At 56.4% G+C, this 57214-nt stretch carries 51 protein-coding genes and 1 pseudogene (2 of these 52 cut by a window edge); 27 read left to right on the top strand and 25 right to left on the bottom strand.

Features of this window, described 5'->3' with window-relative positions; all coding sequences use genetic code 11:
• Positions 1-23, top strand: partial view of a Cof-type HAD-IIB family hydrolase gene (locus tag IEX01_RS02975; protein WP_048888382.1) — the 3' portion only. 790 nt of this gene lie to the left of the window's left edge; 23 of the gene's 813 nt are visible here — the last part of the coding sequence; its start codon lies off the left edge, out of view; the stop codon is at positions 21-23.
• 38 nt (positions 24-61) lie between these two features.
• Here IEX01_RS02975 and IEX01_RS02970 read toward each other — a convergent pair whose 3' ends face one another.
• On the bottom strand, positions 62-1297 hold the full coding sequence (locus IEX01_RS02970) for an MFS transporter (protein WP_188723244.1): 1236 nt from the start codon (positions 1295-1297) through the stop codon (positions 62-64).
• Between the two features lie 303 nt (positions 1298-1600).
• Here IEX01_RS02970 and ybjG point away from each other — a divergent pair, with 303 nt between their 5' ends.
• Together ybjG and deoR are read left to right on the top strand one after the other, a co-directional pair.
• Entirely contained in the window at positions 1601-2209 is a 609-nt protein-coding gene (gene ybjG, locus IEX01_RS02965) for an undecaprenyl-diphosphate phosphatase (protein ID WP_188723243.1), read from the top strand.
• A gap of 83 nt (positions 2210-2292) precedes the next feature.
• Positions 2293-3057, top strand: coding sequence for a DNA-binding transcriptional repressor DeoR (gene deoR / locus IEX01_RS02960; RefSeq protein ID WP_024556022.1), 765 nt, complete (start codon positions 2293-2295; stop codon positions 3055-3057).
• A 30-nt stretch (positions 3058-3087) separates the two neighbouring features.
• On the opposite strand, the gene dacC is transcribed toward deoR, so the two are convergent.
• Positions 3088-4308: a serine-type D-Ala-D-Ala carboxypeptidase gene (gene dacC / locus IEX01_RS02955; RefSeq protein ID WP_373289632.1), complete on the bottom strand. Its 1221-nt coding sequence runs from the start codon at positions 4306-4308 to the stop codon at positions 3088-3090.
• A 227-nt stretch (positions 4309-4535) separates the two neighbouring features.
• Here dacC and IEX01_RS02950 point away from each other — a divergent pair, with 227 nt between their 5' ends.
• A complete protein-coding gene (locus tag IEX01_RS02950) occupies positions 4536-5162 on the top strand; it encodes a glutathione S-transferase family protein (RefSeq protein ID WP_024559649.1) in 627 nt (208 codons plus the stop codon).
• A 2-nt stretch (positions 5163-5164) separates the two neighbouring features.
• On the opposite strand, the gene IEX01_RS02945 is transcribed toward IEX01_RS02950, so the two are convergent.
• Both IEX01_RS02945 and IEX01_RS02940 read right to left on the bottom strand, forming a co-directional pair.
• Positions 5165-6283 carry a PQQ-dependent sugar dehydrogenase gene (locus IEX01_RS02945; RefSeq protein ID WP_048888381.1) on the bottom strand — a complete coding sequence of 373 codons (1119 nt, stop codon included), beginning with the start codon at positions 6281-6283 and terminating at the stop codon, positions 5165-5167.
• A 107-nt stretch (positions 6284-6390) separates the two neighbouring features.
• Entirely contained in the window at positions 6391-6774 is a 384-nt protein-coding gene (locus tag IEX01_RS02940) for a biofilm formation regulator BssR (protein ID WP_024556018.1), read from the bottom strand.
• 270 nt (positions 6775-7044) lie between these two features.
• Here IEX01_RS02940 and IEX01_RS21685 point away from each other — a divergent pair, with 270 nt between their 5' ends.
• Both IEX01_RS21685 and IEX01_RS02935 read left to right on the top strand, forming a co-directional pair.
• Positions 7045-7176: a hypothetical protein gene (locus tag IEX01_RS21685; RefSeq protein ID WP_268237239.1), complete on the top strand. Its 132-nt coding sequence runs from the start codon at positions 7045-7047 to the stop codon at positions 7174-7176.
• A 240-nt stretch (positions 7177-7416) separates the two neighbouring features.
• Entirely contained in the window at positions 7417-7818 is a 402-nt protein-coding gene (locus IEX01_RS02935; protein WP_024559647.1) for a hypothetical protein, read from the top strand.
• A gap of 42 nt (positions 7819-7860) precedes the next feature.
• Here the strand turns inward: IEX01_RS02935 and IEX01_RS02930 are convergent, their stop codons facing one another.
• The gene (locus IEX01_RS02930; RefSeq protein ID WP_229701803.1) at positions 7861-8361 is read right to left on the bottom strand and encodes a YrhA family protein; all 501 of its coding nucleotides are present in this window, start codon (positions 8359-8361) and stop codon (positions 7861-7863) included.
• Between the two features lie 16 nt (positions 8362-8377).
• Complete coding sequence (locus tag IEX01_RS02925) at positions 8378-9511, bottom strand: DUF8093 domain-containing protein (RefSeq protein WP_188723241.1); 1134 nt, start codon at positions 9509-9511, stop codon at positions 8378-8380.
• Positions 9512-9992: 481 nt separating this feature from the next.
• Between IEX01_RS02925 and rimO the strand changes: the two genes are divergently transcribed.
• Positions 9993-11300, top strand: a complete 1308-nt coding sequence (rimO, locus tag IEX01_RS02920; protein ID WP_188723240.1) for a 30S ribosomal protein S12 methylthiotransferase RimO — start codon at positions 9993-9995, stop codon at positions 11298-11300.
• Between the two features lie 44 nt (positions 11301-11344).
• On the opposite strand, the gene gsiD is transcribed toward rimO, so the two are convergent.
• The 5 genes from gsiD to iaaA form a co-directional block, all read right to left on the bottom strand.
• Complete coding sequence (gsiD, locus tag IEX01_RS02915; RefSeq protein ID WP_024559643.1) at positions 11345-12256, bottom strand: glutathione ABC transporter permease GsiD; 912 nt, start codon at positions 12254-12256, stop codon at positions 11345-11347.
• Between the two features lie 2 nt (positions 12257-12258).
• Positions 12259-13179, bottom strand: a complete 921-nt coding sequence (gsiC, locus tag IEX01_RS02910; RefSeq protein WP_024559642.1) for a glutathione ABC transporter permease GsiC — start codon at positions 13177-13179, stop codon at positions 12259-12261.
• Between the two features lie 252 nt (positions 13180-13431).
• Positions 13432-14970, bottom strand: a complete 1539-nt coding sequence (gene gsiB / locus IEX01_RS02905) for a glutathione ABC transporter substrate-binding protein GsiB (RefSeq protein WP_024556011.1) — start codon at positions 14968-14970, stop codon at positions 13432-13434.
• A 35-nt stretch (positions 14971-15005) separates the two neighbouring features.
• Positions 15006-16880, bottom strand: coding sequence for a glutathione ABC transporter ATP-binding protein GsiA (gene gsiA, locus IEX01_RS02900; RefSeq protein WP_024559641.1), 1875 nt, complete (start codon positions 16878-16880; stop codon positions 15006-15008).
• A 9-nt stretch (positions 16881-16889) separates the two neighbouring features.
• Entirely contained in the window at positions 16890-17831 is a 942-nt protein-coding gene (iaaA, locus tag IEX01_RS02895) for a beta-aspartyl-peptidase (protein WP_024556009.1), read from the bottom strand.
• A gap of 204 nt (positions 17832-18035) precedes the next feature.
• Between iaaA and moeA the strand changes: the two genes are divergently transcribed.
• Together moeA and moeB are read left to right on the top strand one after the other, a co-directional pair.
• Complete coding sequence (gene moeA, locus IEX01_RS02890; protein WP_188723239.1) at positions 18036-19265, top strand: molybdopterin molybdotransferase MoeA; 1230 nt, start codon at positions 18036-18038, stop codon at positions 19263-19265.
• A gap of 2 nt (positions 19266-19267) precedes the next feature.
• Positions 19268-20020, top strand: a complete 753-nt coding sequence (gene moeB, locus IEX01_RS02885) for a molybdopterin-synthase adenylyltransferase MoeB (RefSeq protein WP_188723238.1) — start codon at positions 19268-19270, stop codon at positions 20018-20020.
• A 90-nt stretch (positions 20021-20110) separates the two neighbouring features.
• Here moeB and IEX01_RS02880 read toward each other — a convergent pair whose 3' ends face one another.
• Positions 20111-21178 carry a LacI family DNA-binding transcriptional regulator gene (locus IEX01_RS02880; protein ID WP_029592318.1) on the bottom strand — a complete coding sequence of 356 codons (1068 nt, stop codon included), beginning with the start codon at positions 21176-21178 and terminating at the stop codon, positions 20111-20113.
• Between the two features lie 303 nt (positions 21179-21481).
• Between IEX01_RS02880 and IEX01_RS02875 the strand changes: the two genes are divergently transcribed.
• Positions 21482-22795, top strand: a complete 1314-nt coding sequence (locus tag IEX01_RS02875) for an MFS transporter (RefSeq protein WP_325938060.1) — start codon at positions 21482-21484, stop codon at positions 22793-22795.
• 14 nt (positions 22796-22809) lie between these two features.
• Positions 22810-25173: a glycoside hydrolase family 31 protein gene (locus tag IEX01_RS02870; RefSeq protein WP_188723237.1), complete on the top strand. Its 2364-nt coding sequence runs from the start codon at positions 22810-22812 to the stop codon at positions 25171-25173.
• Positions 25174-25432: 259 nt separating this feature from the next.
• Here the strand turns inward: IEX01_RS02870 and IEX01_RS02865 are convergent, their stop codons facing one another.
• Complete coding sequence (locus IEX01_RS02865) at positions 25433-27025, bottom strand: ABC-F family ATPase (RefSeq protein WP_024556003.1); 1593 nt, start codon at positions 27023-27025, stop codon at positions 25433-25435.
• Positions 27026-27243: 218 nt separating this feature from the next.
• Between IEX01_RS02865 and ldtB the strand changes: the two genes are divergently transcribed.
• Entirely contained in the window at positions 27244-28164 is a 921-nt protein-coding gene (ldtB, locus tag IEX01_RS02860; RefSeq protein WP_024556002.1) for a L,D-transpeptidase, read from the top strand.
• A gap of 51 nt (positions 28165-28215) precedes the next feature.
• Here the strand turns inward: ldtB and IEX01_RS02855 are convergent, their stop codons facing one another.
• The 9 genes from IEX01_RS02855 to mntR all read right to left on the bottom strand — a co-directional run bounded on the left by IEX01_RS02855 (position 28216) and on the right by mntR (position 38964).
• On the bottom strand, positions 28216-28932 hold the full coding sequence (locus IEX01_RS02855) for a GntR family transcriptional regulator (RefSeq protein ID WP_048888376.1): 717 nt from the start codon (positions 28930-28932) through the stop codon (positions 28216-28218).
• Between the two features lie 24 nt (positions 28933-28956).
• Entirely contained in the window at positions 28957-30279 is a 1323-nt protein-coding gene (locus IEX01_RS02850; RefSeq protein WP_048888375.1) for a PTS sugar transporter subunit IIC, read from the bottom strand.
• 46 nt (positions 30280-30325) lie between these two features.
• Positions 30326-31702: a glycoside hydrolase family 1 protein gene (locus IEX01_RS02845; RefSeq protein ID WP_188723236.1), complete on the bottom strand. Its 1377-nt coding sequence runs from the start codon at positions 31700-31702 to the stop codon at positions 30326-30328.
• Positions 31703-31876: 174 nt separating this feature from the next.
• Positions 31877-32920, bottom strand: coding sequence for an aldo/keto reductase (locus IEX01_RS02840; RefSeq protein WP_188723235.1), 1044 nt, complete (start codon positions 32918-32920; stop codon positions 31877-31879).
• A gap of 109 nt (positions 32921-33029) precedes the next feature.
• The gene (locus IEX01_RS02835) at positions 33030-34568 is read right to left on the bottom strand and encodes an efflux transporter outer membrane subunit (protein WP_188723234.1); all 1539 of its coding nucleotides are present in this window, start codon (positions 34566-34568) and stop codon (positions 33030-33032) included.
• 1 nt (position 34569) lies between these two features.
• Positions 34570-36141, bottom strand: a complete 1572-nt coding sequence (locus IEX01_RS02830; RefSeq protein WP_024555996.1) for a DHA2 family efflux MFS transporter permease subunit — start codon at positions 36139-36141, stop codon at positions 34570-34572.
• Positions 36138-37277 (bottom strand): HlyD family secretion protein, encoded by a 1140-nt coding sequence (locus IEX01_RS02825; RefSeq protein WP_024555995.1) that lies wholly within the window; start codon positions 37275-37277, stop codon positions 36138-36140. The genes IEX01_RS02830 and IEX01_RS02825 overlap by 4 nt, the downstream gene beginning before the upstream one ends.
• Before the next feature lie 101 nt (positions 37278-37378).
• Entirely contained in the window at positions 37379-38494 is a 1116-nt protein-coding gene (locus tag IEX01_RS02820; RefSeq protein WP_188723233.1) for an SLC13 family permease, read from the bottom strand.
• Positions 38491-38964, bottom strand: coding sequence for a manganese-binding transcriptional regulator MntR (gene mntR, locus IEX01_RS02815; RefSeq protein ID WP_024555993.1), 474 nt, complete (start codon positions 38962-38964; stop codon positions 38491-38493). Before mntR ends, IEX01_RS02820 begins: the two co-directional genes overlap by 4 nt.
• Before the next feature lie 191 nt (positions 38965-39155).
• Between mntR and mntS the strand changes: the two genes are divergently transcribed.
• Positions 39156-39290, top strand: coding sequence for a manganase accumulation protein MntS (gene mntS, locus IEX01_RS02810; protein WP_188723232.1), 135 nt, complete (start codon positions 39156-39158; stop codon positions 39288-39290).
• A 300-nt stretch (positions 39291-39590) separates the two neighbouring features.
• Complete coding sequence (locus IEX01_RS02805) at positions 39591-41174, top strand: phosphoethanolamine transferase family protein (RefSeq protein ID WP_024555992.1); 1584 nt, start codon at positions 39591-39593, stop codon at positions 41172-41174.
• Between the two features lie 71 nt (positions 41175-41245).
• Here the strand turns inward: IEX01_RS02805 and ompX are convergent, their stop codons facing one another.
• A complete protein-coding gene (gene ompX, locus IEX01_RS02800) occupies positions 41246-41761 on the bottom strand; it encodes an outer membrane protein OmpX (RefSeq protein WP_024555991.1) in 516 nt (171 codons plus the stop codon).
• A 355-nt stretch (positions 41762-42116) separates the two neighbouring features.
• Here ompX and rhtA point away from each other — a divergent pair, with 355 nt between their 5' ends.
• From rhtA to ybiO, 6 genes are all read left to right on the top strand, one after another.
• On the top strand, positions 42117-43004 hold the full coding sequence (gene rhtA / locus IEX01_RS02795; RefSeq protein ID WP_024555990.1) for a threonine/homoserine exporter RhtA: 888 nt from the start codon (positions 42117-42119) through the stop codon (positions 43002-43004).
• Between the two features lie 306 nt (positions 43005-43310).
• Positions 43311-43814: a DNA starvation/stationary phase protection protein Dps gene (gene dps, locus IEX01_RS02790; protein WP_024555989.1), complete on the top strand. Its 504-nt coding sequence runs from the start codon at positions 43311-43313 to the stop codon at positions 43812-43814.
• Positions 43815-44187: 373 nt separating this feature from the next.
• Positions 44188-44931 carry a glutamine ABC transporter substrate-binding protein GlnH gene (glnH, locus tag IEX01_RS02785; protein WP_024555988.1) on the top strand — a complete coding sequence of 248 codons (744 nt, stop codon included), beginning with the start codon at positions 44188-44190 and terminating at the stop codon, positions 44929-44931.
• 82 nt (positions 44932-45013) lie between these two features.
• A complete protein-coding gene (gene glnP, locus IEX01_RS02780; RefSeq protein WP_024555987.1) occupies positions 45014-45673 on the top strand; it encodes a glutamine ABC transporter permease GlnP in 660 nt (219 codons plus the stop codon).
• Positions 45670-46392 carry a glutamine ABC transporter ATP-binding protein GlnQ gene (gene glnQ / locus IEX01_RS02775; protein WP_024555986.1) on the top strand — a complete coding sequence of 241 codons (723 nt, stop codon included), beginning with the start codon at positions 45670-45672 and terminating at the stop codon, positions 46390-46392. The genes glnP and glnQ overlap by 4 nt, the downstream gene beginning before the upstream one ends.
• A 278-nt stretch (positions 46393-46670) precedes the next feature.
• A complete protein-coding gene (ybiO, locus tag IEX01_RS02770; protein ID WP_188723231.1) occupies positions 46671-48941 on the top strand; it encodes a mechanosensitive channel protein in 2271 nt (756 codons plus the stop codon).
• Here ybiO and rlmF read toward each other — a convergent pair whose 3' ends face one another.
• On the bottom strand, positions 48942-49868 hold the full coding sequence (gene rlmF / locus IEX01_RS02765; protein WP_188723230.1) for a 23S rRNA (adenine(1618)-N(6))-methyltransferase RlmF: 927 nt from the start codon (positions 49866-49868) through the stop codon (positions 48942-48944). It lies immediately after the preceding gene.
• A gap of 113 nt (positions 49869-49981) precedes the next feature.
• Here rlmF and IEX01_RS02760 point away from each other — a divergent pair, with 113 nt between their 5' ends.
• From IEX01_RS02760 to ybiJ, 4 genes are all read left to right on the top strand, one after another.
• Entirely contained in the window at positions 49982-50608 is a 627-nt protein-coding gene (locus IEX01_RS02760; protein WP_024555983.1) for a flavin reductase family protein, read from the top strand.
• Positions 50609-50700: 92 nt separating this feature from the next.
• Positions 50701-50967: a DksA/TraR family C4-type zinc finger protein gene (locus IEX01_RS02755; protein WP_188723229.1), complete on the top strand. Its 267-nt coding sequence runs from the start codon at positions 50701-50703 to the stop codon at positions 50965-50967.
• Between the two features lie 321 nt (positions 50968-51288).
• Positions 51289-51549, top strand: a complete 261-nt coding sequence (gene bhsA / locus IEX01_RS02750; protein ID WP_024560686.1) for a multiple stress resistance protein BhsA — start codon at positions 51289-51291, stop codon at positions 51547-51549.
• A gap of 301 nt (positions 51550-51850) precedes the next feature.
• Positions 51851-52108 (top strand): DUF1471 family protein YbiJ, encoded by a 258-nt coding sequence (gene ybiJ / locus IEX01_RS02745; protein WP_188723228.1) that lies wholly within the window; start codon positions 51851-51853, stop codon positions 52106-52108.
• Positions 52109-52189: 81 nt separating this feature from the next.
• Here ybiJ and ybiB read toward each other — a convergent pair whose 3' ends face one another.
• Positions 52190-53152: a DNA-binding protein YbiB gene (gene ybiB / locus IEX01_RS02740; RefSeq protein WP_024555979.1), complete on the bottom strand. Its 963-nt coding sequence runs from the start codon at positions 53150-53152 to the stop codon at positions 52190-52192.
• Positions 53153-53483: 331 nt separating this feature from the next.
• On the opposite strand from ybiB, the gene IEX01_RS02735 reads away from it, so the two are divergent.
• From IEX01_RS02735 to IEX01_RS02725, 3 genes and pseudogenes are all read left to right on the top strand, one after another.
• Entirely contained in the window at positions 53484-54020 is a 537-nt protein-coding gene (locus IEX01_RS02735) for a fimbrial protein (protein ID WP_024555978.1), read from the top strand.
• A 66-nt stretch (positions 54021-54086) separates the two neighbouring features.
• On the top strand, positions 54087-54752 hold the full coding sequence (locus IEX01_RS02730; RefSeq protein WP_188723227.1) for a fimbrial biogenesis chaperone: 666 nt from the start codon (positions 54087-54089) through the stop codon (positions 54750-54752).
• Positions 54753-54809: 57 nt separating this feature from the next.
• Positions 54810-57214 (top strand): annotated as a pseudogene (locus IEX01_RS02725) (fimbria/pilus outer membrane usher protein); it runs 149 nt beyond the window's last position.

The following is a 57214-nucleotide window of genomic DNA, read 5'->3' as shown; positions in this document are numbered from 1 at the left end:
ATAACGAAGCGCCTTTCCAGTAACGCAAAGGCCCTCGCTGGAGGGCCTTTTTTATGGCGATTTATTGCGGCTGGAGCGAATTCCCGACCGTTTTGTCCTTCAGGAAAATGACCATCATCCCCAGCCACAGCAGGCCATTCAGCAGATTGAAAAGGCTGAACAGGCCATTGCCGCCCGCCAGATAGGCATGCTTGCTGACCTCGATGCCGACGGTGAAAATCAGCATCTGCAACATGCCCATCGCCGCGGAAACCGTGCCCTTACTGATGTCGCTGGCAAAAAGCGTCAGGCGCACCAGGCCTGCGTTGGCGAGGCCGATGCCGAAGGCGTAAACGCTAAGTCCCGCCGTCATCCACAGATAAGCGTGGGAGGAGAGCAGGGTCGCCAGCGCTGCTATCACCAGACCAAGAGTGATGGGCCAGCCGCCAAGAATAATCAGCGAACGCACGGTGCGTCGTGAAGTGAGTTTCGCCAGCACCAGATTGCCTGCGATCAGCGCGCCGAAAATCGGCACCTGCAACAGGCCGTATTCATAGCTGCTGAGCTGCTCGCCGCTGATGATGATAACCGGCGACTGGGCAATCCACGCCAGCAGCGGCAGGCTCACAAAGCCTGTCGCCAGCGCGCCCGCCACAAAGCGGGCGTTGTTCATCACGGCTTTATAATCTCGCCCGAGCTCCTTGAGCGAGAGCTTTTCGCCAAGGCGGGTGGCGGTTTCCGGCATGGCGCGCCACAGGCCGTAATAGGCGATGGCGGCAAGCACCGCGAAAAGCACGAACATCATCTCCCACGGCGCCATGTGCACCCAGGCGGCGCCCACCAGCGGGCCGAGCAGCGGGGCTATCAGCGCCACGTTCGCCATCAGCGCAGTGATTTTGATGCACACCGCCTCTTCAAACGACTCCTGAATCGCGGCGTAGCCGACCGCGCCGATAAAGCAGAGGCTGATGCCCTGTAAAAAGCGCAGCGCGGTGAACTGCTCAATACTTTGCGCAAGCAGCGTGGCAAGGCAGGTCACGATAAACCAGACCACGCCGGTGAGCATCACCGGGCGGCGGCCGATGCGGTCCGACAGCGGCCCCAGCAGCCATTGTAAGAACATCCCGCCCGCCAGATAGGCGGTCATGGATGTCGGCACCCACTCCATGCCAGCCTGGTATTGCTCCACTACGGCGAGCATACCCGGCTGGATCATGTCGTTGCCGATATACGTTGAAAATTCATACAACACCAGGCACAGCGGGAACAGCAGCGCCTGACGTCCAAGGCGCTTTTTCGTCATCGTTTTACTTTGCATTAGCGATCCATCCAGAGAAATCGCGCTGAGTGTAATGAAACGACCGCAGCAGTCATAGTGAATTGTGTGCGACGTTAGTCGATAACGCACAGCGTTACCGTCATTTAAGTTTATTTTAAGGTGCGCCGCGTATTCTTATGCCAGGCGCGGGTAACGGCTGTATGACAGAAATAAGACAATACCGCTTTACCCTTCGCCGGTCGGTTTCTAAGGTTATTCGCTTTACCGGCGGCCTGTTTTTGCGCCGCGTTTGCCGCCCTGCTTTGGGCCTCTTTTTTGGGTTGATAAGGAACCAAAACCGCGATGATGGAAGACCTCAACCACCAGCTCTTTCTGGCGATTAACGCCACTCCCGCCTCCCCCGCCCGGCTGCTTGCCCTGGCGACGTTTATCGCCCGGGAGCTGATTTACGGCGTGCCGCTGCTTTCAGCGGCGCTCTGGCTCTGGGGGCCTGGACAAAAGCTTAGCGCACAGCGCCAGCTGGTGGTAAAGATTGCGCTGGCGCTCGCCATCAGCGTCTTTCTCTCCTGGCTGATGGGCCATCTATTCCCGCACCCGCGTCCGTTTGCCGAAGGGGTCGGCCACCAGTTCCTGCACCATTCGCCGGATGACTCTTACCCAAGCAACCACGGCACCGTGAGCTTTACCTTTGCACTGGCGTTTCTCTGCTGGCACCGGGTGTGGTCAGGGCTGGTGCTGCTGGCGGTTGCTTGCGCTATCGCCTGGTCGCGCATCTATCTGGGCGTGCACTGGCCGCTGGATATGGTAGGCGGTTTGCTGCTCGGCATGCTCGCCTGCCTGGCGGCGCAAATGGTCTGGAACGGCTGCGGTGAGGCGCTCTATCGCCTGCTGCGCCAGCTTTACCGCCGCTGCTTCGCCCTGCCCATCCGCAAAGGCTGGGTGCGTGACTAACGCCTCTGCGACGGGTAAAATCGCCCGATTCACTGGCGAAGCGTGGTTCACGCCTCGCCAGTTTTGGTTAAGCAGAGGACGAAATGGAAACACGGCGCGACGAGCGGATAGGGCAACTGCTGCAGGCGTTAAAACGCAGCGATAAGCTTCACCTGAAAGAGGCGGCCACGCTGCTTGGCGTTTCAGAGATGACCATTCGCCGCGACCTGCAGCGCAACGACGCGCCTGTCGTGCTGCTTGGCGGTTATATCGTGCTGGAACCGCGCAGCGCAGCGGTCAGCCATTATCTGCTAAGCGATCAGAAAACCCGTCTGGTGGACGAAAAGCGTCGCGCCGGCCGCCGGGCGGCGGAGCTGGTCAGCCCGCATCAAACACTCTTTTTTGACTGCGGCACCACCACGCCCTGGATAATCGACGCGCTGGACAACGACCTGCCCTTCACCGGCGTCTGCTATTCGCTTAACACGTTTCTGGCGCTGCAGGAAAAACCCGCCTGCCGCGTGATTCTCTGCGGCGGCGAGTTCCATGCCAGCAACGCTATCTTCAAACCGCTTAATTTTCGCGAAACGCTGCGCAACATTTGCCCCGACATCGCCTTTTTCTCCGCCGCCGGTCTGCACCTGCACCACGGCGCCACCTGTTTTAATCTGGACGAACTGCCGGTAAAACAGTGGGCGCTGGAGATGGCGCAGCGGCACGTGCTGGTGGCGGACAGCAGTAAATTTGGCAAAGTAAGACCCGCCTGCATGGGGCCGCTGGAGGCCTTCGACACGCTGGTGACAGACGCGAAACCGGAAGCGAAATTTATCGACTGGGCGAGAGAATCTGGCGTGACGCTGCTCTGGTAAACGCCTCCCGCCAGACGGGAGGCGACATGCTTAAGAGAACCAGCTGCCGAACCACTTGTGGAATTGCATCAGCACGCGATCCCACAGGCGGCTTAAGAAGCCTCCCTCTTCCACCGCCTCCATCACCACCAGCGGACGCTGTTCAATGTTCTGGCCATTAAGCTGGAAGTCAATCGTGCCTACCACCTGGCCTTTTTTCAGCGGTGCGGTGAGCTGCGGCTGCGTGAGTTTCCAGGTCGCTTTCAGGTTTTTAAGCTGGCCTTTCGGAATGGTTATCGACCCCGCTTCGCCTGCGCCCAGTTTGGCTTCACTCTTGTCGCCAAACCAGACCCGCTGGCTGACGAACGTCGCATCAGGTTTGATGGGCGTTACGGTTTCATAGAAACGAAAACCCCAGGTCAGCAGCTTTTCCGACTCGCGAAAGCGAATGCCGTCGGTTTTGGTGCCCAGCACGACCGAAATCAGGCGCATATCGCCCTGCGTGGCCGAAGCCACCAGATTATAACCAGCTCCCGCCGTGGTGCCGGTTTTCATCCCATCCACGTTCAGATTGGTGCTCCAGAGCAGCCGGTTGCGGTTAGCCTGGCGGATATTATTGAACGTAAACTCTTTTTCTTTATGAATGGCATATTCATCCGGCACGTCGTGAATTAGCGCCTTGCCCAGCAAAGCCATATCGCGCGCAGTGCTGAATTGCCCTGGCGCATCTAACCCGTGTACGGTTTTGAAGGTGGTGTTCGTCAGTCCCAGCCGCTGCGCATAACCGTTCATCAGGCCGACGAACGCATCCTGGCTGCCCGCGACATAGTCGGCGATGGCAATGCTGGCGTCATTCCCGGACTGGATGATCACCCCTTTATTCAGCTCGGAAACCGGCACCTGGTCGCCTGGCTTTAAAAACATCAGCGACGAGCCGCGCAGCGCCGGATTGCCGGTCGCCCAGGCGTCTTTGCCGATGGTGACTTTATCATCAAGATGAATTTTGCCTGCCTTCAGCGCCTGGCCTACCACATAGCTGGTCATCAGCTTGGTCAGGCTTGCAGGGTCGAGCTTTTCATCGGCGTTGCCTTCCGCCAGCACCTTGCCGCTGGCGTAATCCATCAGGATCCAGGCCCTGGCTTCCATCGCCGGCGCGGCAGGCGCCTGCGTTTGCTCGGCCTTTACGGCAGGAACCAGAGCGAGTAACAGAACGGAGCCCGCCATCACAGCGCGCGCTAAAGGGGGGAGAGAGAAAGGGTTGGTAAGTGCCATCCGAGTATCCATTCCAGAAATCACGTCAAAATAAACGCATCGAGTGAAGTTGTGAGTAATAACGCACATTAGCTCGTAATGAAACAGTAAGCGGGTAAAGTTTTTTCAAGTGTAAGTGAGATCGGGTTGTTACTGACCGGTTTTTGCGAAGGTTGCGAAAAAGTGGGCTTTATCTCACCATAGGTATTTCCCACTCTGTGACCTACCCTCTTCATAAGGAGCGAACCATGATTACCGTCTGGGGCAGAGAAAACTCCACTAACGTCAAAAAAGTCCTCTGGTGTCTGGAAGAGCTGGAGCTGCCCTACAACCGTATCCCCGCCGGCATGCAGTATGGGATTAACCACGATCCCGATTATCTGGAAATGAACCCTAACGGCCTGGTGCCCTGCCTGCGCGATGATGAAACGGGGCTGGTGCTCTGGGAATCGAACGCCATCGTGCGTTATCTCGCCGCGCAGTACGGCCAGCGCCGTCTGTGGCTGGACAACCCGGTGGAACGCGCGCAAGGCGATAAATGGATGGACTGGGCGGCCACGATGCTGCCGCCGCCGCACCGTGGCCTGGTGTTTAGCCTTGTGCGCACGCCGCCGGAAAAGCGCGACCCGAAGCTGATTGAAGAGAGCACTCATAAGTGTGACGAACTGCTTGGCATTCTCGACGCGGAGCTGGCGAAAACGCCCTGGCTTTCGGGCGCAGCGTTCGGGCTCGGCGATATTTCACCCGCGCCCTATATCTACAATCTGAAAAACGTCGGCGTTGAGTTTACGCCGCGCCCGCACCTGGACCGCTGGTATCAGCAATTGAGCGAACGCCCGGCGTTTCGCAAAATTGTGATGATCCCGGTAAGCTGAGATCACGAAGCGGGGCTGATTTTCAGCAGTTGCCCGTCCGTTTCGTCCGTCAGCACATACACATAGCCATCTGGCCCAACGCGCACATCGCGAATGCGCGCGTTGCGCTCGCCCAGCAGGCGACCATCCTCCTTGACGTTATTGCCGTTCACGCTCATCTGAATCAGGTTTTTATCTTTCAGCGCGCCGATGAACAGCTTGTTTTGCCACTGCGGGAAAGTGCTGGCGTTGTAAAACGCCATGCCGCTGACGGCAGGCGAATCTTTCCAGTAGAAAATAGGTTGCTCCGTGCCAGGCGCGGTGCCGCCTTTTGCTTCAGGTATCGGCAGGCCGCTGTAGTTTATGCCCCAGGTGGCGATGGGCCAGCCGTAATTTTTACCCGCTTGCGGAATGTTAATTTCATCGCCGCCGCGCGGGCCGTGCTCGTTCAGCCAGAGCGCATGGCTCCAGGGGTTGAACGCCATCCCCTGCGGGTTGCGAATGCCGTAAGACCAAATCTCCGGGCGGGCGCCCGCTTTGCCAACGAACGGGTTATCCTGGGGCACTTTGCCCTCTTCGGTCAGGCGCACCAGTTTGCCCTGCAATTTGTCGAGCTCCTGCGCGGTAGGCCGCTGGTTGTTCTCCCCGAGCGCGATAAAAAGATAACCTTTGCCGTCAAACACCATGCGCCCGCCGAAGTGGTTGCCGACAGAGAGCTTCGGCTGCTGACGAAAGACCACGGTGAAATGTTCAAGCCGCTGCATATCATCGCTCAGGCGCCCATAACCGACCGCGGTGCCCGCTTTGCCATCCTCGCCAGCTTCGGCATAGCTCAGCCACACTTTGCGGCTTTGCGCGAAATCGGGCGCCAGTACCACGTCAAGCAGGCCGCCCTGCCCCTGCGCCCAGACTTTCGGCACGCCGGTAACAGGAGCGGAAAGGCCTTTACCTGGTTGCCAGCGCTTCAGCTCGCCGCCTTTCAGTGTTATCAACATGCCCTGTTCCTGCGGCAGGAAAGCCAGCGCCCAGGGATGTTCGAGCCGGTTTTGCAGCACCTCCACGTTAACTTCAGCGGCATGGAGCTGCGAAGCGCCAAGCAGCGCCGCAGCGGCGAGCCAGGTTCGGGGCGAGAGCAGCGGCATAGCAATCTCCTTTATCGGTTGTCCCGATAAGGGTAGCCAGCAGCGACAACGACGGGTTTACTTTTACAAAAACTTAAGCAGGACGGGGGAGTCGCCTCCCCCGGATTTCAGGCTTCAGCCGGTTTTCTGAGGTCGCTCAAAAGATGTGTGCAACGCTGTAGCGTGATAATGGCGCGTTCAAGCTTCTCGGCGTCGACGGTGATATAAAGCGGACAATCATGCTGCCCTGTCATCAAACATACCGCAGCGCCGGAAAGCGCATCCAGGCACTGGGTAAACGCGGCCAGCTCCGTGCTTTTTTGCGTCTGCTTCAGGAGCGCGTAATGACGACGGTATTCCTTACAGAGATCAAAAAGGTTATCCCTTAAGTAGTGACTTTCAGCGACCGACATATACCCTTTTGCTTTCCTCAGTTGTAGATAAGCCATGAGGTCAACTTTTGCGATGATCGTCTTTTTCAAGAGATCATGCCGGACTCTGTCAGAGATCATACATATTCCTCCCTGTGGCACATCGGTGGATCAAGGCAAGCATATGGTCACTTTTTGTGCGGAATTATGCGCTGGGTCAATATTTCGACACCTATTAACTTTCTTTACATTTCGATAACCTGACGGCAGAAACGCGGAGCGGCGTCATTTTTTGCTAAGCGAGACATAAGCCAGGCGGAATAAAAAGGGCAAGCGAACCGTTAATTTTGCGCTCCGTTTGAGGTTTTCAAAACGGGTTTCAGGAGGTGGCGATGCGCTTAAAAACGCGGCATGAACGAAAAAGCAAAACGGCACGCTAATGATGAAAAAAATGAACCCCGGGAAAAAGGTCATTTATTTTGGCTACTTTCAAACTTTACCAAAAATAAAGGCGCCGAAGATATAAAAGCAGGTCAGCAATAGCGTGGGCATTTCTGTTGAAAGAATATTCCCCTGCCTTATTAGTTTTACTCACTTACTTTCCGGCACGTTGACCTCGCGACAATAAGTTATTTAGCCAGTCAGACCGCAGCGTTTAAGACTACGACTTTTTCATGATTTTATCACTGGAGAACATCATGAAATGCAGAATTACATAAATACACATCTTTACTGAAGGCCCTGTACTACTGTGAAATTATCGAGCCGGAAAGGAGATATGCTATGTATCAAAAAATTTTATTATGTTCTGGTCTGGCTATACTGGGATGCCAGCATCATCCTCAGTCTGATAATACCCACACGATTGCCACGTTTAACGAGCAGCAAATGATTGACGTCAGCGGCGAGGCCTTCCTGCGTTTATACAATACCAAATCCATGGATGAAGGACGGGTGTCGCCCTTTATTAATCTGGAGGAATTATGTTCGCGATACGCTCCCGACCTTGCCCCATCAAAAAACAAAAACAGGTTTATCGACGCCATGCGCGAAGGCTTTTATTCCCGGTTTAAGCCGATGATGAAAACAGAATATGATAAAGAGGCGTATATGAATATGTCTGTAAGCTTCGTGAGCGTAGCTTTTGATATTTGCGAAAGCGCTTATCAGCGAAGCCGGGTGTGATAACCCCATATTGTTGATATGAATCAAAATTCATTCTTAAACTTATTTTATTGACGCGATCATTTCAGCTAAAAGCTGAGTGAAATTGTCGAATTCTCCATAGACAGATTCGCTAGCCGCACTGTCTCTGATTTCAAAAAGATCTTTTTTAGCATCGTATGTAAATAATGACATACCGTCTTCCCCTATAACTAAACGCTCTTGCAAGACAGGGTCCCTGTAAATGTCATTGTTTCTATAGTATTCATTGATAAGGAATATGTTTTTAATAGCAGGTTCAGGATTAGAAATACTAAACAGCCGCAGGCCGTTATACTCGAAACCATCCATATGCTTTAAAAAATCACCGTAGTCGGGTTGCTTTATTAACAGAAAATAGAACTCCCTTGCTATTTGATTGAGAATTAATGAGGGTGTGGAATGAACAGGCTTATTTAATATGCTATCGAAGAACTCTTTTTTTACAGGAGGTTCTATTTGATATGCTGAATTAATCATAAGCGTTTTTAATTCTATTACCATCTTGTTAAGATCTAATTTCACTGTTATACCTGTAAATCTATTTTAGCCGATAAATTGAAGTTGCTGGCATAACCCAGGGAATAATTCTACTTTCTCCCGGCACCATTCCTTTGGTTGCCTGGCGTTGCATGCCAGTCAAAACCTTGTGAAAAGGCTCATTTTCTATCAACGCAAGATTATCAAAACTATTATCGCCACTATCGTCTAATGGTAGTTTATGATGCACATTCCAGCCATCAGGAACAGCGCCTTGACGCATTTTCAAAATATCAGATGAGTTAAAAACCGCGGCTGCCTCAGAAGAGCTTGCCATCTGATGGAGAAAACTTTTTCTGACCGTGTTGTTAAACTCTTTCCTCATTAGTGCGGTTTCTGCTGACTCACGCTTCACATAATTGATTTTCTTTACTTCAAGGTTATGTAAGAATTTTGATTCGCCTCTAATTTTGCCTAAATAACCGTATATTTCCTCAAAATTAGCAGGCCGTTTCACCAACAGCATGGAGGCTGCGGCCATAACCGCGCCTGCCGTCTGCTCATTCAATACCTGCTCATAACCTTTTAAAGCATCGCCGCCTAACCGCTCTGCTGTCTCCCTGAACGCGTCAACATTGTTGTTGTAAACACCGCCAGCGGCAAGTAGGCGGCCTGCCGCTTTACTGTTAATCGTCTGGTATGCCGGTTTCTTGCCAGAGCCTGAAACGCCTTCAAAAACTGAACGAGCAAAACGGGTGGTGCGGGGCCTGCTGCTGCCGCATCGACATTTTACCGAATGGGTGAATGCCCTGATGATGTTTTCCGCCCCATTCCTTTCAAAGGCCCAAGGATTCGTACAGATAAGCTCGCCTTGTTCATCTATATAAAACAGCTGCCCGGGTGGACCAATGCGATCTAACATTACAATATTCCCGTTGAAAACAAGCTCCCTCATTCTTCTGTGTGTATTCAGGCCGTAAGTATAATTACTCTGATGGGCATAATTACGTGAACACTGCGGATGGGGCCGTAACCCTTCAATGTAATAATGTCCACGGTATCGATCGTCAAATTCATATTCTTGCTGAATATAATGCCAGGTGGCATATGGCTGAGCTATCAATTCATAATATTCTGGTTCAAGACTATCTCTTAATAAGTAGAAGAGATTGCAGCCAGGAAGGCTAAAGCTCATTACCAACTCCTTTGGTAACAAAAAATCCCGGTAATATTACCCCTCCTTACAAGCTGGTTAAAAAAGCATTTTATAGAGACCGCTATTTTAATGTTGAAGATCATAAAAGTAAGCGAATCTATGCTTTTTTATTACAGTTGGCTTGCAAAGCGAACAGCAATAAATTAATGACACAGGTTTTTCTCAGAGAGATTAATAATGGTTAACGTAAAGAGATCCTTTAATTACCTGTACCAACATAGCTAATCATCCCGGCAGGAATAATACAGAAATAATTAGCGGATTGGTTTACGTTTTTTTAATACGACAGTGTTGCGAAAAGCAACGGTAATAAACAAAAGGCCAGATCTTCTCCTCGTTTTATCCTCTGATGCTGAACCACGGCGGCGGCCTGCGTTAGCAAGAATTCCGTCACATATAGCTGTAGCGTTTGCGCATGATGTATACTCCGCGTTTTCCCGAGCAATGTATTGTATAAAAAATGTCCAAGATTGGTTTCATCTCGTTAGGCTGCCCGAAAAACCTGGTGGATTCTGAGCGCATCCTGACCGAACTGCGTACCGAAGGCTACGATGTCGTGCCGAGCTATGACGATGCCGACATGGTTATCGTTAACACCTGCGGTTTTATCGACAGCGCCGTTCAGGAGTCGCTGGAAGTGATCGGCGAAGCGTTAAACGAAAACGGCAAGGTGATTGTGACCGGCTGCCTCGGCGCGAAGGAAGATCAGATCCGTGAAGTGCATCCGAAAGTGCTGGAAATCACCGGACCGCACAGCTATGAGCAGGTGCTCAAGCACGTTCACCACTATGTGCCGAAGCCTAAGCACAATCCTTTCTTAAGCCTGGTGCCGGAACAGGGCGTGAAGCTGACGCCGCGCCACTATGCTTATCTGAAAATTTCTGAAGGCTGCAACCACCGCTGCACCTTCTGCATCATCCCGTCCATGCGCGGCGACCTCGACAGCCGCCCGATTGGCGATGTGCTGGCGGAAGCGAAGCGCCTTGTGGAAGCAGGCGTGAAAGAGCTGCTGGTAATCTCGCAGGATACCTCCGCTTACGGCGTGGATGTAAAACACCGCACCGGCTTCTGGAACGGCGAGCCGGTGAAAACCAGCATGGTCAGCCTGTGCGAGCAACTGGCGAAGCTCGGCGTCTGGGTGCGCCTGCATTATGTTTACCCTTACCCGCATGTGGATGAGGTGATCCCGCTGATGGCGGAAGGCAAAATCCTCCCCTATCTCGATATTCCGCTGCAGCACGCCAGCCCGCGTATTCTGAAACTGATGAAGCGCCCGGGTTCGGTAGACCGCCAGCTTGCGCGCATTAAACAGTGGCGTGAAATCTGCCCTGAGCTGACGCTGCGTTCCACCTTTATCGTGGGCTTCCCGGGTGAAACCGAAGAAGATTTCCAGATGCTGCTCGATTTCCTGAAAGAAGCGCGTCTCGACCGCGTCGGCTGCTTTAAATACAGCCCGGTCGAGGGCGCCACCGCCAACGATCTGCCGGATCAGGTGCCGGAAGAGGTGAAAGAAGAGCGCTGGAACCGCTTCATGCAGCTTCAGCAGCAGATCTCCGCCGAGCGTCTGCAGGAGAAAGTGGGCCGCGAGATCCTGGTTATCGTCGATGAAGTGGACGACGAAGGCGCCATTGGCCGCAGCATGGCGGACGCGCCGGAAATCGACGGCGCGGTCTACCTTAACGGCGAAACCAACGTGAAGCCGGGCGACGTGGTTCGCGTGAAGGTGGAAAACGCCGACGAATATGACCTGTGGGGCAGCCGCGTTTAAGGCTTGCCGCTGAAAAAAAGGCTGCCATCCGGCAGCCTTTTTTATTAGCCCTTAAGTCTGGGATCGAGCGCGTCGCGAAGGCCGTCGCCCAGCAGGTTAAACGCCAGCACCGTCAGGAAAATAGCGAGGCTTGGGAAAATAGCCACATGCGGCGCTATCACCATATCCGCGCGCGCCTCGTTCAGCATCGCGCCCCACTCCGGCGTTGGCGGCTGTGCCCCAAGGCCGAGGAACGAGAGGCTTGCCGCCGAGATAATCGAGGTGCCGATGCGCATGGTGAAATAGACCACAATGGACGACACCGTGCCCGGCAGAATGTGGCGAAACAGAATAGTCGCGTCGGAAGCGCCGATGCTGCGCGCCGACTCGATAAACGTCTGGTGCTTCAGCACCAGCGTGTTGCCGCGCACCAGGCGCGCAAAAGCCGGGATGCTGAAAATCGCCACCGCGATAATGACGTTCGCCATACCGCTGCCCATCACCGCCACCACCGCAATGGCGAGCAAAATGCCCGGAAACGCGAACAGCACATCGCAGATGCGCATAATAATGCGGTCCCACCAGCCTTCGTAATAGCCCGCCAGCAGCCCGAGCACCGTACCGATAAGCGCGCCGATAAGCACTGCGAACACCCCGGCCGCGAGCGAAATCTGCGCGCCGACCAGCACGCGGCTGAAAATATCGCGCCCGAGCGAATCGACGCCGAACCAGTGCAGCATCGACGGCCCTTCGTTGAGCCTGTCGTAGTCAAAATAGTTTTCCGCATCGAACGGCGCTATCCAGGGCGCGACTATCGCAAGGACAATCAGCAGCAACACAAACGCGCCGGCGATAAGCGCCACCGGCTGGCGTTTAAATCGTCGCCAGAATTCATGCCAGGGCGTGCGCACCTGCTGCGGGCGTATTGTCGGCATGGCGTTGAGAATGGCCTGTCGGCGCCAGTTGAAAAGTCGCATCCTTACTTGTACCTGATAGCCGGGTTAATGGCGGCGTAGAGCACATCCACCACTAAGTTGATAAGAATGAATTCCAGCGAGAAGAGCAAAACTTCCGCCTGAATCACGGGGTAATCGCGCATCTCGACGGAGTCCACCAGCAGACGACCAAGCCCCGGCCAGTTGAACACCTTCTCCACCACAATCGAGCCGCCCAGCAGAAAACCAAACTGCAGCCCCATCATGGTGATAACTGGGATCATGGCGTTGCGCAGGCCGTGTTTCAGAATTACCCATTTCTCGCTCACCCCTTTGGCGCGCGCGGTGCGCATATAATCCTCGCCCAGCACGTCCACGAACGAGGCGCGGGTGAAGCGCGCCATCACCGCCGCGACCGCCGCGCCAAGGGTAATGGAGGGCAGAATGTAGTGGCGCCAGCTGTCGGCGCCGACAGTCGGCAGCCAGCCCAGCTCTACGGAAAATACCTGCATCAGCAACATGCCGAGCGCGAAGGCAGGGAAAGAGATGCCAGAGACGGCGAGCGTCATGCTGATTCTGTCCGGCCAGCGGTTACGCCAGACGGCGGCGATAATGCCGGCGAACAGTCCGAACAGCACCGCCCAGACCATACTGGCGACGGTGAGCCAGAGCGTCGGCATAAAGCGGCTGGCTATCTCTTCCGATACCGGACGGCGTGACACCAGCGAGTTGCCAAAATCTCCCTGCGCAACGTGGCTAATGTAGTGCCAGAACTGCTGCCACAGCGGCTGATCCAGCCCTAGTTGCGCGCGCACCAGCGCGATAACCTCAGCATCGGCTTCGGGCCCGGCGATTAAGCGCGCCGGGTCGCCTGGCAGCATATGGACAAATAAAAACACCAGCACCGCCACGATAAGCAGCGTCGGGATAAGCCCCAGCAGGCGTTTTACGATGTAGTTAAACATGCGCAGCCCTGTCTCTGTCCTTCATAGTGTCTCCTGAAACTAAGTTTACCCGTAACATAGATAAATACGTATTTATAACGGTCCGCCGCAGCGGGTGACGCTTCGCTTACCGGGCTTATAAGGCGGTGCGGATAAGCGGTATTGTCCCTGTGATGCCCCGCTGCCCCTGCCAGGGAGAGAGGGGAAAAAAGCGCGCATGCCCGCTCGCCGACTGGTCCCCTCTCCCTGTTGGGGAAAGGGGGACGCGCTCTCTTATTTCAGATCCGCATTCTCGAAGCTAAACCCGGTATCCGGCATGACGTAGAAGTCGGTCAGAGATTTACTGTGGGCAGAAACCAGTTTCTCTACCACCAACGGCACCCAGGGCGACTCTTGCCAGATAATCTGCTGGGCATCTTTGTAGAGCTTCGCTTTCTGAGCGTTATCGGTGGTTTTCAGCGCGTCAGCGAGGTCGCTGTCCACCTGCTTGTTGCTGTAGAAGGCGGTGTTAAACAGCGTCGGCGGCCAGTTCTGGCTTGCGAAAAGCGGAGAAAGCGCCCAGTCCGCTTCGCCCGTTGACGCGGTCCAGCCGGTGTAGAACATCCGCACCCCGCTCTCTTTCTGGCCCTTGCCTTCTACTTCCGCCGCGCGCTGCCCGGCGTCCATCGCCGTGACTTTCGCCTTGATGCCCACCTGCGCCAACTGCTGCTGTGTAAACTGCAGCACTTTTTGCGCGGTGCTGTGGTTGTGAGACGACCAGAGCGTGGTGCTAAAGCCGTTCGGGAAACCCGCTTCCTTTAACAACTGACGCGCTTTAGCCGGGTCGTACGGCCAGGGTTGAAATTCCGCGGCGTAAGCGATGGAAGGCGGCACCACGCCCGTGGCGGGGGTGGCGTAACCGGCGAACGCCACTTTCACCAGCGCCTGGCGGTTAATGGCGTAGTTAATCGCTTCGCGCACTTTCGGGTTGTCGAACGGCTTTTGCGTCACATTCATGCTGATATAGCGCTGCATGATGGAAGGCGAAGCGACCAGCTCGAGCTTGTCGTTTTTCTCCAGCACCTTCGCCTGCTCATAAGGGATCGGGAAGGCGAACTGCGCCTCGCCGGTTTGTAGCATCGCCGCGCGGGTGTTGTTGTCCACCACCGGGCGCCAGGTGATGGAGTCGAGTTTCGGCAGCCCCTGCTGCCAGTAGCCGGCGAATTTCTTCACCTTCACGAAATCCGTCTGGTTCCAGGTCACCAGCTCATACGGGCCGGTTCCTACCGGGTGAAAACCAATCTCCTTGCCATATTTTTGCAGTGCGGCGGGCGAGATCATCGCCGTGGCCGGATGCGCCAGAATATTGATAAAGGCGGAGAACGGCTGTTTTAAGGTGATTTTTACGGTACTCGGGTCCAGCGCCTCGGTGCTGGCGATGTTTTTATAAAGGTTGTAGCGCTTAAGGTGGTTATCCGGGTTGCTGGCGCGGTCGAGATTCGCCTTCACCGCCGCAGCATCAAACGCGCTACCGTCCTGGAACTTCACGCCGGAACGCAGCTTGATGGTATAAACGAGGCCATCGTCAGAGACGGTATAACTTTCCGCCAGCACGTTCTGCAGCTTCATGTCTTTATCAAGACCAAATAACCCCTGGTAGAACGACTTTGCCACCGCCTGCGACAGCGTATCGTTCGCGTCGTACGGGTCGAGCGTTGTGAAGTTCGAAGCGACCGCCACCACCACATCTTTAGCGGCGAAGGCGGGCGCGGCGGCCAGCGCAGAAGCGACACCCACGGCGGCGAGCCATTTACGCGTTGTGTGTTGAGTCATATTGTTATTCTCCTTATTGTCCCTGCCTTGATGAATTAATAGTGGTGCGAAGCGCCGCCAATCGCGTGACGCGCCACAAAATGGCCCGGCCCTACCGCCACCAGCGGCGCGACGAACGGCTCATCGCCGCGCTTGCGGGTGGCGCTAGGGATCTCATCGGACAGCAGCACCGGCTGGCGGCGCGGATGATCCGGGTCGGCGACGGGCACCGCCGCCATCAACTTGCGGGTGTAGGGGTGCTGTGGGTTTTCAAACACCGCCCGACGCGGCCCTATCTCCACAATTTGCCCAAGGTACATCACCGCTACCCGATGGCTGATGCGCTCAACAACAGCCATATCGTGCGAAATAAATAAAAAGGCGATGCCGAATTCCCGCTGTAAGTCGAGCAGCAGATTGATAATCTGCGCGCGGATAGAGACATCGAGCGCGGAAACGGACTCGTCGGCGATCACCACTTTCGGGTTCAGCGCCAGCGCCCGGGCGATACAAATACGCTGCCGCTGACCGCCGGAAAATTCGTGCGGATAGCGCCAGGCGTGCTCGGGCTTCAGGCCAACGCGCTCCAGCAGCCAGGCCACGCGCTGCTGCGCCGCCTCGTTGCCCATCATCTTGTGCACCAGCAGCGGCTCCATAATGGAATAGCCCACAGTCAGGCGCGGGTCGAGCGAAGCGTAAGGATCCTGAAAGATAATCTGGATATCGCGACGCACCGGCTGCAGGGCGCTCTGGGGCAGCGTATCGATACGCTTGCCGGCAAAGGTGACGCTGCCGCCCTGGGTTTCCACCAGCCGCAGCAGCGCGCGCCCGGTAGTGGATTTACCGCAGCCCGACTCCCCCACCAGCGAGAGCGTTTCGCCCGGCCAGAGATCAAAGCTGACTTTTTCCACCGCATGCACTTCGCTTTTCACGCGGTTGAGAATGCCGCTGCGCACCGGGAAGCGGGCCACCAGCTCCCGCACCTGCAGAATGGGGCCGCTGTCGGGCAATACCGTATCCTGCGCGCTTTCAGGCAGCGCAATGCCTGCGCGCTCGCGAAAATCCTGTGGGAATTTTTGCGGCAGGTCGGTGCCATTCATGGCGCCAAGGCGCGGCACCGCCGCCAGCAGCTTTTTGGTATAGGGGTGCTGGGGGGCGCTGAAAATCTCCCGTACGCTGCCGGTTTCCACCGCTTCGCCCTGATACATAACCAGCACGCGGTCGGCCATATTCGCCACCACGCCCATATCGTGGGTGATAAAAATCACCCCCATCGCCATCTCTTCCTGCAAAACCCGAATAAGCTGGAGGATTTGCGCCTGGATAGTGACATCCAGCGCCGTGGTCGGCTCATCGGCTATCAGCACCGCCGGGCGGCAGGAGAGCGCCATGGCTATCATGACCCGCTGGCGCATGCCGCCTGAAAGCTGATGCGGGTAGCGCTCAAGAATGCTTTCCGCTTCGGGAATGCGCACCAGCTCCAGCATGCGTTTCGCCTCCCGCAGCGCTTTCTCGCGGCTGAATCCCTGATGCAGGCGGATAGACTCGGCTATTTGCTCGCCCACCGGAAAAACCGGGTTTAACGAGGTCATCGGCTCCTGAAAAATCATCGCCATGTCAGCGCCGCGCACCGAGCGCATTTGCGACTGGCTCATTTCGCGCAGATCGATAACCTGTTTATTACGACGGCGCAGCAGTAAGCGCTCGCTCTGCGTCTCTCCGCCTGCCTGTTCGATAAGGCGCATCAGCGAAAGCGCGGTAACCGATTTGCCGGAGCCGGATTCGCCAACGATGGCGAGCGTTTCGCCGCGCCGCAGGTCGAAAGAGAGCTGGCGCACCGCGTCGGTAACCTGCTCCTGCTGGCGAAAACGTACCGTTAAACCGGTAACCGAGAGCACCTGATCTTCAGGCAATGCGTGACTGTATGGCACCGGAACTCCTTATTCGCGATAGATCCCAACGCAGGGCGCATCGCCCACGTAACCAAAACCGCGATACATCCCTTCGCTATTGAAGGGCATCGCCACGTTGCCTTCCCGGTCGATAGCAATAATGCCGCCGCTGCCGCCAAGGGCGGGCAGCTTCTCCATCACCACCCGCTCGCTCGCCTGTTGCAGGCTCAGCCCGGCGTACTCCATTAGCGCGGCAATATCGTAAGCCGCAAGCGTTCGGATGAAGGTTTCACCCGTACCGGTGGCGGAAACCGCGACGCTGGCGTTATTGGCGTAACAGCCCGCGCCAGGCAGCGGAGAGTCGCCTACCCGGCCTGGCAGTTTATTCGTCATGCCGCCAGTGGAGGTGGCCGCCGCCAGATTGCCATGCTCATCGAGCGCCACGGCGCCGACGGTGCCGAACTTCTGCTCTTCATCCAGCGGACCGCCATCGTGATCGAGCAGCGTCTGGTCCTGCGCTTTGGCGCGCTCAAGCTGCTCCCGACGTTCAGGGGTGGAGAAAATCGAAGGCGAGACGGGCGTAACGCCATGGTCAAAGGCAAACTGCTCCGCGCCCTCGCCAATCAGCAAAACGTGAGGGCTTTGCTCCATCACCAGGCGAGCGGCCAGCACCGGATTGCGCAGGCGGCTTACGCCCGCCACCGCGCCCGCTTTCAGGGTATGACCGTCCATGACGCAGGCGTCCAGCTCATGCGTCCCTGCGCGGGTAAAGACCGCACCGATACCCGCGTTAAACAGCGGGCACTCTTCGAGCAGCCGTACCGCTTCGGTCACCGCATCCAGCGCACTGCCGCCTTGCGCCAGTATCGCCTGCCCCGCCTCGATGACGCCTGAGAGCGCCTCAATATACCGTTGCTCTTGCCCTGGGCTCATTTGCGCCCGGGCAAGGGCCCCTGCCCCGCCATGTATGGCGATTACCGCTTTAGCCATTGATCCATCGCTCTGATTTTGTGACACGGCCGTACTTTTTTTATAAATATCATTATCGTTGCCGCGACTTAATATGAAATTTGAATATAGAAAGAGGCCAATGTGATGTAAAGCCCGCGCGCGGCTCACAACGCGACACCTGCCTATCTCTTACCCTTTCTGCCATAATGGGCGCTTTCCTTTTTCCCGCGCAGGAGTAATAAGATGGAACCTACCGCCGGACTGATGGCGCTCGACGTCGCCCTTGAAAAGATGCTGTCGCGTCTTTCCCCTCTTACCGAATCCGAAACGTTGCCGCTGCTGCACTGCTTCGGCCGCGTGCTGGCGCGCGATATTACTTCGCCCCTCGACGTGCCGGGGTTTGATAACTCCGCCATGGACGGCTACGCCGTGCGCTTAGCCGATCTTGCGCTGGAAAAACCGCTGCCCGTGGCGGGCAAGGCGTTCGCCGGCCAGCCGTTTCGCGGCGAATGGCCCGCAGGCAGCGTTATCCGCATCATGACCGGCGCGCCTGTGCCTGCGGGATGCGAGGCGGTAGTGATGCAGGAAGACGCCGAGGTTACGGAGGCGGGCGTGCGCTTCAGCGCAGCGGTTCGCGCCGGACAGAATATCCGTCTGCGCGGGGAAGACATCGCGAAAAATGCGGTGGTGTTAAAAGCGGGCCAGAAAATGAGCGTAGCGCAGGTGCCCATTCTCGCCTCGCTGGGTATCGCCGCCGTAGAGGTCGTGCGAAAAATTCGCGTGGCGGTCTTCTCCACCGGCGACGAGCTGCGTCTGCCGGGTGAACCGCTGGGTGAAGGAGAGATTTACGATACCAACCGCCTGGCGGTGCATCTGATGCTCGAACAGCTCGGCTGCGAGGTGATTAACCTTGGCATTATCCGCGACGACCCGGCGGCGCTTCGCGAAGCGTTTATCGAGGCGGACCGTCAGGCGGATGTGGTGATAAGTTCCGGCGGCGTTTCGGTGGGCGAAGCGGATTACACCAAAACCCTGCTGGAGGAACTGGGCGAAATCGGCTTCTGGAAGCTTGCCATCAAGCCGGGCAAGCCCTTCGCCTTTGGCCGTCTGCCGCACAGCTGGTTCTGCGGCCTGCCGGGCAATCCGGTTTCCGCCGCCCTCACCTTTTATCAGCTGGTGCAGCCGCTGCTGCTGACGCTGTCCGGCGCAGAGCCGGTTGCGCCGCGTCGTCTGAAGGTGCGCGCAGGCGGTCGCTTTAAAAAATCGCCAGGCCGCCTCGACTTTCAGCGCGGCGTGCTGCGCACCGGCAAGGACGGCCAGCCGGAAGTGGTGACCACCGGCCATCAGGGCTCGCACATTTTTAGCTCTTTCAGCCAGGGCAACTGTTTTGTGGTGCTGGAGCGCGAGCGCGGCAACGTCGAGCCCGGCGAGTGGGTGGATGTCGAGCTCTTCAATCACCTGTTCGGAGGCTAACCGTGGAAGCGCTGACCGACGCTGAAATGCTGCGCTATAACCGGCAGATTATCCTGCGCGGCTTCGACTTTGACGGCCAGGAGCGGCTGAAGGCGGCGCGGGTGCTGGTGGTGGGGCTGGGCGGGCTCGGCTGCGCCGCCGCGCCTTACCTTGCCGCGGCGGGCGTGGGCCATCTCACGCTGCTGGATTTCGACACCGTGGCGCTCTCCAATTTGCAGCGCCAGATTTTGCACCGCGACGCCGCTGTCGGTACGCCGAAAGTGGATTCTGCCCGCGCCATGCTGGAAGCTATCAATCCGCACGTCGCCATTGAAACGGTTAACGCCATGCTGGATGACGCGGCGCTCGGCGAGCTTATCGCCCGCCACGATTTGGTGCTCGACTGCACCGACAACGTGGCGGTGCGCAATCAGCTAAACCAGGGTTGCTTTACCCATAAGGTGCCGCTGGTTTCGGGCGCAGCTATCCGCATGGAGGGGCAGATAAGCGTTTTCACTTATCAGCCTGATGAGCCCTGCTATCGCTGCCTGAGCCGCCTGTTTGGCGAAAACGCCCTGACTTGCGTGGAAGCGGGCGTCATGGCGCCGCTGGTGGGGATTATCGGCTCGTTGCAGGCGATGGAAGCCATTAAAGTACTGGCGCAGTACGGCGAGCCGTGCCGGGGAAAAATGGTGATGTACGATGCCCTGCGCTGCCAGTTCCGGGAGATGAAGCTGCCCCGCAACCCCGCCTGCGAGGTGTGCGGCGGGAAGTAAAAGAGTATCAGGCATGCTTATCGCGCGCCTGGCCGAAGCGCTTATCCGGCCAGGCGCGAAAACCGCCCCCGTGGCGGTTTTTTTATGGGCTTAATCATAGAGGCCGTCGCGTTGCACTGCGGTGTGGCCCTTGCCGGGGCGGATGCGGCGAACCGAGTCGCGCACCACCAGCGTGCCGTTCAGCAACAGCGTGCCGCAGGCCGCCTGCGGGCGAACCAGCCGATGCTGCAACATTCGCACCGCTTCTTCTCCCAGTTCGTCGCGCGGCACATGCACCGCCGTCAGCGGCACATCCTGAATCGCCGCGAGGTTAAAACCGTCAATGCTCATCACTGAGATGTCCTGCGGCACCCGCAGCCCCGCTTTTTGCAGGGCGTTCACCGCTCCCTGCGCCATAAAATCGCCCCCCACCAGCAGCGCGCTGGGCAACGGCCCGGCAAGGGTCGAGAGATACTCCGCCACCAGCGCTTCGCTCTCTTTGGCGCTGAAGCTTTGCGCGGCAATGAGGTTCCGCTCTTCATCGAAGCGCAGATTGTGCGCCTCCCAGGCATCCCGGATGCCCGCCAGGCGAAGCTCCATGGTGTAACGGCGCAGGCAAAGCAGATTCACCACCTCCCGGTGGCCCATTTCAAACAGATAACGCGCGGCGAATTCGCCAATCAGACGGTGATCCGGCGCCACCGCGGGCAGGCGCATCCGGCTGTCGCGGCTGTTAATTAACACGCAGGGCTTCCCAAGGTCGGCGGCCAGATCGTGAATATGCGGATCGTCAATGCCCAGCAGGATAGCCGCCTCGGTTTCCGCTTCGTTCATGCGGGCCAGAAACAGGTTGGCGTCGCTGTCATTCTCCTCCAGAGCGCAGTAGCGCAGCCGGACTTCATACGCGTCCAGCGCGCTGCTGATGCGCTGGATAACGCGGTGGTAAAAGATGTCGGAGCGTTCATCAAAAGCGCGCTGCGGCGCGAACACCACCAGGCTGTTGAGCAACATTCTGCCTGCGGCCATGTCGTCCATCACCCCAAGCTGCGCCGCGCAGGCGCGCACCTTGAGCCGCGCTTTTTCACTGGTGTTGGCTTTGCCTGCCAGCACGCGCGAAACGGTGCTGACAGAAAGCCCGGTTTGCGCCGCGATTTCGGCGATTTTTAACTTTTTACTCATTTTGTGATCCATCTCCAGTTGTGAAATGAATAAATTCTCATGAGCGAAAAAGCCTGTGATAGTGGGCCATAAAGTCACTCATTTCAGCGACAGAAAGAGTTTATGAGAATTTTTGCATAAATTACACTACTACCATTCCAGCCCTTCCCCTACTCTCAAATCGTGACCCGCTTTTTGTCGCGCCACTTTTCGTTTAACCCTACATAAAAACGCGTTGATTCAAAGAGATAACTAAATCTCTGCCGCCTTTGCCGCCAGGGCGAAGGCGCACAATCCGAACAGGTACGCCAACGCCAACCGAACGTGGAGAGAGAAATGAGTCAAGGTATAAATCAGGAGATGACGGCGGTGAAAAGCAAACGCGTCATCCGCAACCTGCGCTGGTGGGTGTTGGTGCTGTTTTTAATGGGCGTTACCGTTAACTACATTACCCGCAACTCGCTGGGCATTCTGGCGCCGGAGCTGAAAACCAGCCTTGGCATTACTACCGAACAATATTCCTGGATAGTCGGCGCGTTCCAGCTTGCCTATACCGTTTTCCAACCGCTGTGCGGCTGGCTTATCGACGTTATCGGCCTCAAGCTCGGCTTTCTGATTTGCGCCTCGCTCTGGGCGCTGATGTGCATTCTTCACGCCGGCGCGGGAAGCTGGCTGCATCTGGCCATTCTGCGCTTTTTGATGGGCGGCGCGGAAGCCGCAGCCACCCCGGCTAACGCCAAAACGCTGGGCGAATGGTTCCCGAAAAAAGAGCGTCCGGTGGCGGCTGGCTGGGCTGGCGTCGGCTTTTCCATCGGCGCGATGCTCGCGCCGCCGATTATCTACTTCGCGCACGCCACCTTCGGCTGGCAGGGCGCGTTCCTTTTCACCGGCATTCTGGCGCTGGGCTGGGTGATTTTGTGGTGGCTCTTTTACCACAACCCCGAGCAGCACCCCCGTCTTGGCAAAGAAGAGCTGGCCTTTATTAAGCAGGACAACGAGCCGCCGGCGGTGAAACTGCCGTTCTTCACCGCGCTGAAAACCGTGTCGAAAAACAAGCGCTTCTACGGCATCGCTATCCCGGCGTTTATGGCTGAACCCGCCTGGGCGGTGATGAGCTTCTGGGTACCGCTTTATCTTGCCAAAGAGCACGGCATGGATCTCAAGCAAATCGCCATGTTCGCCTGGCTGCCCTTCCTCGCCGCCGACCTGGGCTCTGTCGCCAGCGGCTATCTGACGAAGCTTTACGTACGCTGGTTTGGCTGCACCCGGGTTAACTCGGTAGTGGCAAGCTCCGTGACGGGCGCGTTCCTGATGATCTCGCTGGCAATTGTCACCCTCACCCGCGACCCGTATATCACCATTGTGCTTATCTCCATCGGCGGTTTCGGCCACCAGATTATCTCCTGCATGCTGAGCGCGCTGGTGGTGGAGTCGTTCGATAAGGGCCAGATGGCGACGGTGAACGGCATGCGCGGCTCCTGCGCGTGGATAGCCAGCTTTATTTTCTCGCTGATTATCGGCGTTACCGCCGACAAAATCGGCTTTAACCCGCTCTTTATCGCCATGGGCTTCTTCGACCTGATTGGCGCCTTCTTCCTTATCGCTTTTATTGCTGAACGCCGCGCAAAACGCGCCTGAAATGGATAGTTAAGATGAAAACGCTCAAACACTGGACATTAACGCAGTCAGACAAGCACCACGTCGAGTTAACGGTGGATGGAGAACATCGGCTTTGCCTCTATGTGCTGGAGCACGGAATGTTCCGCGTGCTGGTCAAACGCCGCGGCGAACTCGCCCTTAACCGCACCTGGAGCATCGCCCCGCAAAATGATGTGCCCTGGGAAGGACGCGAACGGGAAAGCGTTGCGGGCTTCAGCCTGCCTGGCTTTACGCTGGAAGAGACGCCGGAGCGATTGGTTATCGCTACCGATAAGCTTCGCGTGACGGTGCATCAGCCGCTGTGGCTTGAGTGGCACTACCGCGACGAGGCGGGTGACTGGCAATTCCTGACCGCCGACCGGCGCACCAGCGCCTACCTGCTGAACGCGCATGGCGACGGTGTGGCGCACTACCAGCATCGTCAAAAAACGGACCGCTTTTACGGGCTTGGCGAAAAGGCCGGGCCGCTTGAGCGCACCGGCAAGCGTTACGAAATGCGTAATCTGGATGCGATGGGCTACAACGCGGCGAGCACCGACCCGCTCTATAAGCACATTCCCTTCACCATTACGCGCCGCGATGACGTCAGCTTCGGCCTCTTTTATGACAACCTGAGCAGCTGCTGGCTTGATCTCGGCAATGAAATTGATAACTACCACCAGCCCTATCGCCGCTGGCAGGCGGAAGCGGGCGATATCGACTATTACCTGTTCGTCGGCCCGCGCGTGCTGGATGTGACGAAAACGTTCGTCCGCCTCACCGGCAAAACCTTCTTCGGGCCAAAATGGAGCCTTGGCTACAGCGGCTCAACGATGCACTACACCGACGCGCCGGATGCGCAGAACCAGCTGATGAACTTCATTCGCCTGTGCGAGGAGCATGCAATTCCGTGCGATTCATTCCAGCTCTCCTCAGGCTATACCTCCATCAACAACAAGCGTTACGTCTTTAACTGGAACTATGACAAAGTGCCGCAGCCGAAAGCGATGAGCGGCGCGTTTCACGAAGCGGGGCTAAAGCTTGCCGCCAATATCAAGCCATGCCTGTTACAGGACCATCCGCGCTATCACGAGGTGGCGAACAAGGGGCTGTTTATTCGCGATTCCGAAAGCGACGCGCCGGAGCGCTCAAGCTTCTGGGACGATGAAGGTTCGCACCTCGATTTCACTAACCCGGCGGCGATCGCCTGGTGGCAGGAAGGGGTAACGACCCAACTGCTCGAGATGGGCATTGATTCAACCTGGAACGATAACAACGAATATGAAGTGTGGGACGGCGAAGCGCGCTGCCATGGCTTTGGCTCTCCCCTCGCCATTAAGCATATTCGTCCGGTAATGCCGCTGTTGATGATGCGCGCCTCGATGGAAGCGCAGCAGCGTTTCGCGCCGGAAAAACGCCCCTATCTGATTTCCCGCTCCGGCTGTGCGGGCATGCAGCGCTATGTGCAGACCTGGAGCGGCGACAACCGCACCAACTGGGACACGCTGCGCTATAACATCCGCATGGGCGTAGGGATGAGCCTTTCGGGGCTGTACAACGTAGGTCACGACGTGGGCGGTTTTTCAGGCGATAAGCCGGACGCGGAGCTGTTCGTGCGCTGGGTGCAAAACGGTGTTATGCACCCGCGTTTCACCATTCACTCCTGGAACGACGACCAGACGGTTAACGAGCCGTGGATGTACCCGGCGGCGACGCCTGCCATCCGCGCGGCGATTGAGCTGCGCTACCGGCTGCTGCCTTACCTTTATACGCTGCTGTGGCAGGCGCACGCCGACGACGAGCCGATGCTGCGCCCGACGTTCCTCGATCACGAGCATGACCCGCAAACCTTCGCTGAATGCGACGAGTTTATGCTGGGGCGCGATTTGCTGGTGGCAAGCGTGGTGGAACCCGGTCAGCGCGAGCGTAAGCTCTGGCTGCCGGATAACGCCGCGGGCTGGTATGACTTTTACACCGGCGCCTGGTATTCCGGCGGTCAGTGGGTGACGCTTAACGCGCCGCTGGAAACTCTGCCGCTGCTGGTGCGTGCAGGCGCGGGCCTGCCGCTCTCTTCCCGCCTGCATCATGTCGATGCGCAGCGCGACGACCAGCGTGCGTTAACCCTTTTCCCGCTGAAAGGCGCAGGCGAAGCAAGCGGCCAGCTGTTTGAAGACGACGGCGAATCCTGGGGATATAAAGAAGGCAATGCGCTGTGGGTGAACTGGCGGATGAAATGCAGCGCCGATGAAATTCATCTGACGCTCTCCGCCACCGGCGACTACCGCCCGGCGTGGCGCGAACTTCACGTCACGCTGCCGCCCGGCGAAACGCGCCGCCTGGTGATTAACGGCGAAGAGACGGATGCCTGGGCGCTCTGACGGGGCGTAACGAGAAAAGGCGGGCCAATGGCCCACCTTTTTACGGCGTGGAGCGTATCGCGGGTGGCGCTTCGCTTACCCGCTCTGCGAAATTTTTTTCTGGTTTTTCCCTCAGCCAGCCCTTTCCTGCCGCTTAGCCTATGGATTTCGCGTTGCGGCAAGGCGGCAAGCCTGCAAATCCCCGGGAGCTTACTCTGGTAAGTGACCGGGGTGCGCAGGCGCTGCCAATGCCGCTGCGGCGCGAAAGACGACGGGAAAGTTATTCGATGCCTTTGCTGCGCAGGTAATCTTCGTACCCACCGGAGAAATCCACTACGCGCTCTGGCGTAATTTCCAGTACGCGGGTGGCCAGCGAGCTGACAAACTCGCGGTCGTGAGAGACGAAGATCAGCGTGCCCTGATACATTTCCAGCGCGGCGTTGAGCGACTCGATAGATTCCATATCGAGGTGGTTGGTCGGTTCGTCCATGATCAGGATGTTCGGTTTTTGCATCATGAGCTTGCCGAACAGCATACGGCCTTTCTCGCCGCCGGAGAGCACTTTCGCCGGCTTTTTAATGTCGTCCTGGCTGAAGAGCAAACGTCCCAGAATGCTGCGCACCGCTTGCTCGTCGTCCCCTTCCTGCTTCCACTGGCTCATCCAGTCGAATACGGTGAGGTCATTTTCGAACTCATATTCATGATCCTGGGCGTAGTAGCCAATCTGCGCGTTTTCAGACCATTTTACGGCGCCGTTGTCCGGCTGCAGTTCGCCTACCAGCGTTTTTAGCAGGGTTGATTTACCCACGCCGTTAGCGCCCAGAATGGCCATTTTCTCGCCCACTTCCAGCAGCAGGCCGACATGTTTAAACAGCGGGCCGTTGTCGAAGCCTTTGGTCAGCGCTTCCACTTCCAGCGCGTTACGGAACAGCTTCTTGTCTTGCTCGAAGCGAATAAACGGGTTCTGACGGCTGGAGGCTTTTACCTCTTCCAGCTTGATTTTATCAATCTGACGGGCGCGGGAGGTCGCCTGACGGGACTTGGAGGCGTTGGCGCTAAAGCGGCTAACGAAGGATTGCAGGTCGGCAATCTGCGCTTTCTTCTTGGCATTATCCGCCAGCAGACGTTCGCGCGCCTGGGTCGCCGCCGTCATGTATTCGTCGTAGTTGCCCGGGTAAACACGCAGCTCGCCGTAATCGAGATCCGCCATATGGGTGCAGACCATGTTCAGGAAGTGACGGTCGTGCGAAATGATTATCATGGTGCTTTCACGCTCGTTCAGCGTCTGCTCCAGCCAACGGATGGTGTCGATGTCCAGGTTGTTGGTCGGTTCGTCAAGCAGCAGGATATCGGGGTTGGAGAAGAGCGCCTGCGCCAGCAGCACGCGCAGCTTCCAGCCTGGCGCCACTTCGCTCATCGGCCCGTAATGCTGCTCCAGCGGAATGCCCACGCCAAGCAGCAGTTCGCCCGCGCGGGCTTCTGCGGAGTAACCGTCCATCTCGCCATACTGCACTTCAAGGTCGGCCACTTTGTAGCCATCTTCCTCGCTCATTTCCGCAAGGCCGTAAATGCGGTCGCGCTCCTGCTTCACTTCCCACAGCTCGGCGTGGCCCATTATCACGGTATCCAGCACGGTGTACTGCTCAAAGGCGAACTGATCCTGGCGCAGCTTACCGATGCGCTCGTTTGGGTCGAGGGAAACATTACCGGCGGAAGGCTGGAGATCGCCGCCGAGAATTTTCATAAAGGTGGACTTGCCGCTCCCGTTAGCGCCAATCAGGCCGTAACGGTTGCCGCCGCCAAATTTGACGGAAATGTTTTCAAACAGCGGCTTACTGCCGAACTGCATGGTGACGTTGCTGGTAACTAACACGGGATTGTCCTGCGAAAAAGTGTGATAAACCCCGCAGTATGCCACAACTCCTAATTTAATTCGCCCGGTGAATGAGGCGGCTAAAATGTAAACGAGGGAAAAAAATGTGATTTCATACACATCTGAATTCCCAGGGGGGGAGAATGCACATATAATGCGCTCCCGTATCGGTTTGTCCCTTTAATACACGGCCAGTCTGGCACACAACTTCGCATAAGATGAATATGAAATTACGTACGCTTTTAGTGGCAGCTTTTGCTGTTGTCGGTTTTTGCAAAACCGCCGCTGCCGTGACTTATCCTTTACCAACGGACGGCAGCCGCCTGGTTGGTCAAAACCAGATTATTACCATTCCTGAAGGCAATACGCTGCCGCTCGAAGATTTCGCGGCGCAGTATCAGTTGGGCCTCTCCAACATGCTGGAAGCCAACCCGGGCGTGGACCCGTACCTGCCGAAAGCCGGTACTATCCTTAATATTCCGCAGCAGCTGATCCTGCCGGATACCCCGCACGAAGGCATTGTGATTAACAGCGCCGAGATGCGCCTCTACTACTATCCGAAAGATACGAATACGGTCATCGTCCTGCCAATCGGTATCGGCCAGCTGGGTAAAGATACCCCGATGAACTGGGTGACCAAGGTGGAGCGCAAGAAAGCGGGCCCGACCTGGACGCCGACGGCCAAAATGCATGCGGAATACGCCGCCGCGGGCGAACCGCTGCCAGCCGTCGTACCGGCGGGTCCGGATAACCCGATGGGCCTGTACGCGCTTTACATCGGCCGCCTGTACGCGATTCACGGCACTAACGCCAACTTTGGCATCGGCCTGCGCGTGAGCCACGGCTGCGTGCGTCTGCGTAACGACGACATCAAGTTCCTGTTTGAAAACGTGCCGGTCGGCACCCGCGTGCAGTTTATCAACGAGCCGGTAAAAGCAACCACCGAGCCGGACGGCAGCCGTTACATTGAGGTGCACAATCCGCTCTCCACCAGCGAAGATCAGATCAACAACAACGAAGTTGTGCCTGTTACGCTGACCAGCGCGGTGCAAAACGTCGCCAGCCAGTCTGACGTCGATCAGAACGTCGTTGAGCAGGCTATCCAGAACCGCTCCGGTATGCCGGTGCGTCTGAACTAAGCTTACCGATACGCATTAATGAAAACGGCGGGTGCATAACCCGCCGTTTTTTTATCCGTGGTTCACCACAATAATGCCGCCGTGATCGTAGCGGTAATGGCAGTGCGCATATTCCAGCGGCGTGCCGTCATCCAGATAGACCACCTGCTCAACCTCCAGCACCGGGTCGCCGGGTTCGCAATTGAGGTAGCGCTGATCCTGTTCATTGGGTTTTAACGCCCGCACCACCCGCCAGGAGCCCATCAGCTTCAGATCCAGCGTCTCCTGTACATAGCGGAACACCGAGCTTTCGAGATGGCTTTTGTTAAGTCCTGGCACTAGCTGCACCGGCATCAGCGTGAACTCCAGCGACACCGGCTCGCCATCCAGCAGGCGCAGGCGGATAAAGTCATAGACCGGCGCGTCGGCGTCAATCAGCAGCGACGCCTGCTCTTTTTCGTCCGGAAAGCGCAGCTCGAACTTAATCACCTGGCTTGTAACGGTACCGACATTCTCCCAGGTTTTGGTGGCGCCGAAATAGTCGCTGCCCGGCAGATCCCATTGCGAGAGTTGCAGAAAATTCTTGCGGATAAAGGTGCCGAGCCCCTGGCGCGTATAGACCAGACCTTCGACGATTAACTGGCGCATCGCCTGTTGAATGGTCATCCGGCTGGTGTTGAACTCCTGCGCCAGCGCGAACTGGTCAGGCAGCGGCAGGTGGGCTGGGTACTGCTGGCTCATGATGCGCTTTTTGATTTCCCGCGCGATAGTGATGTATTTCGCCGCCATCCGCCGTTCCTTCTGTTATGCTGATTATTCCGCTATCCCACTGTTTTTTAAAGCCACTCGCTCGGCAACTTTGAGGAAAGGCAGGTAGAAGAATACACCAAAGACGATGATGATCAACTGAACCACCACCGCCCGCCAGTCCCCGGCGGTCGCGAGCCAGGCGCTGAGCACCGGCGGCGTGGTCCAGGGGATCATCACCACGCAACGCGACATCAGACCGAGGCTGGTGCAAGCCCAGGCGAAGAAAATACCGATGGCGGGCAGCAGCACGAACGGGATCATCAGCGGCAGGTTGAAGACAATCGGCAGGCCGAAAATGACCGGTTCGTTGATATTGAACAGTCCGGGCGAAATGGCAAGCCGCGCCACCTGCTTCGACGATTTCTGCCGGGCGAAGATAAAGATGGCGATAAGCAGCGACAGCGTGCTGCCGGTGCCGCCAATCATGCCGAATGTCGGCACAAAGATGTTGTTGATGATATGCGGAATGGGCTGCCCGTTGGCGAAGGCCAGCATATTCTCGTTGGTGTTGATGAGCAGAAACGGCTCCAGCACCACGCTGTTAACCACCGACTGGTGAATGCCAAGCGTAAACAGGAAATTGCCGAAGCTGTAAATAAAGAGCGTGCCGGGCAGGCTGGTGTTCACCAGCCGCAGCGGCTGCTGGATAAGCGTGGTGATGAGATGAATGAGATCGGTATGCAGCACGGCGGCCAGCAGCGCTGCGATAACGGCGAAGCTCGACAGCGTGAGGATAGTGGGCAGCAGCGCCGAAAACGATTTGCTCACCGCGGGCGGCACGTTCTCTCCCAGCGAAATATCCAGCGCTTTGATACCTGAGATGCGGATAAACAGCTCGGTAGCCACCAGGCCAATCAACACCCCGGCGAAAATGCCGGTTGAGCCGATGTTGGCGTAGGAGAGCGCCTGAGTCACGCGCACCGCGCGCTCGCCGCCCTCCGGCACCAGCTCCAGCCGCATGGGCATCATGATAATAAAGCTGCACAGGGCGATCACCACTGCCGAAACCGGGTTATCGAAATTGCGGTTGCGCGCCAGCGCCCAGGCGATCATTGGCGCTATCAGCAGCGCGGCGATATTCAGCGTGCCATTGATAATTGCTTCGCCCCAGATTTTAAAGCGCGCCAGCGTTTCGCCCTCCATCACCCAGGGAAAGACCACGTTATTGATAAGCACCGCCAGGCCGGCCAGGATAAAGACCGGCATCACCATGGCGAAGGCGTCCCGCAGCGAACGCAAATGCACCTGTCCGGCGAGGCGGGCGGAATAGTCGACGAACCTGTCGACAAAGGACTGCATCTTCGGTGTTATGTTTGCTTCAGACATTATCAAGCTCCCCCTGTTAATCAGCCGCTTACCGCCCGCTCGCCCGTTACAACGCCTCGCCGTTGCTGCGAATCGCCTGTTTCAGCCACGCGTAGCTCTTTTTTGGCACCCGTTTAAGATCTTTGAGGTCGTGGTTTTCCCGGTTCACATAGACCACGCCGTAGCGCTTGCGCATATCGCCCTGCGAACTAAGGATGTCGATAAGCCCCCATCCGAGATAGCCCAGCACCTGCGCGCCATCGCTGAAAATGGCCTCTTTCATCGCCTGAATATGGTCGCGGTGGTAGGCGATGCGGTAGCTGTCTTCGACAGGGTTGACGCCATCCCATGATTCAATGACGCCAATGCCATTTTCGATAGGGAAGACCGGCAGCCGCCAGTCGTTGTAATAGCGGGTGATGATGGTGCGAAAGCCGAGCGGGTCTATCTGCCAGTTCCATTCCGTCGCCTTCAGATAGGGGTTCGGCTTATCGCCGTACAGCAGGTAGTCGTTAACCGGCGCGTCGTGCGGAATGGCGTCGCTGTCGAGGGTTTTGCTGGCATAGTAGCTGAAGGCCATAAAGTCGTTTTTCATCTGCTCCAGCCGCGCCAGATCCTCTTCGCGGAAGATATCCTGAAACCCTTCCCGCGCCGCTACCGCCATGACCGCCGGGCTGTAGCCCTGGCCTGCAAAGGCGCGCAGCAGGTTCTGATTGAGAAATTCGTCATACTGCTGGGCGCAGAAAACATCCCGCGGTTTGCAGGTCGCCGGGTAGACAAGCTGGTGCGCCAGCATGCCGCCCATGAGCTTGCCTGGATAGTTCTCGTGCAGATAATGGGTGAGATGGCAATGCGCCATCATCACGTGATGCTGAATTTGATAGAGCTCGCGCAGCGTCTTTTCGCCGCTTAAATAGCCCGCCACCTTAAACGCCTCGGGCATGTGATAGATATTCTGTTCGTTGAAGGTAAGCCAGTAGGTCACCCGGTCGCCGAAGCAGTCGATCATCTTGCGCCCGTAGCGCACAAAGGCCTCCATAACCTTGCGGTCGGTAAAGCCGTTGTATTTGCGCGCCAGCGCCAGCGGCATATCAAAGTGATAGAGGCAGATCATCGGTTCGATGCCGCGCGCCAGCAGGCCGTCAATAAAACGTTCATAAAAGGCAATGCCCTGCGGGTTGAACTCGCCGTCGCCCTCCGGGCAGACCCGGCTCCAGGCTATCTGAAAGCGGTAGCAGTTCATGCCCAGATCCTGCATCAGGTCGAAGTCCTCTTCGTAGCGATGATAGGAATCGGTGGCGACTTTCCAGTCAGACGCGAATTCGCTGGCTTCACGGATGTCGTACACCGACATCCCCTTTCCTTCTTCATCCCATGCGCCTTCGGTCTGCATACTGGAAACGGAATTTCCCCACAAAAAGCCTTCTGGCAGTTTCTGCGTCATGCTCGCTCTCCTCGATAGTCATGTAAAGTCATTAAAAGTATATGACTAGTCATATAGACGATGACGATAAGTCAAACAAAAAGCACGTGGCTATTTTGTGAACAGAGTCGAAAAAGCGCAGCATAAAAAAGGCGGCGAGGTTGCCCTCGCCGCCTGAGCGGGTGTGGTGAAAAATCAGGAAGGTGTTAGCTGATTGCGGCGGTATTCCCCCTGCCGCTCCAGCATCCAGCCGGGATATTCAGGCGGCAGCGCGCTGACGGCGTTGAGCTGGTTAAGCTCGTCTTCGTTCAGATGAATCTCCGTGGCGGCGATATTGTCGCTGAGCTGTTCCGGCCGTTTGGCGCCAATGATCACGCTGCTGACCACCTGCTGGTGCAGCAGCCAGGCCAGCGCGATTTGCGCCACCGATACGCCTCGCGCGTCGGCGATAGCGCGCATCACGTCCACACAGTCGAAAGCGCGGTCTTTATTGACCGGCGGGAAGTCGAAATTCAGGCGGCGCGACCCGGCTTCGCCCTCGCCTTCACGGCTGTATTTGCCGCTCAGCAAACCGCCCGCCAGCGGGCTCCAGACCATTAATCCCAGCCCTTCGCTTTGCAGCATCGGCGCCAGTTCGCGCTCAAGGTCGCGCCCGGCTATGGTGTAGTAAGCCTGAAGCGAGGCGAAGCGCTCAAGCCCGAGACGCTGCGAAATGCCCAGCGCCTTCATGATTTGCCAGGCTGCCCAGTTGGAAACGCCGATATAGCGAACGTGGCCGTGCCTCACCAGGTTATCCAGCGCGTAAAGCGTCTCCTCGATGGGCGTGGCCGGGTCGAAGCCGTGCAGTTGATAGAGATCGATATGATCAAGCTGCAGGCGCTGAAGGCTCTCTTTCACGCTGTTCATAATGTGATAGCGCGACGAACCGCGTGAATTAACTCCTGCGGTGCCGGTTTCACCAAAGACTTTGGTGGCGACCACCACGTTTTCCCGCGGCACCTGAAGATTTTTCAGCGCCTGGCCGGTAATGATTTCCGAGCGTCCTTCCGAATAGACATTCGCGGTGTCGATGAAGTTAATGCCCGCATCCAGCGCGCTGCCGACCAGCTTATCCGCCTCGCTCTGCCCCAGCTGGCCGATTTTGGCCCACATACTTTCACCTTCGCCGCCGAACGTCATGGTGCCAAGACAGAGTTCAGAGACAAACAGCCCGGTATTACCCAGTTTGTTATAACGCATAGAACAGCCCTCGTCGGTTAATCGATGTCAGGAACTCTTATCGTTATACACGCCCTGGTGAAAACAGAGGGAGTGAATTTCTGCTCATCTCTTGCCTAATCCTCTGAACTTAGCCGCGCGGCGCTTCGCCAAAGACAGCATAGTCAGGCAACCGCACATTCTGGTAAGGCTCCCAGCCGCCGCCAAGCGCTTTGTAGAGCGCCACTAAATCAAGGCTGCTCTGCACCCGCGCCTGGGCGCGCTGCTCTTCAGCCTGCGCCAGCTGGCGCTGGGCGTCGAGCACGTCAAGGAAGGTCGCAATGCCCTTGCGATAGCTGTCGTTGGCCAGATCAAAAGCGGTTTGCAACGCTTCGATGGTGTTATTCAGCCCCGCTTCACGCTGCTGGTCGGTGCGATAACTCACCAGCGCGTTTTCCACATCGGAAAGCGCGGTCAGCACCGTCTGGCGATACTGCAGCACGGCGGCGCCCTGCTCGGCGCGGGCGACCTTCACGCTGGAGACCAGCCGTCCGCCCTGGAAAATGGGAATGGAAATCTGCGGGCCGAAACTGTAGAAATGGCTGCTCCAGTCAGTCAGATAATCCGCTTCGCTGTTGCGCAGGCCAAACTGCCCGGTAAGGGAAAGGCTCGGGAAAAGCTGCGCTACCGACACGCCGATCTGCGCGGTGGCGGCGTGCAGGTTCGCCTCAGCTTCACGCACGTCGGGGCGACGGCGCGCAAGCGTGGAGGGCACGCCGACCGGCACAATCTCTGGCAGTTTTGGCAGCGGCTGCACATTTTGCAGCTCGCTGTCGAGCGCGCCCGGCGGCTTGCCGAGCAGCACCGCCAGGCCGTTCATCGCCTGGCGCGCCTGCGCCTGATACTGCGGCAGCTGCGCCTGCAGATTGCCGAGCTGGGCGCGGGCGTTCTCCACGTCCAGCTGCGGGGAAAGCCCGCCGCGCTGGCGGCTTTCGGTCAGCTCCAGCGTCTGCTGCGCCGAGGCGATCTGCGCGTTCAATGTGTTGATGATGCTTTGCGCGCCGCGCAGCTGTAGCCAGGCGCGGGCCACTTCCGCTTCAAGCGAGACCAGCGCGTCGTTGCGCTGTTCAATCGCCGCCTGCTGTTGCGCCTGCGCCGCCTCCACCTGACGCCGCACCCGGCCCCAGAGGTCAATCTCCCACTGGGCGTCGAAGCTGCCCTGATAAAGGTTGATGGGCTGGGTCAGCGGCCCCAGCGCGCCGGCGATTTGCGGGTCGACATCATCGAGTTGGCCGTAAACATCATGCGATTTCAGCTCTCCCTTCAGCCCCAGTTGCTGGCGTGTGGCGCGAAGGTTGCCGTTGACCGCCGGGAAAAATGCGCCGCCCGCCTGGGTAATTTGTTCACGCGCGCCGGCGATGCGCAGCACCGTTTGCTGCAGCGACAGGTTGCCGGCAATCGCGCGCTCAATCAGGCTGTCCAACTGCGGCGAGTTAAACGCGCGCCACCAGCGGGGATCGGGGGCTGTGGACTGCGCTCGGGAGGCGACGCCCGCTTGATTCTGGCGGGTGGTTTCACCAAACGCGCCGGGGGTGACGGGCTTTGCGCCCTGATAATCCGGCCCTACGGCGCAGCCCGCCGCCAGCAAGGCAAGCGCGATGGCGGGTTGAAAAATCACTCTCCTGGACATGTTAATGTGCTCCTGCGGCGCCTTCGCTCTTGATGGGCGAAAGCAGTAAACAAAAAGGAATCAACAGCAGCGCCACGACGCTTAAAATCGTAAAGACGTCGATGTAGGCGAGAATGCGCGACTGGGCAATCATCGTCTTATACATCTGACCGGTAGCAATGCCCGCCGGATCGCCCGCCAGGCTGGTAAAATTACGTATCGCCTCTGCCGAATGGCGTATCGCCTGCTGAAACTGCTCGTTAAAGGACGACGTGTGGTAGCTCAGATAGGCGCTGTGCGCCTGCGAACGCTCCGTAATCGCCGCAGTGGAAAGCGATATGCCGACGGAGCCTGCCACGTTACGAAACATCGTAAACAGCGCGGCGGAATCGGCGTTCAGCTGCCGGGGAATGGTGATAAACGCAATGGTCGTCAGCGGCACGAACAGAAAGCCAAGCCCGATTGACTGGGCGCTGCGAAAAAGCACCAGCGTTTCAAAATCGATATCCGGCGTGAGCGTGCGCGACCAGAAAAACGATGCGGCAAGGCAGGCAAAACCGAAGGCGATGATATACCGCGTCTGCACTATCGGCATGAGCTTCAGCACAAGGGGAATCGTTAACACAATGAGCACCGCCCCAGGCGAAAGCACCATCCCGGACCAGGTGGCGGTATAGCCCAGATCCTGCTGCGCCAGCTGCGGAATAACGACCGAGCTGCCGTAGAGGATCATCGCCATGCCCGCCATCAGCAGGCTGGAGACGGCGAAGTTTTTATCCTTCATGCAGTGCAGGTCAACCACCGGCTTTTTGGCATAGATAAGCCAGAAAATCGCCCCGATGATGCCAATAAGCGTCAGCACCGCGAAAGTGCGAATGAAATTCGAGAGAAACCAGTCTTCATCTTCGCCGCGGTCAAGCATCACCTGCAGGCAGCCGAGGCCCAGGGCTATCAAGCCGATCCCGGTCCAGTCAATGGTCAGTTTCTCTTCGGATTTACGCTCCCAGGGCGGATCTTCCAGCAGCTGATAGATAGCCAGCACGGTAATAATGCCGACCGGGATATTAATAAAGAAGACCCAGCGCCAGGAGTAGTTGTCCGTTATCCAGCCGCCAAGGGTCGGCCCCAGCACCGGGGCGACGATAATGGCGATGGACGAGAGGCCGAACGCCTTGCCGCGATCTTCAGGCTTAAAGTAGTCGAGCAGCACTGACTGCTGGGTAGGCTGCAGCCCGCCGCCGAAAAACCCCTGCAATATACGAAACAGGATAATTTCCCAGAGCTCAGTAGCGATACCGCAGAGAAATGAACAGACAGTGAACATCACAATGCAGATAAGGAAAAACTGCTTGCGGCCAAACAGGCGGCTTAAAAACGCCGAAATCGGCAGCACGATGCCGTTCGCCACCAGATAGCTGGTGAGCACCCACGTCGATTCGTCATAGCTTGAAGAGAGTGAACCCGCCACGTGCGGCAACGCCACGTTCACGATGGTGGTGTCGAGAATCTCCATAAACACCGCGAGGGTGACGACTATCGCCACCGCCCACGGGTTGCTGGCGGGTTTCCAGTTCTCGTGGCCGTGCTCGCTCATTCCACCGTCACCTTAGGTTCCACGGAAAGCCCGAGCGGCAGCGGCCTGTCGGCGCTGAGCCCTTTATCGATAACGATTTTTACCGGCACGCGCTGGACGATTTTTACAAAGTTGCCGGTGGCGTTTTCCGCCGGGAACGCAGAGAAGCGAGAGCCGCTGCCCTGCTGGATACTGTCGACATGCCCTTCCAGTTCCATATCCGGGAAGGCATCCACCGACAGCGTCACTTTATTGCCAGGGCGCATGCGCTCAAGCTGCGACTCTTTAAAGTTCGCCACCACCCAGATATTGGGGGAAACCACCGAGAAGAGTGAACTGCCCGCCTGCACCAGCGTGCCGAGTTGCACGTTACGCTTTGTGACGTAGCCGTCAAACGGGGCGCGCACTTCGGTATAAGAGAGGTTAAGCTCCGCCGTCTGCAACTGGGCGCGCGCCTGCTCGACCTGTCGCTGACGAGCCTCGACATTGGTCTCCTGCTGACGGATTTGCAGTTTAACCTGCTCGGCGACTTCCAGCTGCGCTTTGGCGTTGGCCAGGCCCGCTTCGGCGCTGCGCAATTGCGCGCTGGCGGTATCGATATTTTGCTGCGACGTGGCGCGGGGGTCGACGCCGCGCTGGCGTTTATATTCGGCGCGGGCGTTAGCGAGATCGGCCTCGGCCTTCAGTACTTGCGCCTGCGCCTGATCCCGCTGGGCGGGATATTGCACTTTAGCCAGCGCCAGCTGCGCCTGAGCCTGATGGAGTTGGGATTCGGCAAGGCCAACCTGCGCCCGGGCCTGATCGCGCTGGGCCAGCGCGTCGCGCGGGTCGATAACCACCAGTAAATCGCCTTTCTTCACCAGCTGGTTGTCTTTTACACGCAGATCCGTCACATAGCCCGCCACTTTTGGCGCTACGGTCACGGCGTCGCCTTCCGTGAAAGCGTCATCGGTGGTCTCTTCGTTGCGGGTCATAAACCACCAGACCAGCGCCACGATAACCATCACGATAACCACGATGCCAAGAATGATTAACGGCTTTTTACCGGGCCGTTTGCGCCCGTTGTCGCCGTTTTTTCCCTCTTCGCCCTGTTTGTTCTCTTTTTTCTCTTCGTCCTGACGAGATGCGTCGTCAGGCTTCTTGTTGTTCTCAGCCATATGCCAGCAACAGTCCTGTCAGTTAACTACGTCACAAAAGCGTCGTTAACTAAACGTAGGACGTAGCTATACATTTTCCAGGAAAAACTGACAAATTAGCACTATCTGAGAAAAAGCAGGTTTATCAACCCGTATCCCACCAGTGCCGACCAGACGAGCAACGGGATAGAGAAGAGATGGAAGCGCCACCAGATGCGACGGTTATTCGCCATGCGCAGCGCAATAATATTGGCGAGCGACCCCGGCAGCAGGCCAAACCCGCCGATGTTCACCGCCCAGGCGAGCAGCGCTGAGGGCGGCACATAGTTAAGCAATAAAATGGTGCCCGGCACATTGCTGATTACCTGCGACAGGCCAATGCCGAGCAGATACAGCCCGCCGTGGGAAAGCGTCGACACATTCTGCATTCCCTGCAGCAGAGGAAGCTGGGTGAGCATATGCACGTCGATAAACATCACCATGAAAACCAGCAGCAGGCTCCAGTCGATGCTGACCAGCACCCGACGCGCCAGCAATGCAAAACCGGCGGCCACCAGCAGAACGCCCCACAATTCGAGTTTAAGCTCAAGCGCAACCAGGAAAACAACATAAAAGGCCAGGCAGCCCCAGACCAGACGCGGCTGCCAGGCGGGGCTTTTCTCCCGCGCCTGATAGTCGAGCTTTTTGGCCGGGAAACAGAACCAGCAAAGAAGCAACAGGCTGGTTACGAGCGCCAGCGCCAGCGGCGCCATCTGCCAGACAAACGCGGCGAACGATTGTCCGGAACGTCCCCAGAGTAATATGTTTTGCGGATTGCCTATCGGCGTCAGCAGCGACCCGGCGTTAACCGCCAGCGCTTCAAAGATAATCAGCCGGTTAACCGGAATATTGCACAGCTTCTTTAAGGTGAGCGTCAGCGGCACAATGATGAAGAGCGCCACGTCGTTAGTTAAAAAGGTAGAAAGCAACGCGGCGGCGCAGACCAGAAAGAGCGCGAGCTGTCGTTCACTGGCGAAGCGGCGCACCATGCGACGGCCGAGCACATCAAAATAGCCGCTCAGTTCCACCCCTTTGGTGAGCATCATTAAACCCGCCAGCGTCAGGATAGTATGCCAGTCGATAGCGGAGGCCCACTGCCGCGGCGCGAAGGGCGTGGCGACAAGCAGCGCGGCGCCAACGATAAGCAGCAGTTGTAAGAAACGATCGTGCAGGAAAGGACGCGCCAGCGTTTTAATCATTCGTGACCGAATCCATGTTGTTCGCTGAAGCGGCGAAAGATCTCAAGCGTCTCTTCGCTGACGTGATGTTCCATCCCTTCCGCGTCGCGACGGGCCGTGTCAGGGTTTACGCCCAGCGCCAGCAAGAAGTTTTCTACTATCTGGTGGCGCTCGCGGCTCTGCTGGGCCAGCTTTTCGCCCTCGGCCGTTAAGAAAACGCCCCGCCAGGGGATCTGCTCGATAAGCCCCACGGTGGCCAGCCTTTTGAGCATTTTCGCGACGGTAGGCTGCGAGACGCCGAGCCGCGCCGCCATATCGACCTGACGGGCCTCGCCCACTTCCCGGATAAGATCGGAAATCAGCTCGACATAATCATCAATAAGCTCTCGCCGGTGGGCTTCTCGCACCTGGCGAAAGCCTTCAACATGCTCTTCAACATTAACCAGTTGCGTCACTTTTGTGCTGCTGTGCTTACCTGCCCGACGGCTCATTCTACTTCCTCATTTCAGTGGCGCATTGTTGGGATGCTCTACGGTGCGCCCATTGTAAACCACACCTTCGCCAGCACAAAAAATTAACGAGTTAGCCGTAGCTATAGAATATAGCCTGTGCTATATCTGTATGTAATGCAAACAGCCGAGCAAGGATGGTTGGGCTGGCTGTTTACACGAGGAGGCGTGTTATGGACGAATTTAAGAGGTGTATGCGCGTGTTTAGTCACTCCCCTTTTCAGGTGCGGCTGCTGCTGCTGAATTTACTGTGCGATTATCTGGGCGGAAAACCGCAGCCGGCGCAAACGCCGCCTCGTCAGAAGTAAGCGCGCGCAAGAAGGTTTTCTGATGACCCCGTCATCGTTTTGTCATTTGTCTGGCTTATTTTTTCTGGTTTTCTCTCGTCACGTTGGCCCTTTTCCCGCTTTTTCGCCGTTTTTGTAATCTCCCTCGCAAAACAGTTTGTTAGCGCCAGTTGATCTTCTTATTCTTCGGCTTTATCTTCTTGCAGCCTTGTCAGCACAGCGGCTCCCGGATGTGAATTTCTTCCTTTCCTTTTTCCGACCGCAAAGCACGACAGACCCTCTACGCCAGGGTTAGCGCATGGCGTCTCGTTGAACCTGAATATGAATTTAACCGTTAAAGATACGCTGGCTGCGCGCGGCATCGCGCTCGATCCGTGGGTGGGTTTCTACTTTCTGCAATCCTTGCTTATTAACACTGCGCTGGGTTATGAATTCAGCCTGCTTTACGCCGTGGCTTTCAGCTGCGTGCTGTTGCTGCTCTGGCGCATTGCGCCGCGCGTGCAAAAAAATATGCTGGCGCTCTGTTCGCTGACGGCGGCTTTCTATTTTCCCTTTGGTCAGGCTTACGGCGCGCCGAACTTCAATACGCTGCTGGCGCTGCATTCCACCAATATGGAAGAGTCCACCGAGCTCCTGACCATCTTCCCGTGGTACAGCTACCTGGTGTCGCTGTTTATCTTCGCGCTCGGCGTTATCGCTTTTCGGCGCAAGCCCGCCGCAAAACAGCCGTGGCGTTTTACCGACCATCTTTGCCTTGCGGTGAGCGTGGCGGCTTTTTTTGTCGCGCCCCTGCAAAACCTTGCTTATGGCGGCGTCTTTAAGCTCAAAGACACCGGCTATCCGGTGTTCCGCTTTGTTAAAGATGTGGTGGTTAATAATGCAGAGGTGATCGACGAGCAGCAGCGTATGGCTGCGCTGTCGCAGGTGAAAGACTCCTGGAACGTGCTGGCGGCGAAGCCGAAATACCACACTTATGTAGTGGTTATTGGCGAAAGCGTGCGTCGCGACGCGGTCGGCGCGTTTGGCGGCCACTGGGACAACACCCCTTTCGCCAGCCACGCCAATGGCTATTTTTTTACGGATTACGTCGCCGCAAGCGGCTCCACACAAAAATCGCTGGGGCTGACGCTCAATCGCGTGCTCGACAATAAGCCGCAGTATCAGGATAACTTCGTTACGCTTGCCAATCGCGCCGGTTTTCAGACCTGGTGGTTCTCTAATCAGGGCCAGATTGGCGAGTACGACACCGCCATCGCCAGCATCGCTAAGCGCGCCGATGAAGTGCAGTTTCTGAAAAGCGGCGATTTCGAAGCGGATAAAAATACCCGTGACGAAGCGCTGTTAAAGATGACATCGCAGGTTTTTGCCACGCCGCGTACGCAGCCGCAGCTTATCGTGCTGCATCTGATGGGCTCGCATCCTCAGGCCTGCGACCGCACGCAAGGCAAATATGAGGTGTTCGTTCAGTCGAAGGAGACCTCTTGCTACCTTTACAGCATCACGCAGACCGATCATCTGCTGGAGCAGCTTTATCAGCAGTTGCAGAACACCGGGCAAAGTTTCTCCATGGTCTATTTTTCCGACCACGGTCTGGCCTTTAAAGAGCGGGGTAAAGAGGTGCAGTACCTGGCGCATGACGATAAGTTTCAGCAAAATTTCCAGGTGCCCTTTATGGTGCTTTCAAGCGACGACACCGCGCATCGCCTTATTAAAGCGCGCCGCTCAGCCAATGATTTTCTGAGCTTTTTTGCGCAGTGGACGGGGATTAAAGCAAAAGAAATTACGTCGAAATATAAGTTTGTCTCGTCGCAAAAAGCGGGGCCGGTTTGGGTGACTAACTTTAAACTGCATAAGGTGAGCTATGATCACCTGGGCAGCGATATTTTTGAGACGAAAACACGCTAGCGTTTTGCGCATACGTTGCAGGCAAAAAAAATCCGCCCGGTGAGGCGGATTTTTTATCTTCGCAAAGCGAATTAGAAGCGGTAGCCCACGCCTGCGATCCAGGTGCCAACATCGGTGTTGCGGATGCGGCTCTGCTCGTAGGAGAAGTCCAGAGCAACGTTTTCAACCGGGTTGAACTGCAGACCGGCGCCGTAAGAGAAACCGTAGTCGCTGGTGTCGCTGGTTTTGGTCGGGTAGTCGGTGCTCTGGAATTTACCATAGCCAACACCCACTACGCCGTAGATGCTTGCCCAGTCATTGATGCGGAAAGCCGGACCGGCAGTCAGGCCGTAGTACTGGCCTTTGTTGTACAGGCCGTTATCGGTACGATCTTTTTCGGTATAGGTGAAGGAACCGATTACGCCCAGCGGGTTGCTGTCATCGAACTCATAGCGGTATTTCAGGTTGAAACCGTTCATTTTGTTCATTACGCCCTGCGCGTCGCTCTGAGCATAGCCACCGGAAACGGTAGCAGTACCGGCAACAGCGGAACCCGCGGAAACGGCCAGAACACAAGCCAGTGCTGAAAGACATGCAATTTTTTTCATAACCACCTCAAATGTGCTTCAAGTAAGTCCTAAGTTTTTAATATACCAAAGACGGGTGAGAAACTCTTTGTGAATCGCGTTGTCTAACGCGTCTTTTGGTGTAACAGAACATTTCCATATGCTCCTATCTTGTTCAATATCCAGCGTTTTAACACGTGGGCCTCATTATGGATGCCCGTAGCGTTAACCATCATCCAGATTATTCCTAAATGGGAATGGAGAAATAATGAGCGATACGGCGGCCATGGTAGCGATTTTCCCGGCGTGATTTTTCAATAAAAGTTCAACCGGCACCGTTTTATTTCGCTTAAACTCAGGCTTTTACTTATCACTGACAAAAATTGACAGGAACAGGATGCCTACGTTGCCCCGCAAAATGCCCGTCTGGATGCCCATAGTAGTAATACTGGTCGCTATGATTTCAATTCAGAGCGGCGCCTCACTTGCTAAATCGCTTTTTCCGCTGGTCGGTGCGCCCGGCGTTACCGCGCTGCGTCTCGCGCTGGGCACCCTTATTCTGGTTATCGTCTTCAAGCCGTGGCGCCTGCGCTTTACGAAATCGCAGCGTTTGCCTTTGCTCTGCTACGGTCTGTCGCTGGGCGCGATGAACTACCTGTTCTATCTGGCGATTAATACGGTGCCGCTTGGCATTGCGGTGGCGCTGGAGTTTACCGGGCCGCTGGCGGTCGCGCTGTTTGGCTCGCGCAGACCCATCGATTTTGTCTGGGTCATTCTGGCGGTGCTGGGGCTGTGGTTTCTGCTGCCGCTCGGTAAAGATGTCGCCCATGTCGACCTGTTTGGCGCCGCCTGCGCCCTGGGCGCAGGCGCTTGTTGGGCGCTTTATATTCTGACCGGCCAGCGCGCCGGCGCGGATCATGGCCCGGCGACCGTGGCGTTAGGCTCGCTTATCGCCGCAGTGATTTTTGTGCCTGTTGGCGCTTTGCAGGCGGGCGAGGCGCTGTGGCACTGGTCGCTGCTGCCTTTGGGGCTTGGCGTTGCGGTGCTTTCCACCGCGCTGCCCTACTCTCTTGAAATGATTGCGCTAACGCGTTTACCCACCCGCACTTTCGGTACGCTAATGAGTATGGAGCCAGGGCTTGCGGCGCTCTCTGGTATGGTGTTTCTGGGCGAAAGCCTGACGTTGACGCAGTGGCTGGCGCTATTGTCGATAATCGTCGCCTCCGTTGGCTCGACGCTTACCCTTCGCCGCGAAACGCAGCTCAAAGAGGTTGATATCAATTAACCTTTCTTATTTATTTTCGCCCGCCTCGCTGACGGGCGAAAATAATTCCCCCCCGCTTAAGCAACTTATATTTCCTGCCAGGTTTGTTGTAGATCAATAAATAATAAAAATATGAACTTATGTTGCTGACGGAATTAAGATTCATCTGCAAAAAACATGATAACCATTTGATTATAAATAAAATTAAAAGCAACTTAGCTTCTGCTATTTAACCAATAGGTATATCCAAACCTGCAGGTCGGGGAACCGATGCTATACTTATTTCCGGTAAATTGATTGGGACACCAACATCAAGAGGATATGATTATGAGTACCGCTAAACTGGTTAAATCTAAAGGTTCTGATCTGCTCTACACCCGTAACGATGTAGCAGATGAAGACAAGAAAGCCACCATCGAGCTGCTCAATCGTCAGGTTGTTCAGTTTATCGATCTGTCGCTGATCACCAAACAGGCTCACTGGAATATGCGCGGTGCTAACTTCATCGGCGTTCATGAAATGCTGGACGGTTTCCGCACCACGCTGACCGAACACCTGGATACCATCGCTGAACGTGCCGTACAGCTGGGCGGCGTCGCCCTGGGCACCACGCAGGTCGTGAACAGCAAGACTCCGCTGCAAAGCTACCCGCTTGATATCCACACCGTGCAGGAGCACCTGAAAGCGCTGGCCGACCGCTACGCTATTGTGGCGAACGATGTTCGTAAAGCGATTAGCGAAGCGAAAGACGAAGATACTGCAGATATTTTCACCGCGGCCTCCCGCGACCTGGATAAATTCCTGTGGTTTATTGAATCCAACATCGAATAAGCCAGACGCTCTGCTTATGCCCTTTCCCGTTCGGGAAGGGGCTTTTTTTTACCTTTGCACTAACTAAGTGCAGGCTTTTGTTTCACATTCCCCCTATCCGTTATTTTTTTGTAACTAATCCCTCACACAATCGTTAAGTAACGATTGTTTTCAAACCGTAATCTGCGCTAATAATGCTCAACCCTTGCGACCTGACCGTCGCGCACTATTTTGGTGCCTCATTGTGGTGCAAAAGGTCGTTCCAGTTCTGTTCCTGGTGCAATGATTGTTTTTCTTACAGCTGGAAAAACAGTGGGTTGTAAAACTGGCACGATTTTTTCATACTGCACCCGTCTCGCAGGGGATCGCCCCGTGGATTAAAAAAGGAAATGCTATGAAGTCTGTTTTTAAAGTTTCACTGGCTGCACTTACCCTGGCTTTCGCGGTCTCTTCCCAGGCTGCGGATAAACTGGTCGTGGCGACCGATACGGCGTTCGTTCCGTTTGAATTCAAACAGGGCGACAAATATGTCGGCTTCGACGTGGACCTGTGGGCCGCTATCGCGAAAGAATTGAAGCTTGACTACACCTTAAAGCCGATGGATTTCAGCGGCATTATCCCGGCGCTGCAAACCAAAAACGTAGACCTGGCGCTGGCGGGCATCACCATCACTGAAGAGCGCAAAAAAGCGATCGACTTCTCTGATGGCTACTACAACAGCGGCCTGCTGGTGATGGTCAAAGCGAACAATAACGACGTAAAAAGCGTTAAAGATCTCGACGGCAAAGTGGTGGCGGTGAAGAGCGGCACCGGTTCCGTTGACTACGCGAAAGCGAATATTAAAACTAAAGATCTGCGTCAGTTCCCGAACATCGACAACGCATATATGGAGCTTGGCACCAACCGTGCTGACGCCGTGCTGCACGATACGCCGAACATCCTTTACTTCATCAAAACGGCTGGCAATGGTCAGTTTAAAGCGGTAGGCGACTCTCTGGCGGGCCAGCAGTACGGCATCGCTTTCCCGAAAGGCAGCGATGACCTGCGTACCAAAGTTAACGGCGCACTGAAAACGCTGAAAGAGAACGGCACCTATAACGAAATCTATAAAAAATGGTTCGGCACTGAACCGAAATAATTATTCTTAAAGCCATAAGCACTCAGTCAGGGGCGGCTTTCGCCCCTGCTGTTTTTGAACCACGGTAACACAGGAAATCATCATGCAGTTTGACTGGAGCGCCATCTGGCCTGCCATTCCCCTCTTGCTTGAAGGCGCCAAAATGACCTTGTGGATTTCGGTCCTCGGTCTGGTCGGCGGTCTGATAATCGGTCTGGTGGCCGGTTTCGCCCGCAGCTTTGGCGGCTGGATAGCCAACCATATCGCCCTGGTATTTATCGAAGTGATCCGCGGCACGCCGATTGTCGTGCAGGTGATGTTTATCTACTTCGCCCTGCCGATGGCGTTCAACGATCTGCGCATCGATCCGTTCACGGCGGCGGTAGTGACTATCATGATCAACTCCGGGGCGTATATTGCGGAAATCACCCGCGGCGCGGTGCTCTCTATCCATAAGGGCTTTCGCGAGGCGGGCCTGGCGCTGGGTCTCTCCCGCCGGGAGACGATTCGCCATGTGATCCTCCCCCTGGCGCTGCGCCGTATGCTGCCGCCGCTCGGCAACCAGTGGATTATCAGCATTAAAGATACGTCGCTGTTTATTGTTATCGGCGTCGCCGAACTGACCCGTCAGGGCCAGGAGATTATCGCCGGCAACTTCCGCGCCCTGGAAATCTGGAGCGCCGTTGCGGTTATCTACCTGATTATCACCCTGGTACTGAGCTTTATTCTGCGTCGTCTGGAAAGAAGGATGAAAATCCTGTGATTGAATTTAAGAATGTCTCGAAGCACTTTGGCCAAACCCAGGTGCTGCACAATATCGATTTGAACATTAAGCAGGGCGAAGTGGTGGTCATTATCGGGCCGTCCGGCTCCGGTAAATCCACGCTGCTGCGCTGCATTAATAAGCTGGAAGAGATAACCAGCGGCGACCTGATCGTCGATGGCCTGAAAGTGAACGACCCGAAAGTGGACGAGCGCTTGATCCGTCAGGAAGCGGGCATGGTGTTCCAGCAGTTTTATCTCTTCCCGCACCTGACGGCGCTGGAGAACGTGATGTTCGGCCCGGTTCGCGTGCGTGGCGCGTCTAAAGCAGAGGCGGAAAAGCTGGCGAAAGAGCTGCTGGCGAAAGTGGGACTCGCCGAGCGCGCGCACCACTACCCTTCCGAACTTTCCGGCGGCCAGCAGCAGCGCGTGGCGATTGCCCGTGCGCTGGCGGTGAAGCCGAAGATGATGCTGTTCGATGAGCCGACCTCGGCGCTCGACCCGGAACTGCGCCATGAAGTGCTGAAAGTGATGCAGGATCTGGCGGAAGAAGGCATGACAATGGTTATCGTGACCCACGAAATCGGCTTTGCCGAGAAGGTGGCCTCGCGCCTCATCTTTATTGATAAAGGCCGCATTGCCGAAGACGGCAACCCGCAGGCGCTTATCGAGAACCCGCCCAGCGCGCGTTTGCAGGAGTTCCTGCAGCACGTTTCGTAAGGTTTTCTGCTAAGGCAAACCCTCTCATCCGAGAGGGTTTTTTATTTCTGATGCTGGCCTTACGCGTTTACCCGGTTTCGCTTGCTTTGTGTAATAACGGCGGGCGACGCTTCGCTTATCCCCCCGCAGAAGCGCAATCTCAGGGCCGCGCAGAGTTCATAAATTTTGGCGTCGGTACGCAGTGTTTCGCGCCAGAAAACTCCCCATTTCCTCGGCTCGTTTGCCGGAACACTATACTTATCTTCTTTGCTTCCTAACTTTCTCATCCGGAGTATGCCGTGCCGTGGATTGTGTTGCTGCTCGTCAGCGTCTTTAGCTTTTCTGCTCAGGCGGTTAGCCTGCCTGCTGCTGCCGTTGCCGCTTCCTCTACGCACACCAGCCAGGCCGCATCGCCGGAGCCGGACGCGGAGAAAAAGAAAGCCGCTTACGCTGCGCTTGCGGACGTGCTGGAGAATGAAAAATCCCGTAACGAATTAATCAGCCAGCTCCGGCAGGCCTCGACAACGCCTGCAAACAAAGCCACGCCAGCCATCACGCCGCCGGTTGAGGAGGAAGAGGAGAAAACGGTGCTGGAGAACGTAACGGAAGTGAGCCGTCACTACGGCGGCGAATTCTCCAGCCGCTTCGCCCAGCTCTACCGCAACATCACCGGCGCGCCGCACAAGGCTTTTAATCAGAAAACCTTTCTCAACGCCCTCACCCATTTCACCATGCTGGCGGTCTCGGTCTTTGCTTTTTACTGGACGCTTCGCGCCTGCGCCATACCGCTTTATCGCAAAATGGGCGAGTGGGGAAGGCGTAAGAACAAGAACCGCGCCAACTGGCTTCAACTGCCGGTCATGATTGTGCTGGCGTTCATCATCGACCTGGCGCTCCTGGCGCTGACGCTCTTTTTAGGGCAACTGTTTATCGACCTGATGAACGCCGGCAGCCGCACCATTGCCCGTCAGCAGGGGCTTTTTCTTAACGCGTTCGCGCTTATTGAGTTTTTTAAAGCCATCCTGCGACTTATCTTTTGCCCGCGCGTGCCGACCCTGCGGCCCTTTGGCATTAGCGACGCCAGCGCCCGCTACTGGAACACGCGCTTAAGCGGCCTGAGCAGCCTGATTGGTTACGGGCTGCTGGTGGCGGTGCCGATTATCTCGGCGCAGATCAACGTGCAGACAGGGGCGCTGGCGAACGTGGTCATTATGCTGACCATTACGCTCTGGGCGCTGTGGCTCATTTTCCATAATAAGCGCGAAATCCAGCATGATTTGATCCAGTTGGCGGACCGCTCCCTCGCCTTCTTCAGCCTGTTTATCAGCGCCTTTGCGCTGGTCTGGCACTGGATCGCCAGCGCTTATTTCATTGTGCTCTTCTTCTTCTCGCTGTTTGACCCGGGCAACAGCCTGAAATTTATGATGGGCGCTTCACTGAAAAGTCTCGCCATCATCAGCGTGGCGGCGTTCATCTCCGGCGTGCTGTCGCGCTGGCTGCAAAAAACCATCACATTGTCGCCAGAAGTGCAGCGCAACTACCCGATGCTGCAAAAGAGGATCAACGGCTGGCTATCCGTATCGCTGAAGCTGGCGCGTATTCTGACCGTCTGCGTGGCCGTCATGCTGCTGTTAAACGCGTGGGGGTTGTTCGATTTCTGGCAGTGGATCACGCGCGGCGCGGGCGAGAAAACGGTGGATATTCTCATCCGCATCCTGCTGATTCTCTTCTTCTCCGCCGTAGGCTGGACGCTGCTGGCGAGCCTGATTGAGAGCCGGCTGGCGTCGGACATTCATGGCCGCCCGATGCCAAGCGCCCGCACCCGCACGCTGCTGACGCTGTTTCGCAACGCGCTGGCGGTGATCATCAGCACCATTACGGTGATGATTGTGCTTTCAGAAATCGGCGTGAATATCGCCCCGCTGCTGGCAGGCGCAGGGGCGCTCGGCCTGGCGGTGTCGTTTGGTTCGCAAACGCTGGTAAAAGACATCATTACCGGCATATTCATTCAGTTTGAAAACGGCATGAATACCGGCGACCTGGTGACCATCGGGCCGCTCACCGGTACGGTCGAGCGGATGTCGATTCGCTCGGTCGGGGTACGCCAGGATACCGGCGCTTACCACATCATTCCGTGGTCCTCTATCACCACGTTCGCTAACTTCGTGCGCGGTATTGGCTCTTTTGTGGCGAACTACGATGTCGACAGGCATGAAGACACGGAGAAAGCCAACCGGGCGCTGCATGCCGCCGTGGAAGAGTTGATGGAAAGGGAAGACATTCGCATGCTGGTGATTGGCGAGCCGAATTTTGCCGGCATCGTGGGCCTGACCAATACCGCGTTTACCATTCGCGTCACCTTCACCACACAGCCGCTTAAGCAGTGGACGGTGCGCTTCGCGCTGGACGGCATGGTGAAGAAACACTTCGATCTCGCAGGCGTGCGCCCGCCGGTACAAACGGTGCAGATGGTTCAGCCTGCGCCCGATGCAGCCCAGGCGGCGAGAGCGCAGGATGCGGCCATGGGCGGCAACGGCGGCGTGCTGCCGCCTGCCGACCCGAAAGTGTGATTAACGAAAACGGCTCTGGGCCCAGCGTTCGCGCTGGGCGTCGTTCTGGAAACTCCAGGCGATAAAGCGGCTCTGCTTCTGACCCTGCGCCATCTCTTTCTTCACGACTTTGACGGCTCCCGCCTGCTGTAACGCGCGATAGAGCGCGGGCAGGTTATCGCCTTTCGAAACCAGCGAGGTAAACCACAGCACCTGACGGGCGACGCGTTGGCTCTCGGCAATCATTTTGCTGATGAAGGCCACTTCGCCGCCTTCGCACCACAGCTCCTGCTGCTGGCCGCCGAAATTCAGGTCGGCGCCCGTAAGCCCAAGATTGCGGCGTTTGCGTTCGCTGCCCGCCTGCGCGCTTTGCGCCGAATCGTGGAACGGGGGGTTGCAGAGCGTGGCATCATACAGTTCGTTTTTATGAATAATGCCTTCAAAGATGGCGTCCGGTTGTTTTTGACGGCGCAGGCGGATGGCCCGGCTCAGCCCTGGGTTCGCCGCAATAATCGCCTGCGCGCTGCGAAACGCCTCGTCGTGCGTTTCGCTGCCGGTAAAACGCCAGCCATACTCATGCTGGCCGATAAGCGGGTAAATGCAGTTCGCGCCAACGCCGACATCCAGCACGCTCGCCTGCGCAGGCACCGCCCCGCCGTTACCTTCAGCGAGCAGATCCGCCAGGTGGTGGATGTAATCCGCCCGGCCCGGTACAGGCGGACAGAGAAAGCCTTCAGGAATATCCCAGTTCTGCACGCCGTAAAAGTGGGCCAGCAGCGCCTTGTTAAGCGTCTTTACCGCCTGCGGATCGGCAAAATCGACCGTCTCTTCGCCCAGCGGCGAGAGGCGCACATAATTAGCAAGCGCCGGGCAGCTCTGCTTAAGCGCGGCGAAGTCATAGCGGTTGTGGTGACGGTTGCGGGGGTGCAGGCCCGGTTTACGGTTCATCGGCTTTCTCCTGTGTGGGCGCGTAAGATACCTGCTGCGGCCAGGGCGGTAAATAAGTGGGGGAAAATTTGCCTCTCCGGCTATGATAGTTTTTTTGTTTACAGGAGCGCGCTATGTCGGAAAAACGTTATTACTATGAACCTGCTCGCGGCCACGGCCTGCCGCACGACCCGCTGAATGCCATCGTCGGCCCTCGCCCCATCGGCTGGATTGCCTCGCTTAACGCCGACGGGCAACGTAACCTGGCCCCGTACAGCTTTTTTAACTGTTTTAATTACCGTCCGCCGATCATCGGCTTCGCCAGCAGCGGCTGGAAAGACAGCGTGCAGAATATCGTGGAGACCAAAGAGTTTGTCTGGAACCTGACCACCCGCGCGCTGGCGGTGCCGATGAACGAAACCTCCGCCACCCTGCCCCGGGGCGAGGATGAGTTTGCGCGAGCGGGCTTAACCGCTGCGCCGTCGCGTCTGGTGAAAGCGCCGCGCGTGGCGGAAAGCCCGGTGAATTTCGAGTGCCGGCTTTCGCAGTGCATCCAGCTGACCTCCGCCAATGGCGAGCCCATAGATTCGTGGCTGGTGCTGGGCGAAGTGGTGGCGGTTCACATTGACGAAACGCTGCTGGAAAACGGCATCTACCAGACCGCAAAAGCGCAACCGGTTTTACGCGCCGGCGGCCCCAGCGCCTACTACGCCATTGACGAAGCGCAGCGCTTCGACCTCGTGCGCCCGGACGCCCGCTAACCGCGCTAAAGCCCGCCGCGGCGGGCTTTTCTCAGCAGATCCCTCCTCGTTTTGCTATAATTAGTGTTCTGCTTAACGATTCAGGAGGTCTTATGGCTTCAGGTTGGGCAAACGACGGCGCAGTGCAGGATCAAATCGACAGCACCATAGATGATGCTGTGGCGCGGGCGCGGCGCGATCTGCCGAAGGGCGAAAGCCTGGAATTTTGTGAGATGTGCGATGAGCCGATCCCCGAGGCCCGGCGTAAAGCCATCCCCGGCGTTCACTTGTGCGTTAACTGCCAGCAAAAGCAGGACGAACACCGTCAGCGCTTTTCACCGTATAACCGCCGCGGTTCGAAAGACAGCCAGCTGCGTTAGCGCGCTATCTAGAACGGCGCCCTTTCTTAAACCTACCCTTTCTTTTTACGTCTCAACACAGGCCCTGCTCTCAGGAGTAAGGTAAATGCCTGTAAACCCTTTTACAGCGCACGCCCGGGCCTGCTGTTGTTCTTTTACCGGTTCAGATAAAAGCCTGACAATAAAATCACCTGTATGTGGTTGATTTGTAAAACTGCCTAAAGATATATCGTTCAAAAAATAAGCATAAGTCCATCAATTTTTTGCGCCGATGGCTATGCAAGCCCCTCCTACACTTAGAAAGCTACGTTGTGTTCTCATCTCTCCCGGGAGGAGGTCAAAATGAAAACATTGCTATCGCTCTGCGCCGGTCTGGCTTTCGCCACGCTCTCTTTTTCCGCGTTCTCCGCGCCGCAAATGCTGGACAATACTAACCAGCAGCTGCGCCCGGCGGGCACCGTTTCCGCACAAGGCGCCCTGTCGCTGGACGATCTGGAAGATAAACTGGCGGAAAAAGCGCGCCAGGAAGGCGCCAGAGCCTATAAAGTGGAATCGGCTGGCGGCGAAAATCAGATGTACGGCACTGCCACCATTTATAAATAATCGTTACGTTCCAGGCCCGCCTCAAGGCGGGCTTCGTCTGTCTGGCATAAGCTACCGCTGACACATTGGGTTAACAAAAGAGAGGGCGAAGCGTGCTGTTACGCTTTGCGAGACGCAGAGGTGAAAAAATCCTGCTTTCTTGCGGGGTAGATAATTGATTAACAACGATATTAAAGATAATTCAAATTTTTAGAACAACCCTGTCAATTCTCTTCGATTTAATATTTCGCCTTCAACGTCAATAATAAACACATCGACGGAACAACGCCCACATAACAGAATAAACTTCGAGAAAAATAGTATGAAAACCGTAAAATATGCTGCTGCCGCCCTCCTCCTGACCACCGTTTCCAGCGCTTTTGCCGCCCAGGCCGTTAACCCTGCCGACGCACAGAACTTGCACAAAACCGGCGTGGTCTCGGCAACCGGCGCGACGACCCTTGATGGTCTGGAAGCCCGTCTGGCTGCCAAAGCCGAAGCGGCAGGCGCGAAGGCTTACAGCATCACCTCAGCCAACAACAACAATAAACTCAGCGGCACGGCGGTTATCTACAACTGATTTACCCTCAACTCTGACTCTGTATTACCCCTGTTGTTACCCTTTTGCCCGCTGCTTCTGCCGCGGGCTTTTTTATGCGTATCAGAACGTCTCGTTGATTTTTACCCGCGCCGCATCCATATCCGCCGCCTCTCCCGTCGCCACAAGGCAGCAGGCAAGCTGGGTTTTAATCGCTTCCGGCACCGGCTCAAGCCCGGCGGCGCAGCGCTCGGTCCAGCGCGCGGTCACCTCCGCCTCTTTCGACGCGGGTAAGGCTTCTGCGCTGGTCTGGGTGTGACGTTCGCACAGCACCCGCTCACCCGCCTCATCAATCCACGTTATCTGCGGGCAACGCTGCGGATTCGCATAAACTTCGCCTTCCGTGCCGTGCATCAGTAACGCGCGCCCGCCGATATCGGCAAAAAAGGCGGCGACCCGGCCAACATATTCCGGGTGTGAAACGCTGGAAAGCCGCAGCGCGCTGGCTTCAGCAAACGGCGTGGCGAGTTTCGCCAGCGTATGGGCGCTGTTGCGCACCCCCAGCCGCCAGCGCATGCCAAGCTGTTTTTCCAGCGGCGGACAGAGCGCGCTTACCGGAATATAGACAGGACGATGGCTCTCAAGCTTCGCCTGCGCCTGGCCTGCATGATGCGTTGCTTCAATGCCCATCAGGTTAAAGATGGTTTCCGTCAGCACCCGTGTCGGATCTTCGCTTACGCCATGCACCACGACCGGAAAGCCAAGCCGGCTTAGCAGCATCGCCAGCAATGGCGTCAGGTTCGCCTGCTTTCGCGCGCCGTTATAGCTTGGGATGACGACAGGCATAGGACGCGCTACCGGCGGCGTCAGGCGCCAGGTGTGCTGCTGCATCGCTTCATAAAAGCCGCGCATTTCAGCTTCGCCCTCGCCTTTAATGCGCAGCGCAATCAGGATGCCGCCCATTTCCAGGTCCGGCACCTCGCCGTTGAGCATATGGTTATAGAGAGCACGTGCGCTTTCGTAGTCCAGGTCACGTGCGTGGTTCTTTCCCCGGCCGATCTCTTTGATAATCGCACGGTAGTCCATTTTTCTCTCCTCTCTCATCGCCTAAATATAAATACGGTGAATTATTCCGGCGTAACCCATTGCTGTTTATGCTCTGACGCGTGCTTGTCTGCCTCTGCGCACAATACAGGGTAAAAACCTTATATTACAAGCGCCTGATACTCACTTTATTTTATCGCCGTAGCACCAAATCAATAAAATTAACAAGTTAATTACACGTTACTTATTCACTAAAAGAATAGTTTAGAGTTCATAAATTGAACAACTAATACACCAATAGCATATTTAATGGCGAAATAATTCATGCCTTAGATATTTAAGGCGCTGCTTACTTCTTAATTCAGGATTGATGATGAAAAATATTGTGTTAAGTACAGTCATTGCCGGGATAGCAAGCTGCTCAGTCTCTGCATTCGCCGTCTCTACAGGCGAAGGCCAGGTGAACTTTACCGGTGAAATCCTTGATTCCGCTTGTGAGGTGGTGAATACCCTGAGCAGCCCACTGCAGGTGAACTTAGGGAAAATTTCCAAAACTGTGTTTACCGGCGTTGGCTCGGCGGCAACGCCTACAAGCTTCGCTCTGCAGCTGAAAAACTGCCCGGCAACGGCGACTGCGGCTTCAATTACCTTTGGCGGTACCGCAAACAGCGACAACGATAAAGTGCTGGCGCTAACCAGCGGCACCGGAGTGGCAAGCGGTGTAGGCATTCAGTTGCTTGACTCTTCCGGTTCGCCGCTTGATCTTTATACCGCCTCTGCGGATTACACGCTGAAGTCTGGCTCCGAAACCAACGATTTGGCGTTTGGCGCGCGCTATATTCAGACCGCCGCCTCCGTTACTGCTGGAAAAGCGGATTCCACCTCGACCTTTACCGTTACTTATAACTGATCTCACCGCCGGATATTAGTCACCACCCGGTGGCTAATATCCTTATTTTAATAACTGGAGTTCACCATGCGTAAGTTATTTATCGTTTCAGCGTTATTAATGGCCGCCACCGCAGCTCAGGCAGGCGTGGTAGTCGGCGGCACCCGCCTGATTTATCCAGGTGATAAAAAAGAAAGCTCGCTCACCGTCTCTAACTCTGATGATATTAATTATTTAATCCAGACCTCGATTGATTCTACCGATGGCGCCCGGGCGCCTTTTCTGGTGACGCCACCGCTTTTTCGCCTCAATGCAAAGCAGGATAACGTTCTGCGTGTCATTTATACTGGCACAAATTTGCCGCAGGATCGTGAATCGCTTTACTGGCTGAACGTAAAATCGATTCCGTCAACAGTGAAGCAACAAGAACAGAATACATTGCAGATCGCCATAAAAACCCGAATTAAATTAATCTACCGCCCTGCAGCTATAAACGGCAAACCAGAAGAGGTGGCAAAAGATTTAAAATGGCGCAGAAGCGGCAATGCTCTGATAGTCAACAACGACACGCCTTATTATATGAATTTTCAGTCCATCACCTTAGGCGGAAAAAATTTGCCGAAAATTGGCTATGCGGCGCCAAAAAGCGAAACGCGATTCGATATCCCCGCCAATATTAACAGCAACACAGTCGCCTGGAAAATTATTAATGACTACGGCAACATCAGTAAAGAATGGAAAACCGCTTTCTGAATCCACTACCTTAGTTAATTTTCTTCACAAGAAATAGTTTTTATTTCAGGAATAATCATGTCACACAACAAAGGCAGACGGATGAACAAAATACGCATTCGCCATCTGGCCTTGTTGATCTCCTTACAGTGCCTGGCACTGGGAGTATCATCAGGGCAGGCCTGGGGTGACGATTATTTCAACCCGGCGCTGCTTGATGATGGCGAGCATAGCCAGGAAAGACCTGACCTCTCTCTTTATGAAAAAGGGCCTGGCCTCTCACCCGGGAAATATAAGGTCGATATTCTGGTGAATAACCAAAAAATAGCGAGCCGGGACGTCGATTTTTTTCTGGCTAACGATGCCAGCGGCAATGCTATTCTCGCGCCATGTCTGAGCATAAGCGCGCTGAAAAGCTTTGGCGTGGCGACGGATAAATTCAGCGAATTGACTGAGCAGAATGGCTGCGCCACGCTCAACGTTATTCCCGCTGCCAACGCTACCTTTATCGCTAACCGCCAGCAACTTCTGCTCAGTATTCCGCAAAGCGCAATGGAGCAGACGGCGCGCGATGCCATCGCCCCGGACGAGCTTGATGAGGGAATAACGGCGCTGCTGCTCAATTACAGCTATTCCAGCAGCCTCATCCATTCGCTGGAAAAAGGCAGACCGGACAGCGAGAGCGCTTATCTGAACCTGCGCCCTGGCTTTAACGTTGGCCCCTGGCGACTGCGTAACTACTCCACCTGGAATCGTAACAGCAGCGGTGCGGATACCCAGTCCGACTTTTCGTCCGTTTATACCTATTTGCAGCGCGACCTACGCAAGCTCGGCAGCGAACTGGTGCTGGGCCAGAGCAGTTCGCCTGCCGATGTGTTTGACAGCATTCCTTTCACCGGCGCCCAGGTTGCCTCGGATGATGACATGCTGCCGGACAGCCTGCGCGGCTACGCCCCTGTGGTACGCGGCATAGCCAACAGCAATGCGCAGGTAACGATTCGCCAGAACGGTTACGTGATTTATCAGAACACCGTAGCGCCCGGTGCGTTTGAAATAGATGACCTTTATCCGTCCGGCAGCAGCGGCGATCTTAGCGTTACCGTCAAAGAAACCGACGGCAGCGAGCAGCATTTCGTCGTGCCCTACGCATCCGTACCGGTATTGCAGCGTGAAGGCCATCTGAAATACAGCCTGACGGGGGGCAAATATCGCTCTTATGACGAGGAGGTTGCCGAAACGCCGTTTGTGCAAGGGGCAACCATCTATGGATTGCCGCGTGGTTTTACCGCCTATGGTGGCATTCAGTACAGCAAATATTATCGGGCGCTGGCGCTGGGCGTGGGTAAAAACCTGGGGGACTGGGGTGCGTTTTCCGTCGATCTCATCTCGGCGCAGTCGCAGCCCTTCCATGATGAAGCGCAGAACGGACGCTCATGGCGCATGCGCTATAGCAAAGATATCGCCAGCACTGGCACGTCTCTGGCTGTCGCGGGTTATCGCTACAATACCTCAGGATTTTATACGCTTCAGGAGACCCTGGATTCCTACCGCAGCGACGACCAGTGGAATACGCCTGACAGACGGCGAAGCCGCCAGGAGATAACGCTTAATCAGGAGCTCGGCGAAACGCTGGGGTCGCTGAATCTGAGCCTGGTGAAAGAACAATACTGGGACCAGCAGACGCAAACCTCGCTCGGGGCTGGCTACAGCAACAGCTGGCACGGCATCAGCTTCGGCTTCAACTATAGCCTCAGCCAGAATACGCAGCTGCTCAATGATGACAGCACGGCCAAAAACAATGAGCAAATCATCTCTGAATGTATCGGTCCCGTTAGATGGCTGGATGAGCAATACCTGGGCCAGCTATAGCCTGAACAGCAGTAAAGAAGGCAGCGCGCAAACGTTGGGGCTGAACGGCTCGGCGCTTGCCGATAATAACCTGAACTGGGGCGTTCAGCAGAGTATAAGCCATGACGGCAGCAGCAACGCCACCAGCCTGAACGCCGACTATCGCGGAACTTACGGCGAACTGAACGCCGGCTACTCCCAGGATCAAACCCAGCGGCAGATCAACTACGGCGTGAGCGGCGGTCTCGTCGCCCATCGCCATGGCGTCACGCTCGGGCAGCCGCTGGGGGAAACCTTCGCCCTGGTGGAAGCGCCAGGCGCCAGCGGCACCGCGATTGCTAACCAGAGCGGCGTCAAAACGGATTATCGCGGTTATGCCATTGTGCCCTACGCCAGCCCCTAGCGGCGCAACACCATTGCGCTGAATACCGAGACGCTGCCTGACGGGGCGGACGTCACCCATGCCGCGCAAACCGTAACCCCCACAAGGGGAGCGGTGGTGCGCGCCAGCTTCGATACGCGTGTAGGCAACCGGGTGCTGATGACGCTGCTGCGCGCCGACGGTCATCCCGTGCCGTTTGGCGCTTCCGTGGCGAACGGCGAGCAAAACGAAGCTGCTATTGTTGGCGATGAAG

Origin of the sequence: Franconibacter daqui (genome assembly GCF_014644275.1) — a bacterium.
Classification (GTDB): domain Bacteria; phylum Pseudomonadota; class Gammaproteobacteria; order Enterobacterales; family Enterobacteriaceae; genus Franconibacter; species Franconibacter pulveris.
The sequence above is the reverse complement of the archived record's forward strand: the minus strand, read 5'-3'. Positions and strand labels throughout refer to the sequence as shown.

What these genes read in the sequence shown, in the direction of transcription:
- IEX01_RS02970 (WP_188723244.1), bottom strand. Translation starts at nt 1,297, where the DNA reads ATGCAAAGTAAAACGATGACGAAAAAGCGCCTTGGACGTCAGGCGCTG.
- ybjG (WP_188723243.1), top strand. Translation starts at nt 1,601, where the DNA reads ATGATGGAAGACCTCAACCACCAGCTCTTTCTGGCGATTAACGCCACT.
- deoR (WP_024556022.1), top strand. Translation starts at nt 2,293, where the DNA reads ATGGAAACACGGCGCGACGAGCGGATAGGGCAACTGCTGCAGGCGTTA.
- dacC (WP_373289632.1), bottom strand. Translation starts at nt 4,308, where the DNA reads ATGGCACTTACCAACCCTTTCTCTCTCCCCCCTTTAGCGCGCGCTGTG.
- IEX01_RS02950 (WP_024559649.1), top strand. Translation starts at nt 4,536, where the DNA reads ATGATTACCGTCTGGGGCAGAGAAAACTCCACTAACGTCAAAAAAGTC.
- IEX01_RS02945 (WP_048888381.1), bottom strand. Translation starts at nt 6,283, where the DNA reads ATGCCGCTGCTCTCGCCCCGAACCTGGCTCGCCGCTGCGGCGCTGCTT.
- IEX01_RS02940 (WP_024556018.1), bottom strand. Translation starts at nt 6,774, where the DNA reads ATGATCTCTGACAGAGTCCGGCATGATCTCTTGAAAAAGACGATCATC.
- IEX01_RS21685 (WP_268237239.1), top strand. Translation starts at nt 7,045, where the DNA reads ATGAACGAAAAAGCAAAACGGCACGCTAATGATGAAAAAAATGAACCC.
- IEX01_RS02935 (WP_024559647.1), top strand. Translation starts at nt 7,417, where the DNA reads ATGTATCAAAAAATTTTATTATGTTCTGGTCTGGCTATACTGGGATGC.
- IEX01_RS02925 (WP_188723241.1), bottom strand. Translation starts at nt 9,511, where the DNA reads ATGAGCTTTAGCCTTCCTGGCTGCAATCTCTTCTACTTATTAAGAGAT.
- rimO (WP_188723240.1), top strand. Translation starts at nt 9,993, where the DNA reads ATGTCCAAGATTGGTTTCATCTCGTTAGGCTGCCCGAAAAACCTGGTG.
- gsiD (WP_024559643.1), bottom strand. Translation starts at nt 12,256, where the DNA reads ATGCGACTTTTCAACTGGCGCCGACAGGCCATTCTCAACGCCATGCCG.
- gsiC (WP_024559642.1), bottom strand. Translation starts at nt 13,179, where the DNA reads ATGTTTAACTACATCGTAAAACGCCTGCTGGGGCTTATCCCGACGCTG.
- gsiB (WP_024556011.1), bottom strand. Translation starts at nt 14,970, where the DNA reads ATGACTCAACACACAACGCGTAAATGGCTCGCCGCCGTGGGTGTCGCT.
- iaaA (WP_024556009.1), bottom strand. Translation starts at nt 17,831, where the DNA reads ATGGCTAAAGCGGTAATCGCCATACATGGCGGGGCAGGGGCCCTTGCC.
- moeA (WP_188723239.1), top strand. Translation starts at nt 18,036, where the DNA reads ATGGAACCTACCGCCGGACTGATGGCGCTCGACGTCGCCCTTGAAAAG.
- IEX01_RS02880 (WP_029592318.1), bottom strand. Translation starts at nt 21,178, where the DNA reads ATGAGTAAAAAGTTAAAAATCGCCGAAATCGCGGCGCAAACCGGGCTT.
- IEX01_RS02870 (WP_188723237.1), top strand. Translation starts at nt 22,810, where the DNA reads ATGAAAACGCTCAAACACTGGACATTAACGCAGTCAGACAAGCACCAC.
- ldtB (WP_024556002.1), top strand. Translation starts at nt 27,244, where the DNA reads ATGAATATGAAATTACGTACGCTTTTAGTGGCAGCTTTTGCTGTTGTC.
- IEX01_RS02855 (WP_048888376.1), bottom strand. Translation starts at nt 28,932, where the DNA reads ATGGCGGCGAAATACATCACTATCGCGCGGGAAATCAAAAAGCGCATC.
- IEX01_RS02850 (WP_048888375.1), bottom strand. Translation starts at nt 30,279, where the DNA reads ATGTCTGAAGCAAACATAACACCGAAGATGCAGTCCTTTGTCGACAGG.
- IEX01_RS02845 (WP_188723236.1), bottom strand. Translation starts at nt 31,702, where the DNA reads ATGACGCAGAAACTGCCAGAAGGCTTTTTGTGGGGAAATTCCGTTTCC.
- IEX01_RS02840 (WP_188723235.1), bottom strand. Translation starts at nt 32,920, where the DNA reads ATGCGTTATAACAAACTGGGTAATACCGGGCTGTTTGTCTCTGAACTC.
- IEX01_RS02835 (WP_188723234.1), bottom strand. Translation starts at nt 34,568, where the DNA reads ATGTCCAGGAGAGTGATTTTTCAACCCGCCATCGCGCTTGCCTTGCTG.
- IEX01_RS02830 (WP_024555996.1), bottom strand. Translation starts at nt 36,141, where the DNA reads ATGAGCGAGCACGGCCACGAGAACTGGAAACCCGCCAGCAACCCGTGG.
- IEX01_RS02825 (WP_024555995.1), bottom strand. Translation starts at nt 37,277, where the DNA reads ATGGCTGAGAACAACAAGAAGCCTGACGACGCATCTCGTCAGGACGAA.
- IEX01_RS02820 (WP_188723233.1), bottom strand. Translation starts at nt 38,494, where the DNA reads ATGATTAAAACGCTGGCGCGTCCTTTCCTGCACGATCGTTTCTTACAA.
- mntR (WP_024555993.1), bottom strand. Translation starts at nt 38,964, where the DNA reads ATGAGCCGTCGGGCAGGTAAGCACAGCAGCACAAAAGTGACGCAACTG.
- mntS (WP_188723232.1), top strand. Translation starts at nt 39,156, where the DNA reads ATGGACGAATTTAAGAGGTGTATGCGCGTGTTTAGTCACTCCCCTTTT.
- IEX01_RS02805 (WP_024555992.1), top strand. Translation starts at nt 39,591, where the DNA reads ATGAATTTAACCGTTAAAGATACGCTGGCTGCGCGCGGCATCGCGCTC.
- ompX (WP_024555991.1), bottom strand. Translation starts at nt 41,761, where the DNA reads ATGAAAAAAATTGCATGTCTTTCAGCACTGGCTTGTGTTCTGGCCGTT.
- rhtA (WP_024555990.1), top strand. Translation starts at nt 42,117, where the DNA reads ATGCCTACGTTGCCCCGCAAAATGCCCGTCTGGATGCCCATAGTAGTA.
- dps (WP_024555989.1), top strand. Translation starts at nt 43,311, where the DNA reads ATGAGTACCGCTAAACTGGTTAAATCTAAAGGTTCTGATCTGCTCTAC.
- glnH (WP_024555988.1), top strand. Translation starts at nt 44,188, where the DNA reads ATGAAGTCTGTTTTTAAAGTTTCACTGGCTGCACTTACCCTGGCTTTC.
- glnP (WP_024555987.1), top strand. Translation starts at nt 45,014, where the DNA reads ATGCAGTTTGACTGGAGCGCCATCTGGCCTGCCATTCCCCTCTTGCTT.
- rlmF (WP_188723230.1), bottom strand. Translation starts at nt 49,868, where the DNA reads ATGAACCGTAAACCGGGCCTGCACCCCCGCAACCGTCACCACAACCGC.
- IEX01_RS02760 (WP_024555983.1), top strand. Translation starts at nt 49,982, where the DNA reads ATGTCGGAAAAACGTTATTACTATGAACCTGCTCGCGGCCACGGCCTG.
- IEX01_RS02755 (WP_188723229.1), top strand. Translation starts at nt 50,701, where the DNA reads ATGGCTTCAGGTTGGGCAAACGACGGCGCAGTGCAGGATCAAATCGAC.
- bhsA (WP_024560686.1), top strand. Translation starts at nt 51,289, where the DNA reads ATGAAAACATTGCTATCGCTCTGCGCCGGTCTGGCTTTCGCCACGCTC.
- ybiJ (WP_188723228.1), top strand. Translation starts at nt 51,851, where the DNA reads ATGAAAACCGTAAAATATGCTGCTGCCGCCCTCCTCCTGACCACCGTT.
- ybiB (WP_024555979.1), bottom strand. Translation starts at nt 53,152, where the DNA reads ATGGACTACCGTGCGATTATCAAAGAGATCGGCCGGGGAAAGAACCAC.
- IEX01_RS02735 (WP_024555978.1), top strand. Translation starts at nt 53,484, where the DNA reads ATGAAAAATATTGTGTTAAGTACAGTCATTGCCGGGATAGCAAGCTGC.
- IEX01_RS02730 (WP_188723227.1), top strand. Translation starts at nt 54,087, where the DNA reads ATGCGTAAGTTATTTATCGTTTCAGCGTTATTAATGGCCGCCACCGCA.